The following is a 57,671-nucleotide window of genomic DNA, read 5'->3' on the forward strand; positions in this document are numbered from 1 at the left end:
CCATGTTGACCTACCCGAAGAACCTCGAGGGTTCGATCACTATCCTGGGTGAAAAAGGCACCGTAAAAGTCGGCGGCGTCGCGGTAAACGAAATCGAGCACTGGGAATTCGACGAACCGCGCGACTACGACGAGGACGTCGTCAAGGCCAACTACGAAACCACCTCCGTCTATGGCTTCGGTCACCCGCTCTACTACAAGAACGTCGTCGACACCCTGCGCGGTGACGCCGAACCGGAAACCGACGGCCGCGAAGGCCTCAAGTCTCTCGAACTTCTCATCGCCGCCTACCTCTCCGCCCGCGACCGGAAGACCATCTCCCTGCCTTTGGAGTATTGATTCATTGGCCACGGACGGCCACGGAAAGCACGGACAAGGAAATGTTGGAATGTGAAGATCTCACCTACGCGGTGAGAGGGGCGATATTCGAGGTGTCGCGGGAGTTGGGCGCCGGATTTCTCGAATCCGTATACGAGAAATCTCTGGCGCACGAGCGGACAGTTCGCGGTCTAGGCGTCGAACGACAGATGCCCGTGACCACGTACTACAAGCAGGTGGCCGTAGGTCAGCATGTGCTCGACCTCCTCGTTGAGGACCAACTGGTCATTGAACTGAAGGCAGTGCGGGCCTTGGTACCGGAACATGAAGCCCAGTTGCTGCACTACTTGAAGGCAACCGGGTATCGGCTAGGGCTTTTGGTGAATTTCACCCACCCCAAGGCCCAGGTGAAACGCCTTATCCGCTGACCGTCCGTGCTTTCCGTGACAGTCCGTGGCAACGCAGCAGTTAGTAAAGAGGGTAGCCACGGAAAACACGGAAAGCACAGACGGTTGAAAGACGCGGTTCTGAGCCCTTCAAGCTTCTTACGTCCGCGTTTTTCCGTGACAGTCCGTGGCAAACAAAAAAGAGACTTATGAATTACCAAGTACACGAAACAGCCATCGTCGACGAAGGCGCCCAGATCGGCGCCGACACCCGCATCTGGCACTGGGTACACGTCTCAGGCGGTGCCCGCATTGGCGAGAAGTGCTCGTTCGGCCAGAACGTCTTCGTCGGCAACCGCGTGGTGATCGGCGACAACGTCAAGGTGCAGAACAATGTCTCGGTCTACGACGACGTCACTCTTGAAGACGATGTCTTCTGCGGCCCGAGCATGGTGTTCACCAACGTCTACAACCCGCGATCGGCTGTACCGCGCAAAGACGAATACCGCCCGACGCTCGTCAAGCAGGGCGCAACCCTGGGCGCGAACTGCACCATCGTCTGCGGCGTCACCGTCGGCCACCACGCCTTCATCGGCGCCGGCGCCGTCATCAACCGCGACGTACCCGACTATGCCCTCATGGTCGGCGTGCCGGCCAAACAGATCGGCTGGATGAGCGAACACGGCGAACGCCTCGACCTGCCCTTAGAAGGCGAGGGCCAGACAACATGCCCGCATACTGGTGACATTTACCGCTTGAGCCACGGAATGGTTAGTAAAGAGGGATAGCCACGGAAAACACGGAAAGCACTGACGGTTTTAAAGCCTTCCCGGCTTTCACAGTAAAATCCCTACATTCCGCGCTTTCCGTGTCCGTCCGTGGCAACCCAATCCGAGTTTTCCGTGACCACCCGTGGCCACACAAATTGAAGAGTCAAACATGCAGTTCATCGACCTCGCCGCGCAGCAGGCGCGCATCAAGGACAAAATCGACGCGAACATTCAGCGAGTGCTTGCCCACGGCAAGTACATTCTCGGCCCGGAAGTGGCCGAGTTGGAAGAAAAACTCGCCGACTTCACCGGCGCGAAGTACTGCATTTCCTGCGCCAACGGTACGGACGCCCTGCAGATTGCCCAAATGGCCGTCGGCGTCGGTCCTGGTGACGAGGTGATCGTCCCGGGCTTCTCCTACATCGCGACCGCGGAAACACCCGCCGTACTGGGTGCGAGACCGGTCTATGTCGACATCGATCCGGTTACCTACAACATGGATTCGGCAAAGATTGAAGCCGCGATTACGTCGAAGACACGCGCAATCATCCCCGTTTCTCTATATGGCCAGTGTGCCGACTTCGATGAAATCAATGCGATTGCGGAAAAGCACGGCATCCCGGTGATCGAGGACGGCGCGCAGAGTTTTGGTGCCACCTACAAGGGCAAACGATCCTGCAACCTCACCACCATCGGCACCACCAGCTTCTTCCCCAGCAAGCCCCTGGGCGCGTACGGCGACGGCGGCGCGCTGTTTACGAACGACGAAGAACTGGCCACGAAGCTGCGCCAGATCGCCCGCCACGGCCAGGACCGCCGCTACCACCACCTGCGCGTGGGTGTGAATAGCCGCCTGGACACTCTTCAAGCCGCCATTCTGCTGCCCAAACTGGAAATCCTTGAAGAGGAGCTTGCCCGCCGAAACGAGGTTGCGGATCGATACAACAGCCTCTTATCTGCCACGGACATCCACGGACACCCGCTGACACAAACCCCGTCCGAGACCATCCGTGATTTCCGTGGCAAAACCCCTGTCGTCAAGGAGCACAACATCAGCGCCTGGGCGCAGTACACCATCCGCGTGAACGATCGCGAGGCAGTTCAGGGAGCGCTCAAGGACGCCGGGATTCCCACCGCCGTGCACTACCCGATCCCCCTGAACAAGCAGCCGGCGGTAAGTGACGACGCCACATCGTTGCCTGAAGGAGACTTGGCTGCGACGCGCGTAATCAGCCTACCACTTCACCCCTATCTCCCGCATCAAGCCCAAGATAAGATAGTCGCCAACATCCTTGCAGTATGAACAGAATCAAAATCAATTTCTCCAACCCTCACGTGACCGAAATCCGATTTCATAATCCGTGAAAATATTACTCTTGGCACCCGCAAAAAACCCTTTGATCCGCCGTCTTAAAGCGCGATTGCTAGAGCGGGGCTGCGAGGTGGTTCTCGTCTCTTATGATGATGGGGCCGATTATCGTTTAAGGGGAAGGGGGCGTTTCTCAGATTATCTCCGTTTTTGGGGTATTCGCGGAATAGTCAAAAAGGAGGCCCCCGATGTTATCCATGCCCACGGGGTGAACCATTATGGTTTGCTGGCTAGTTTCCAGTGGTCCGTGCCGGTTGTGTTAGCAGCATGGGGTAGCGATGTTTTAGGAGTGGCGCAGAGATCAAATCCGGTAGCCAGGTTTGTTCTGCGCGCGATTAATGCCTGGTCGGTGTCGCGCGCATCTAAGATCCATTCATCGGCGCAGCATGTTTTGGATGAAGCTAGGCGGCAGGCTGTTTTTGCAAAAAAGGAAAAATTTACTTCGTTTTATTGGGGGCTTCCGCCCGTTTGTGGTGACGCAAAAAGTGTGCAAACGGGTGAATCTCATGATTGTTTAACCGGTTCTGGTCTGAAACCGGACGACCGTGTCGTACTATTTCCGAGAGGACTCCGTTCGTTATATCGTCCGTTGCTTGTTTTAGATTTGATAAGAAAATGGAACGAACTCAATCCTGACCGAGTGTGTGTGGTGCTGAAAGCGTTTTCGAAGCCTTATGATGAGAAGGTTTTCTTTGAGAACGCAAATGGCGCAAATTTTGTTTATATCGATCGCTTATTGGATGATGGCGAGCTGTGCTGTCTGTACAGTAAAACTGATATTCATGTGAACGTTCCGATCAGCGATGCCTTGGGTGGCGGGGTGATCGAGCCGATTCAGTTTGGCAGTGTTCCGGTGTTAAGCGACTTGAAGCCCTATCGCGACCTGTTGGCGATCACCCAAGGCTCCTTGCTTGAGTCGGAATCTGATCAAGGTTTGGAGCGCGCGATTAGCACAGCGGAAAGCCTTGCCAAACAGCCAATTAAGTCAAAATATAGCGAATACTCGGCTACGACCGTGGTGAGCAATGTGATAGACCTATATGAAAAGGTTATCGGGCGGCGCACAACGTGAAGCTGGGCTGCCCATCAGTCCTTCTGGTTTTGACCTCCAAGCCTGGCGAGTCGTCATGAATGAACTCAGGAATATCGGACGTACCCTTCGCCAAGGATTTTTAATTCGCGCGGGGCTAGGCAGCATTGTAATAAAATTTTCTTCGAAGATTATATCGCTCGTTACCGTTGTGGTTTTGGCTAATGTTCTGGGTGCAAGCGATTTCGGCGTGTTTGTGTTCATTATCGCGCTCATTGGGCTTTTAAGCATGCCTGCTCAGCTTGGCCTTTCAAATCTTGTAATGAAGGTGACTTCTGCCGAACTCGTATCGCGTGATTGGTCTGCAATAAAAGGTGTTTGGCGTTGGTCGACGCGTCTAAGCTTAGCTTCATCATCTATCATTGTCCTCGTTGCGGTCGCTATATCAGTTGGCTTCGTTGAATCTATCAATGATAAACTTTTTTATGGGTTTCTTGTTAGCCTTCCGTTAGTGTTTTTTGTACCCCTTTCAAATATTCGAGGAGGGGCGCTTCGCGGATTGCATCTGGTTAATTTGGGGCAATTTCCAGAGCAAATAATTCGACCGGGCTTGTTTTTGGTGTTAGTCGCTTTGTCCGTGCTTTTTGGTTATGAGAGTAGTGTTGAAGCGGCGATTGCGATGAGCGTGACAGCTGCTGCCGTGGCCTTTGTGAGCGGCCAGTTTCTACTGTCCAGATATACGCCTAATGCCGTGAGATCGACTAAGCCAGACTATTCTAGTTGGAGATCGTGGCTTTATGCCGCGATCCCGTTGTCGCTTACGGAAGGTGCGTCATTAATCATGGCGAACACAGACTCTGTCATGCTTGGCATGTTTTCGACATCCTCGGCAGTTGGGGTGTATAAAATTGCCGTACAGGGGGCGGTCCTCATTGCCTTTGTTATGGATGCCTTGAGCATGGTGGTGGCGCCGTATTTTTCTAAGCTGCACGCAAGTGATAAAAAGTACGAATTGCAGAAATTGGTTTCATATACTTGTTTGGCTTCGTTTGTGTTTGCGTTGTTTGCATTTTTATTCTTCGTCATTTTTGGGGAATTATTACTTGAGGTGTTATTCGCTTCCGATTTTTCGTTTGCGTACATTCCGCTTTTGATTCTTTCGGTGTCGCATTTGGTGAGCTCATGGGTCGGGCCAGTTGGTGTTTTGCTTAATATGACGGGCAGCCATAGGGTTGTTTTGGTGGCGGTTGCATCCGCGAGCATTTTGAACGTTGCTCTGAATTTTGTGTTAATTCCGGCTTTTTCTTTGGAAGGCGCCGCGTGGGCAACCGGCATTTCATTGATTTACTGGAAGACTTTTTTGTGGCTGGCTTCAAAAAGACAACTGGATATCAATAGCAGCCCATCACCCCTATGTTCCAGTCTGTTTTCTTCAAGATGACTTTTAAACATAAAGCTGCGAGGACAAGGATGTGATCAAATTCGTTGTTTTTTTGATTTTTATACTGGCGTTGGTTGGTTCTGATTTTTGGCTTCATGACAAGCTGTCGAACTTTCCGAACTATTTTGGCTGGCGTGAGCTGGCTAAAACCGCTAACGCAGAATACCGAGAGCTTGGCGTGGATGTGAAGGATTTTGAGTCTGGGTATTCGTATAACGGCCCATACATGGATTACGGGAATGGTCGGTACTTCAAAGAGTCGAAGGGAAGAATTCGACTGGATAAATCGGGTATTCCGGAGGTTCGTTATGGCGAAGAGTTTCATTATAACCCTGTGACAACGGCTCAATTTGCTCTCGCGGAATATAGTCGACCGGGGGGTGTATCAAGCAAGTTCCTTGATATCGTCGATAGTTTAGTGTCAAGACAAGACGCTAACGGTGCGTTTCGATATAACTTTGTTTTTCGAAAGTATGCGCATGAAGAAGACTACGAACCTGGCTGGACATCTGCTATGGCTCAGGGGCAAGCACTTAGCGCGCTAGCGAGAGCGTATGCCTTAACAGAGGATGAGAAGTATTTGGAAAGTGGTGAGCTTGCGTTTAATTATCTCACAACCCCCTTCGATGAGGGTGGCGTGAAAACGGACTTAGGCGAACTGAGGAGTTCGTGGTCTGGTGACGTCTTTTTTATGGAATATCCGGCCGATCCGCCTGTCTACACATTGAATGGTTATATGTTCGTAATTATTGGTTTGTATGATTGGAATGAAGCAATTGGTCGATCGGACGCAACGCGCAGGGTGTTAGAGGACTCCCTTTTAAGTTTTCGGAAAATTCTTGGTTTCTATGATTTGGGAGCATTTAGCTCCTACGATCTATCTTTCATGACCTTGCCTTTTAAAAAATCGGGAGAAAAACGTTCGCCGCACTATTCTCCTTATTACCACGCCGTTCATATCGAACAGCTGAATTTGCTTTATGACATTTTTGGCGAACAGTACATGAGGGAAACTGCTGAAAGGTGGGCCGAGTATGTTCGGTGATATTTTCTATTAGATTCATGATGTGAGAAGAATGCAACTGCGCGGATTCAATTTGTTGTCTTTCCGGTCATTTGGTATGCGCAACCCAGTTGTGTTTATTGGCCTTCAATTATTTCTCCTTGTGGCGCTGGCGAGTTTTGTGCCCTACTTGTCCGAGCACGCTTGGTTTGGTTTTGCCATAATTCTTGTCCTCTTGGGCTTTGGTTTTATATTTTCTCAACGTCTAGATTGGGTATTTTCACCCCTGACGTTTTTTTCGGTGTCATATCTTGGCTACGCGGTTGGAGCGATTTATTACTCGATTGCCGGTGGTGTCGGCAAGTTTTCAATTTTAACTGGGACCGAGGTTGAGTTTTGGTCGTATGCTCCATCGGTGAGCTTGTTGCTCGTATTATGTTTTATAGGGTTTGGTGCTGGATACCTTTTCGGTGAGTTTCGGATTCATGGTTGTCGTGCAAAACCGCCTAGTCGGGAGGCCGCGGCTGGGCAAAAGGGTAAGTGGCTTTTGTCAGTATATAAACCAATTGTGTTTATTAGCCTTTTCATTGGATTGGTTTGGTGGGTGTATATTGCATATACGGTATCCGACGGATTATGGCAATTTATAAAAGAATTTCAGGTGTTTCCACATAGGGTTGCTGAGTATGGCATTTCGACTCTTCCGTACCACTTCTATTACGCTGGTATTTTTTTATGGCTGTATGTGTTTCTACTTAAGGATGAAAGCCCGGGTGTTTTGTTTTGGTTGTTGTCCCTGGTCGGAGTGTTGATCAACTTAACGCAAGGGCGAGTTATGCTGTCGGCCACCTTTCTTATGTCATTATTGGTCGCGTTAGGGGTTTTTCGTCCAGTGCTAAGAGCACGGATTGTATATTTGTTATTAGGCGTGGTTGTATTAGCCATAGTGGCCTATGTTTTGAGGATTTATAGTAATTACTCTTTTATTGGGAAAGAGTTTGACTTGTTTGATGGTGGTCTTGTCTCGTCCGTTTTGGGATCCTTGGTTGCCGGTGGGAATGTTCCGGACCTGCAGCAACTGGTCATTATAACGCATGGCTGGCCTCATGGGTCAGGGGTTTATGGATTAACGTACCTTGATGGCTTTAGAAATATGTTTTCTGGTTTGTTTGGGTTTGAACCTTCGTCGGTTGGGCTGCAAATAAAAGAACTATACTTCCCTGATCGGTCGGGCCCCCCTACGCCGGGAGCTGTTGGAGAAACGTATTACAATTTTGGTATGTTTTCGCCACTGTTCTTTGTCTTTGTTGGGTTTGTTTTGGCAAAAATTTATAGGCATGTCTTGGCCTCTGGTTCGGCTCTCTTGTATATTATTTACGCTATATTTTTGACCAGATTTGTCTTTATGTATCCAAAAGTGGACTCGACTATGATCGTTAATTTTCTTTGGGGAGTCGGCCCTTTTTTATTTATTTTGTTGGTTTCTTATTTGTGTTGGGGTTTTTTGAGGTTTGGTCGAGAATTTCGCTAGAAGTAATATTTCTTTTCTTAAAAAGGATGGGCGGTGGGTTTTATGTTTTTTTGCGTGGTCTTGGTTAAATGATTATTCATTTCAGCACAGTTCATGCCCGAACCGACACTCGCATCCGCGTCAAACAGGTCGCCTCGTTGGCTGGGGCCTTTGATGAGCGGGTAGCGCTCTACGTACAGGACGGAAAAGGTAACGAGCGGGACGAGGCCCATGGTATCGAGGTGATGGATACGGGGTTGCCGTCTGGTGGCCGCTTGGCCCGGATGACCAAGGGTGCTTGGCGGATGTACCGTGCGGTGCGCCGGGCACGGCCGTCCGTGGCGCATTTTCATGACCCGGAATTGATCCCGGTGGGGCTGGCGCTGAAATTCTCCGGTATCAAGGTGGTCTACGACGTTCACGAAGATGTGCCGCGTCAGATCCTGGGAAAGCACTGGATCAGCCCCTGGCTGCGCCGCCCGGTGGCTGGATTGGTTGAGGGTGTCGAGTGGGTCGCGGCACGGGTGTTCGATGGTGTGGTGACGGCCACGCCGACCATATCGGCTCGGTTCCCCTCCAAGAAGACGGTCACCGTGCAGAATTTCCCGATCCTGGGCGAATTGGTGCTTCCGGAGTCGACACCGTTTTCTGAGCGCCCGCTTCATGTGGTTTATGTTGGTGGCATCACGGCGGCTCGGGGTGCCGTGGAGATGGTTGACGCTCTCGAACGCGTGACGAACGATCAGGTCCGCCTGCAACTGGGCGGGACGTTCACGCCCGTTGGCCGGGAGAATGAGGTCAGTGCCTTGCCGGGCTGGTCGCGTGTGGTGGCGCATGGCTGGGTGGATCGCATTACCGTGGCGGAATTACTTGGGAATGTGCGGGCTGGGTTGGTGCTGTTTCACCCGGCCCCTAATCACATGGATGCCCAACCCAACAAGATGTTTGAATATATGGCCGCGGCCTTGCCGGTGATTGCCTCGGACTTTCCACTGTGGCGCAAGATCATCGACGGGGCGCGTTGCGGGCTGCTGGTCGATCCGCTCGATCCGCAAGCCATCGCCGAGGCCATCGATTGGATCCTTATGCATCCCGAAGAAGCCGAAGCGATGGGGCGGCGCGGCCGCAAGGCGGTCGAGTCAACTTATAACTGGGAGCGCGAGTCGGAGACGCTCATCAACTTCTATAAACAACTTCTCGCGAAGTGATATTTGCCACGGACAGACATGGAAAGCACTGAAAAGGGACTCTCGCTAAGGCGCCAAGCCGCAAAGATTGAAACAGGGCAATGGAGCTCTGCATCCTTTGTGCCCTGGCGACTTTGCGCGGGCCATCAATATTCCGTGCTTTCCGTGCCCGTCCGTGGCCAATTGGATTAACCAAACCTATGCAACGAATTCTTACGATCATCGGTGCCCGCCCGCAGTTCATCAAGGCGAGCGTGGTTTCTCGCGCCATTCAAGCCACCGAGGGCATCGAGGAGATTCTCCTGCATACAGGGCAGCACTTTGATGCCAACATGTCGGAGGTGTTCTTCGACCAGCTCGGCATCCCGCGTCCAGATGTGCAACTGGATATCCACGGTGGTTCGCACGGGGCGATGACCGGTCGGATGCTCTCTGAAATCGAACAGATAATCCTGCGTGAGAAGCCTGACCGGGTCATGGTTTACGGCGATACCAACTCCACCCTGGCCGGTGCGTTGGCCGCCGCGAAACTGCACGTGCGGGTGGCCCATGTCGAGGCCGGCCTGCGCAGTTTCAACATGGCCATGCCCGAAGAGTTAAATCGCATCCTCACCGACCAGATCAGTGACCTGTTGTTTTGCCCCACGGACACTGCATTGCGCAACCTGGAAGCCGAAGGCTTTGACAACAAGCCGGTGCAGGTGTTGCAGGTAGGTGACGTTATGCAGGATGCCGCGTTGTTCTTCGCGCGGCATGCCGTCGCGCCGGAAGGCTTGCCTGCCGAGATATTTGCCACGGACGGTCACGGACAGTCACGGAAAAACGGGGCTGGGGGCGCGGGTTTTATCCTTGCGACGCTTCACCGAGCGGAGAACACGGATGATCCCCTGCGCCTAGCCGGCATCGTCGAGGCGCTTAATCAGATTCACCGCGAGATTGCCCCCGTCATTCTGCCGCTGCACCCGCGCACTCGGGCGGCGATAGACCGGGAAGGGCTGACGCTCGAACCCCATGTCATCGATCCGGTGGGTTACTTCGAGATGCTCTGGCTGCTCGATCACTGCGGTCTTGTCTTGACCGACAGCGGCGGCGTGCAGAAGGAAGCCTTCTTCTTCGGCAAGGCCTGCGTCACCATGCGCGACCAGACCGAGTGGGTGGAACTGGTCGAGGCGGGCGCCAACGAACTGGTCGGTGCCGATGCTGAGCGCATCCTGTCCGCCGGCCGCCGTCACCTTGGGCGGACGATCGAGGACCGCCATGAGTTGTATGGCGGCGGCAAGGCGGCGGAACGGATTGTCGGCAAAATACTGGAAGAGGGCAGGGCATGAGTACAGGGCTATGGCTCCAGAGCTCTCGGGCCGCGAACTTTCGGGAAGTTGGTCGATGAGGGAGAAGTGTGTTCAAGAGGGATCCCAAGGCGAAGGCCGGCAAGCGAATTCCCCTATTGAGGGCATGGCTGTTCCCCCGCGAAGATCCGATAGACCGCTCACCCTGTGGATCATCAACCAGTACGCCTCTTCGCCTTCCACCGGCTATGCCGGTCGGCATTATTATCTGGCCCGTGAGTTGGCAGCACAGGGACACCAGGTGTACGTGGTGGCGGCCAGCTTTACCCACTTGCTCCGCGAATCACCGAGGGTCGATGGTGATGTCACCATCGAGACGATTGACGGGGTTCACATGGTTTGGCTACGGATGCCGTCCTACCCGCACGCCCATTCCAAGAAACGTGTCTGGAACTGGCTACGCTTTGCCTGGGCCTTGCGGCGCCTGCCCAGTGCGCTCCCCGAGAGCCCCGGTGCAATCCTCTACTCCTCGCCCACGCTGGTCGGCTTCCTTGGCGCCCAGCGCCTGGCGCGTCGGTTCGATGTCCCGCTGATTTTTGAGGTGCGGGATATCTGGCCTTTGACCCTGATGCAGGTGGGTGGGTATTCCGAACGCCACCCCGTCATGCGCTTTCTGCAATGGATCGAGGACAAGGCCTATCGGGAATCGGACCGGGTCATCTCCAATCTCAAGAATGCCGTTGAACATATGCAGGCCCGCGGTATGGACCCGGCCAAATTTGCCTGGGTGCCGAATGGTTTCTCGATGGCCGAGGTCTCGAAGCCCGAGCCACTTGATCCGTCAACGAGGGCTCAACTGCCACGGGACAAGTTCATCGTCGGCTACACCGGTACGTTGGGCGTGGCCAACGCGTTGGATACGTTGCTGGATGCTGCCGAGCGGCTCAAGAATGAAGACGACGTTGCTTTTGTGTTGGTGGGTGGCGGAAAGGAAAAGCCTGCCCTTCAACGGCGTGCCAAGGAGAAGGGGCTGAAGAATGTCGTCTTTATCGACCCAATACCCAAAGCGCAGATACAGACGATGTTGCAGTGCTTTGATGTGTGCTTTATCGGGCTGTCAAAGGAGCCACTTTTCCACTTTGGCGTATCTCCTAACAAGTTGTTCGATTACTTGATCTCGGGGAGGCCGATCATCTATTCCATCGATTCCGGTGCCTATCGTCCCGTGGATGAGGCAGGTTGTGGATTGACGGTTCCCGCAGAGGATTCAGGAGCGATCGCCGAGGCGGTCATGAAACTGAAAATGTTGTCAGAGGCAGAGCGGGGGGAAATGGGTGGCCGAGGTCGTGCCTATGCGTTGGGAAAGCACGAATACGGCGAGCTTGCTGGTCAGCTCTTGCACGTGGTCGATGGGGCGATTGATGAAAAGGGTGTTTGATTTTTCGGTTTCGCTACTGGCTCTTCTTTTGCTGTCGCCAATGCTTCTGGTGCTGGCTGTCCTGATCCGCTGGAAGCTGGGTTCACCGATATTCTTTCGACAGACTCGCCCGGGGGTGGGTGGTCGACCATTCCGAATGATCAAGTTCCGCACCATGCTCGATGCGGTGGACGAGTTCGGTGATCCGCTGCCGGATGAAAGGCGAATGACCCGTCTCGGCCATTTTTTGCGAGCGACCAGCCTGGATGAGCTGCCGGAGCTTTGGAATGTCATCAAGGGTGACATGAGCCTGGTCGGACCCAGGCCCCTGCTGATGGAGTACCTGCCCCTGTATAACGCTGAACAGATGCGGCGCCATGACGTCCGCCCCGGTATCACGGGCTGGGCGCAGGTCAATGGGCGCAATGCGGTCTCGTGGGAAGAGAAGTTCAAGCTCGATTGCTGGTATGTCGATAATCAGTCGTTTTGGCTGGATGTGAAAATCTTGTTTCTGACCGTCAAGAAGGTGATTGCCCGCGAAGGGGTGTCAGCAAGCGATCATGTCACGGCGGAACGTTTCCGGGGGAACGATAAGTGAGGCTGGCAATACTGGGTGCGAGTGGTCACGGCAAAGTGGTGGCGGACACGGCCAGGGCTGCCGGCTGGTCTGACGTGACGTTCTTTGACGATGCTTGGGTGGGAAAACGCTTCGTGACACATCACCCGATTGTTGGCGATGCGGCCGCCTTGTTTCGCTCAGTCGCGGAGTTCGATGGCGTGATCGTCGCTATCGGCAACAATCGTGTGCGTCTGGACAAGACCCGGGCCCTGTTTGACGCCGGTGCCAAGCTGGTGAGCGTGGTTCATCCCGCGTCCGTAGTCAGTGAGTTGAGTGCGATTCAAGAAGGCTCGGTCGTTATGGCCGGTGCGGTGGTACAGGCGGACGCCCGTCTCGGTATCGCCTGCATCGTCAATACGAACGCGAGCGTGGATCACGATTGCGAACTGGCGGACGGGGTTCATATCTGCCCTGGCGTGGCGATCTCCGGGGATGTGGTCGGTGGTGAGTGTGCTTGGTTTGGCGTGGGTGCCAGTGTCCGTCAAGGGTTGCGGATTGGTGCCGATGCCGTGATTGGCGCTGGTGCTGCCGTGGTCAAGGATGTCGAGGCCGGGACGACGGTGGTGGGCGTGCCGGCTAGACCGGCTTCTTGATCTTTTAGGCGATTGTCTCGCCGCCGCTTCTATTTTTTGGTTTAGATATGTTGAATGGACCGTTTTCGCCTTGGCCTTCCTTCACGCAGGAAGAGGCCGAGGTGGTGCAGCGTGTGCTGCTTTCCAACAAGGTGAATTACTGGACGGGCCAGGAAGGGCGTGAGTTCGAGCGCGAATTCGCGGCCTTTGCCGGAACGGACCATTCCATTGCCGTGGCCAACGGCACGGTAGCGCTGGACTTGGCGTTGAAAGGGCTAGATATCGGCGACGGTGATGAGGTGATCGTTACCTCGCGGTCTTTCCTTGCCTCGGTTTCCAGTATCGCCACGGCGGGTGCGGTACCTGTGTTCGCGGACGTGGACCGGGATTCGCAGAACGTCACGCCGGAGACGGTCGCGGAAAAGATCACGCCGCGCACGCGGGCGATCATGGCGGTGCATTTGGCGGGCTGGCCCTGCGAAATGGACGGGATGATGGCGTTGGCCGAGGAGCACAGCCTGTTCGTTATCGAGGATTGTGCCCAGGCGCATGGGGCAACCTATAAGGGGCGCAGCGTGGGCTCGATCGGTCACGTTGGGGCGTGGTCTTTCTGTCAGGACAAAATCATGTCGACCGGCGGTGAGGGTGGCATGGTGACCACTAACGACCGGACATTGTGGAGCCGCATGTGGTCGTACAAGGACCACGGCAAGAGCTGGGAATCGGTCTACGAGCGCGAGCACCCGCCGGGTTTCCGTTGGCTACACGAGAGTTTCGGCACCAACTGGCGGCTGACGGAGATGCAGTCGGCCATTGGGCGGATTCAATTGCAGCGTATGCCGGAGTGGAACCGGTCGCGGCTGGCCAATGCCCAACGAATCTGGGAAGGGGCGCGGCAGTGCTTGGGCCTGCGGGTGCCAGTGATTCCCGAGCATGTCGAGCATGCGGCCTACAAGTGCTACCTGTTCGTCGAGCCGGAGGCGTTGGCCGAAGGTTGGAGCCGCGATCGAATCATGTCGGAGATGCAGGCCCGCGGTGTGCCGTGCATGAGCGGTTCGTGCTCCGAGGTGTATCGGGAAAAGGCTTTCGAGGGCACCGGCTGGCGACCGACCGAACCGCTACCGGTGGCCCGGGAGCTTGGCGAAACCAGCCTGATGTTCCTTTGCCATCCGACCTTGACGGAAGCCGAGATCGAGAAAACCTGCTCGGTGTTGCAGGAGGTGATGGCCGAGGCGGCTGGGGAATGAAACTCGGCGCATGAGCCAGGTGTTCTGCATTGGCCGTCGGAGTTGCACGCCGCGCCGGCGAGTGCAACTCGCCGCTCCTAAGGGGGGATCTTGGCTGTGGGTTGGGCTTCAGCCCAACATTTGATCGCCAGACTGACGGCTACACAGAGTGGTTAATCAGTTATCGCATCGGTCCGGTCGGGCGGATTGTCGGGCTGAAGCCCGACCCACGGTGTGTGGTGGCACTTGGTTGCGTATCGCGCCTCAAGGCACTCCTACGGAAAACCGGTGCGTAGGAGTTCCTTCAGGTGCGACATCTCTGTTCCCTCGGAGCTTTTGGTCACCAGGTTTTTTCCTGCGGTGGACAAGTACAACTCGCCGCGTCCTGGTGTTGGCATGAAGAACGAAGGTGTGCTCGGCATGACGGCGAGCACAACTCGCCGCTCCTGGCCGTGGCAGAATGCCTTCCATTCGACCGCCCGGTGGGGCGTTGTTTTTCTTTGCATGGATGACGTTCAGTGCCCTTGATCGCTCGCATCAAACTATTCCTTCGTGATCTCCCGTCGATCTACAAGCGCGGGCTGATGGTCGCGTTGGATCTGTTGTTGATTCCGCTCGCGCTTTGGGCGGCGTTGTCGTTGCGTTACGGCGAGTGGTTCACGGATTTCAACCGCGCCGCGCTGGTATTCGCCGGCATCGTGGCGTTCACCATTCCGGTGTTCATCAAGCTGGGGCTGTATCGGGCGGTGATGCGCTTTCTGGGCTGGAAGGCGATGGAGCAGATCGGCACGGGGGTGGCCGGTTCCACGCTGATCCTGCTGACCATCCTGCTGTTGCATCCGCAGGCGGAGCTGCCGCGCTCGACGTTCGTGATCTACGGGTTGGTGCTGTTCGTGCTGGTGGGTGGTTCGCGGTTTCTGGCGCGGCGGTTATTGGGGGCAAGCTCTGGCGGCAAGGGGCGCGAACGGGTGGCCGTTTATGGGGCCGGTGCCAGTGGTCGACAGGTAGTGGGCATGCTGCGGCAGGGCATGGACTACGAACCGGTGGTATTCCTCGATGATGCCGAGACGCTGGAAGGTCGAGAGATCGACGGGTTGCGGGTCATCGCTCCCAGGAAAAGCATCGGCAAAAAGGATCTGACCCCATTGCTGCAGCGGCTGGGCGTGCGCTCGATCCTGTTGTCGGTGCCGTCGGCGTCGGCTTCGAGGCGACGCGAGATCCTGAACTTTCTCGAGCCGTTGCCATTCCATGTGCGTACCGTGCCGGGTATCGAGGACATCCTTTCCGGCAAGGCCACCCTGGACCAGGTGCGCGAGGTAGACATCGAGGATTTGCTCGGGCGCGAGCCGGTACCGCCCCGGCCCGAATTGCTCGGCAAATGCATCACCGGCAAGGCGGTGCTGGTCACCGGCGCGGGTGGGTCGATTGGTTCGGAGTTGTGCCGGCAGGTGGTGGAGCAGGGCGCCAGGCGGCTGATCCTGTTCGAGGTATCCGAGTACGGGCTATACCAGATCGATCAGGAATTGCGCGCCCTCCCGGTCGTTGCGAACGGCGAGGTGGAGCTCATCGCCGCACTCGGCAGCGTGCTGGACGAGCGGCGCCTGCAGCGCCTTTTCGAGCACTTCGCCATCGACACGATCTACCATGCGGCGGCTTACAAGCATGTGCCGCTGGTCGAGCACAATCCCATCGAGGGTCTGTCCAACAACGCGCTGGGCACCCTGATCGCCGCCCGCGTGGCGGCGCGTCACGGCGTGAGGCATTTCGTGCTCATCTCCACCGACAAGGCCGTGCGCCCGACCAACGTGATGGGTGCGAGCAAGCGCCTGGCGGAGATGGCCCTGCAGGCGCTGCAGCCGGAGCACCCGGAGACGACGTTCGCGATGGTGCGTTTCGGCAACGTGCTGGGCTCGAGTGGCTCGGTGGTGCCGCTGTTCCGCCGGCAGATCGCCGATGGGGGTCCGGTGACGGTCACGCACCCGGAGATCACGCGCTACTTCATGACCATCCCCGAGGCGGTGCAGCTGGTCATTCAGGCGGGCAGCATGGCCGAGGGCGGCGACGTGTTCGTCCTGGACATGGGCGAGCCGGTGAAGATCGACCACCTGGCGCGGCGCATGGTGCATCTGAGTGGCCTCGAGATACGCGACGAGGAGTATCCGGACGGCGACATCGAGATCACCTACACCGGCTTGCGCCCCGGCGAGAAGCTCTACGAGGAACTGCTGATCGGCGAGGCCGTCAATGGCACTGATCACCCGCGCATCATGCGCGCCAGCGAGGATTGCCTGCCGTGGCGGGCGTTCGACAAGGGGCTGCGGCGGTTGGAGAAGGACATGGAGCGCCATGATCTCCCCGCCGTGCGCACGCATCTTGGTGAGCTGGTCAGCGGTTACCAGCCGCACGAGCGGATCGAGGATCATTGCTGGAAGGATTGATGGTGGTGTCGTTGTTTGGGTATCGCGCCTGAAGGCGCTCCTACAATTGCTGATGCCGACCCCGCGGTTTCCACGACCTTTTACTGGGCTCTGCGCGCGCTAGAATCTCCATTTTCTGACGGAACCGTACCTGCATGTCATCTCTCTTCCACGCCTTGGCCCGATGGGATCGCCTCACTCTGGCGATCGTCGTCCTGACGATCCTCACGTTTCTGGTCTTCCCCTTCGGCCGTTCGGCGAATGCGCCGCTGGCGATCCTGGCGTTGGTCGGGCTGTGGCTGCTGGCTACCCGTTGGCGGGAGGTCTGGACGCAGCCGGTGATGCGCTGGTTGCTGATTCTGATAGCCGCATTGTGGATCCCGCAGTGGCTCGCCTTGCCCGGGGCGGTCAATTTCGAGCGGGCCTGGAGTGACGCGATTTATTACCCGTTGTTCGGCATCGCGGCGTTGCCGATCATCTGGGCCGCGATGCGCCACGACGTGGTGCCGCTGGTCTTGTATTGCCTGCTGGGCATCGTGTTCGTCTGGTCGTTGGATGGGTTGCTTCAGTTCGCGACGGGCAGCAACGTGTTCGGGTTTCCCTACAACGGCGTGCGTCTCTCCGGCATGTTCGGTGAAAACCTGACCATGGGTGTGGTGATCGCCCACCTGCTGCCGCTCCTACTCGAGGCGACCCGGCGACTCATGCAGCGCTGCTTGGCCTGGGGGCTGGTCATCCTGCCGATTCTGGCGGTGATCATGCTCTCGGGTTCGCGCTCCGCGATGTTGTTGATGCTGTTCGGTCTGGTGCTCTACGGCGCGTTGATGATCTGGTTCTATCGACCGCGCTGGTACTGGATTGTCGGCGCGGTCGCGGTGGTGCTCGTGGGGATGGCTGGCACGTTGGCGGTCTCCCCGGAAACGCGCGATCGTGTCGAGCGAGTCGGCAAGATCTTCGAGATGGACCGGGAAGGCTTCAACCAGGCCACCGCCATGCGCGGTGATGTCTGGCTCTCCGGCTGGGAGGTGGCCAAGGATGATCCCTGGCTGGGCGTCGGCGTGCGCGGCTATGAGTTGGCCGCGGTGGAGCGAGGCTATACCGACCGTCCCTACATGCATCTGCATTTCTTTGCCCTGGACGTGCAGGTGAGCACGGGACTGGTGGGGTTGTTGGCCTACCTCTCCGCCTACTTGGCGTTTCTCGTTGTGCTGTGGCGTAGCGGCGGGGGCATGCCTGCCGGGGTCGGTGTGGTGGCCGCAGGCCTCGCCCTGCTGCCCATCAACACGCATTTCGGTTTCTACGCGTCCTACACGCTCGCGATTATCTGGCCGATTATCGGTTTGGGGGGCGCCCTGACAGTCAGTGGGCGTGGTGTGACCGCCCACGCCGATGCACACGACCGTCATTCCCGCGCAGGCGGGAATCCAGATCGGCGATGACCCTCAAGCGTGGATTCCCGCCTGCGCGGGAATGACGTTGGTGGGGCTAGAAGGCTTGGCGCGAGGTCGGAGGCTTTAACAGAGCATTTCGCTCGGGTTTTCGCCCGGTGCGGCCCACACTTGCGGCTCGGCCTGCTATCCTTCTTCCATCTTTCGATACCTCCGGCATGCGTGTCGGAGGACGTCCTTGTTTGAGCAACCAAGAAGGAGATCTTGATATGGCTTTTCAACTGCCTGATCTGCCGTATGGCTACGGTGACCTGGAGAAGTCCATCGACGCACAGACGATGGAGCTGCACCACACCAAGCACCACAACACCTACGTCACCAAGCTGAACGACGCCATCAAGGACTCCGAGTGGGACGACAAGTCCATCGACGAGATCATGGCGAACATCTCCAAGCTGCCGACCGCGGTACGCAACAACGGTGGTGGTCACTTCAACCACGACCTGTTCTGGAAGATGATGTCGCCGAATGGCGGTGGCAAGCCGAGTGGCGCGCTGGCTGACGACATTACCTCCACCTTCGGTTCGTTCGACGAGCTGGTTGAGAAGTTCAACAACGCGGCACTGACTCGCTTCGGTTCCGGTTGGGCCTGGCTGATCGTCGATGGCAACGGCAAGCTGCAGGTCACCTCGACCCCGAACCAGGACAACCCGGTGATGGACATCGCCGAGGTCAAGGGCAGCCCGATCCTGGGTCTGGACGTCTGGGAGCACGCCTACTACCTGCGTTACCAGAACCGCCGCCCGGACTACGTCAACGCCTTCTGGGACGTGGTTAACTGGGACGAAGTGGTCAAGCGTTACGACGCGGCCAAGTAAAACCGGGTTCCGCAGCTAGATCGACGAAAGCCGGGCATTGCCCGGCTTTTTTGTAACTAGTTAGCGGGGAATTGATTCAACTAGGCACAAAAAAAACCGCCCGAAGGCGGTTTTCATTTTGAAGCGGGGAAGGCTTAGAACTTGTAGGTGTAGCCCACGGTTGCCTGATACTGCTTCATCCTGATGGTGGTTTGCGCTTCGTCGCCAGTGCCAGCCGTCAGCGGGTTTACGCCGGTCACGGATACTTCCGGGGCGTACATGAACGCGCCGTGAATCTCGTGATTTTGATCGAACGAGTAGCTGAGGCCTGCGGTGTAGTGATTTTCCATTACACCCGGAGCGATGGTGTTGAACAGGACTTCATCGCTACCGATCGGGTTGTCACCACGGTTCCAACCAGCACGGAGTTGCAGGTGCGGAGTGGCCTGCCACTGGACGCCGAGTTTGTAGACGTTGATGTCATCCCAGCCGAAGCCGGCGCCGTTTGAACCACCAAGCCGCTTGTCTGCTTCGCCCGACGTCAGGTATTCGAAAGAAGGATTGCTGACCGCTTTCACATCGGAGTAGTTGATGCGCTGGTAGTCGAAGGTGACGGTCCAGTCATCGGTGACTGCAGCCGCGAGGCCGACTGTCCAGGTTGACGGGATATCAAAGTCGCCTTCTTCCGCGAACAGGCCGGCATATTTATCAAAATTGTCGGTGTCGACTTCAGACTGGTAGCTCGCGCCCAAAGTAATGCGATCTGTCGGCTTGAAGGTTACGCCAACCTTGCCGCCGTAACCCCAGACTTTCTCGTGACCATTATTCGACAGGTTCTGAGCATCGGTGCTATAGCCACCGAAACCGCCGATACCCTTCGCGCGGAATTTTTGACGCACGATCAGCGCGCTGACACCCACGGAGAGCTTGTCGTCCATGAAGGAGCGCGCATAAGTCGGTGCGATGAAGAGTTGTTCCAGGTTGACCCCCGCAGCACCGCCGTCATAGGTACCACCCTGCATTTGGGTATAAGCAAGCGTGTCGGCATCCGGCGCAAAGTCCGTGTTGAGGCCACCATTGCCGTACACCGCAATACCGATGGAATCGTTTTCGGTCAGTGCGTAACTGGCGGACAGGCCCGGGATGATGAAGCGCTCGCTGTCACTGTCAGCTTGTGCCGCCGGGAGTGGGAACGTTGGGACGTTCATGCCACCGGTCGGTTGGCCCGGATCGTATTGGGGGTTCCCCTGGCTGCCGGAGGTTTGACTGTAACCTCGTTCGGGACGGAACCAGCTGATCTCAAATCCAACTTGATTGTCCACCGCGGTAAGGCCGGCAGGGTTGGTCGCGATGACCATGGCGCTGTTGTTGGCGAAGGCGACGCCGCCGCCGGCCATGCCTTGACTCTTCACACCAAAGCCGTGAGAGAAGTAGCCGTTGGTGGCGTGCGCGGTACCGGCGGCGAAGGTCGCACCGGTAATTGCTGCTGCTAGCAGGGTCCTTTTAAAGGTCATTCCTCTTTCCTCTCCTGTCGTCAATTCCATTGCCTGAAATTGTTGTTATCAAATCCATCTCGCCGACATCACTGTCGGCATGCAGAGCACGTAGATCGGGTCCGGCATGTCCTTGCCGAAGCTGTCCTTGAGGCCGTCTGCAGCGACCCGCCCGCATCAGTGACGGACGTCAACGTATCAGAAATCGGTAATTTGCCCATTCAAAAACATTAAGGCTTGATTAAAAATTCCTACCATTGCTTATGAATCGAATTGCTTATATTAGAACGGGCTGATTTACAAGAGCCGACGGATATTTGTAAGCGATTGATAAGACGAGGTCTGTCGTGATCTGCTGAAGGATCTAGTGGGTTTGTGAAGAAGGATTTGTGAAGATCAGTGGTGATACCTGCCGGGTGGCGGGGTGTTGTTTTTTAGACGAAAGGCTGTGGCGAAGGTGCGTGACTGACGGGCCGTTGCCATCGACCGTTGGCAGCGGCGTTTTGAGTGGATACCTGGGCAAGACCCTGCTGTTGTGGGGTGTGTAGCGTTGATTGAGAGGTGGTGCGCTTTCCGTCCTCCAACCGTTGTTCGCTAGCGGCTGTCGGGGGCGTCTGACTGTCTTGCTCACCGAGGCGGATTGTTGCGTCATCCCAAGTGGGAGGTGGCGATGGTTGGAGCGGCGGAACCAGGCTGATTGGCGGCCTTAAGCCCTATGACCACTAAGGGGTGATCGGCACGGGATCAAGCGAGAGGAGTCCGTCGCCAGAAGTATTCCGGATCTCGTTCCGTAGGGGAGGTCCGTGCGGATACGCAATACCACCAGCTTGCCGGCATGTTCACCATCAAGGTGTCGACTTGACGGCGGATGCAGAGCTATCACTCAGACCCGCCGAGAATGGGAACCCTAGGGAGTGGGCAGGCCGGCAACCCCCGCGGAAGCGTTGGCTATTCGTTCAGACCTTCCCTAGGGTTGGTAATGACGGTTGATGCCATTTGAGGAGGGCCAATGAAGCTGCTGACATATTCGATCGACGGTGAGTCCCGCGTAGGGGCGTGGTGGGATAGTGCCTCGATTGTGGAGTTGTCTGTCGCCGCCAGCGAGTTCCCGGACTCGATGTTGGGCTTGATCCAAGAGTGGGGTGCCTGGAAGGATCGGTTGCCCGAGTTGATCGAGCAAGGCCCGCGGCGCTCACTGTCCGACGTGCGTCTCGAGGCGCCGATTCCGGTCCCACCGCGCGACATTCTGTGTGTGGGAAAGAACTACGCCGATCATGTCAACGAGGTGAAGGCGTTGGGATACGGCTCGATTCCGAGTCACCCGATCGTGTTCTCCAAGGCGACGACCACGATCAATCGACCTGAAGGCTTGGTGGATATTTCGGCCGACCCGACCGAGACCACCGATTACGAAGGCGAGTTGGCCGTCATCATCGGGGAGGGCGGACGGTATATCGATGAACGTGATGCGCGCGATCACGTCTTTGGCTACACGCTGATCAATGACGTCTCGTCGCGCGACCTGCAGGGCCGGCACGTGCAGTGGTTTCTCGGCAAGAGCATCGATGGTTATGCGCCGATGGGGCCGGTGGTCGTCACCGAGGGCGAGGCCGGCGCCATCCGCGACTGGCAGTTGCAGACTCACGTCAATGGCGAACTGCGCCAGGATGCGGCCATCAGCCAGATGATCTTTTCGGTTTCCGAGATCATCGCCACGGTTTCGCGGTATGTGACGCTGATGCCGGGCGACATTATCGCTACCGGGACGCCGTCGGGCGTGGGCGCCGGGCATGAACCGCCGGTCTACCTCAAGCCGGGCGATGAAGTGGTGGTGAGCTGCGAGGTGATCGGGGAGTTACGCTCGCGGTTTGTATGATTCGAACCCCGGGCGGGTTGCCTTGATTTCGCGCCTGAAGGCGCTCCTACGGTAGCCGTGTGCGTAGGAGTGCCTTCAGGCGCGAACTTCTGTCCAGCTCGCAGTTAAGCACTCACGCGCCGGTTGATGGCTCAAAGGTCGATTGACTCCCCCTGTTCCGGCATCAACACCTTCGTGCCATGTAGCGTCTCGGCGAAGGCGGCCATCGCCTTTTCCTCGCCGTGGACGAGGATGGTTCGATCTGGCTTGATCGCGCCGTGCCAGGCCAGCAGTTCGTCGCGGTCGGCGTGGGCGGAAAATCCGTTGATGGTGTAGATCCGGGCGTTGACGGGGATGTCGTCGCCGAACAGGCGTACCTGCGGCTTCTTGTCTTCCTGCTTGCTGCTGTCGATGATGCGGCGGGCGAGGGTGCCGGGGGCGGCGAAGCCGACGAAGATCACGCTCGATTCGCGTTTCCACAGGTTGTGGCGCAGGTGGTGGCGTACCCGGCCGCCGGTGCACATGCCGGATCCGGCCATGATCACCGCGCCGCCGGCCAGCCGGTTGAGTGCCATCGAGTCGGCCGTCTCGCGGGTGAAGTGCACGCCGGGGAACCAGAACGGGTCGATGCCCCGGGCGAACAAGGCCTGGGCATCCTCGTCGTAGCAATCCGGGTGATGCCGGAAGATCTCGGTGGCCGAAATGGCCATCGGCGAGTCGAGAAACACCTGCAACGTTTTCGGCAGGGCGCCGGACTCGATGCCTTCGCGCAGGTGATAGAGGAGTTCCTGGGCCCGCTCGAGGGCGAAGGTCGGGATGATGACGTTGCCACCGCGCGCCATCGATTCGTTGATGGCGCCGTAGAATTCCTGGATCGACGGGCCCAGCGGCTTGTGATCACGATCGCCGTAGGTGGTCTCCATGACCACGGTTTCCGCGGCCGGCGGCACATGGGGATCGCGCAGCATGGGGCGATTGCTGCTGCCCAGATCGCCGGAGAAGATGATCGCCTTGTCTTGCTCGTCGTCGCGGTAGGTCACGCGGATACTTGATGAGCCCAGAATGTGTCCGGCGTCGTAGAAGGTGGCGCTGACGCCCGTCGACAGATCAACCGGCTCCTCGTAATGGGCCCGGCGACCGAACAGGTCCATGGCATTGAGGGCGTCGAGTTCACCATACAACGGTCCCTCGGCGCGCTTGCCGCGTCGCTTGGCCTTGCGGGCGTTGCGTTCGGCCTCTTCCTCCTGCAGATGGGCGGCATCGAGCAGGATCACGCGGGCGAGCTCGCGCGTGGCCGGCGTGGCGATGATCTCGCCGGTGAAGCCACGTTTGACCAGCAGCGGGATGCGCCCGCAGTGATCGAGATGGGCGTGGGTCAGCAGCAGGAGATCGATCTCGCTCGGCTCGAAGCCGAATTCCGCCGCATTCTCCTCGTCGATCTCCCGTCCGCCCTGGAACAGCCCGCAGTCGATGAGGACCTTGAGCCCGTCGAGTTCCAGTAGGTGACAGGAGCCGGTGACACCCCGGTTCGCTCCATGAAAAGACAACCGCATCATGCGTGTTCTCCTTGCCGCCGTGAATGACCGTTACCTTATTCAAGCACGGACCGGGCGCGAGTGCGCGGCGATATGACAAAGGGGTGGCAAACCGACAGGCCCCAGAAACGAAAAAGGCGACATCCGCGGATGTCGCCTGAATCGCCATTGAGTTTTGGTGCCGAGGGTCGGACTCGAACCGACACGATGTTTCCATCGGCGGATTTTGAATCCGCTGCGTCTACCAATTCCGCCACCCCGGCAGGGCAGCGAAAGGTAGCGCAACTGTGGTACAAAGGCAAGCCGCCGGGCGGGGTGCCAGCGCCGTTGGCGCGCTGCGAGCTTGCCCCGGTAACGAAACCGTTTCGACGAAGGACGACTGACGCTGATGTGGACCCTTGGGGACGTATTCATCTTGATCCTGGTGCTGGCCGCGGTCGGCCTCTGGGTGCAGCACGATCGGTTTCGTCGCCGGGCCTTGTCGTTGGCGCGCCAGGCAACCGAAAAGGCCGATGTGCAGCTGCTCGATCAGAGCGTGAGTCTGCGCCGGGTCGGGCTGGGCCGGGATGATCGGGGCTGGCCGCTGATCACGCGTCGGTTCGGGTTCGAGTTCTCGCGCAGCGGGTTCGATCGTTATCGGGGCCACGTGGCGTTTCGCGGCCAGCATCTGACCGAGGTCGAACTCGATCTCGGGGATCCGCACTGGCGCCACGAGAAGAACTGAAATGGCATTGAGCGAGCTGGACCAGCGCCGCATCGAGAAACAGGTCGGCGAATTCGTCGAGGCGCGTCGGCCGCCGTCAGAGATTCGCCCCCAGCTCGATATTGGCTATCGACTGGATCGGCAGGCCGTCGAGTTGTTCGAGGTGCGCCGGTCGATGCGGGGGCATCGGATCGAGGAAGAGTTCGCCCGGCTGGTGTACGTGAAGTCACGTGATGTCTGGAAGCTTTACTGGACGCGTGCCGATTTGAGGTGGCATCGCTACACGCCGTTTCCGGAGTCGACCCGGCTGGACCTGTTGCTGCAGGAGATCGACGAGGATCCCAACGCCTGTTTTTTTGGGTGAGGTTTGAGCGATCGGAATCCGTAGGAGCGCCTTCAGGCGCGAAATGCCCAGGCTTGCAACCGTCTTGGTTTCGCGGCTAAAGCCGCTCCTACGGCCGAGCCGGACGAATCGTGAACGCCCAAACGCAAAATGGCCGCCCGAAGGCGGCCATTTTCTTTATCGACGGTCGAAATTGCGCCGCGGCGGGCGCCCCTTGCCGGGGTGACCACCCGGGCCACCCGGGCCACCGGGGCCGCGGGGTTTGCGGCGCGGTCGGCCGGCGGGGGCCGGGCCGATCGCCTGCAAGCCGAGCTTGATGCCGAACAGGTGGATGTTGCTCATCTGCTGGACCAGGCGGTCGGGCATGCCGGCGGGCAGGTCGACGAAGCTGTGATCCTGCTCGATCTCGATCGCACCGATCTGCTTGCCGTTGATGCCGCCCTCGTTGGTCAGCGCGCCGACGATATTGCCCGGCGTGACGCCGTGCTCGCGGCCGACGTTGATGCGATAGCGGATCTTGTCGGAATCGTCGCGCGGGCCGCTGTCACGTTCCTGCATCGCCGGCGGCGGGGCCATTTCCTTGATCTGCTCGGCGATCACCGGGCGATCCTTCTGCAGCAGGAAGGCCAGCGCGGCGGCGACTTCCGCCATCTCGATGTCGTGCTCGTTCTGGTAGTCGTTCAACATCTCGACGAACGGTGTCAGGTCTTCGGCCTCCCGGACCTCGGTGATCTGGTCCTTGAGCTGCGAGCTGCGCTTGCTGGCGATGTCGGTCGCGCTCGGCAGGCGCATCTGCTCGATCGGCTGGCGCGTGGCCCGCTCGATGGCCTTGAGCATGCGCTTCTCGCGCGGGGTGACGAACAGGATCGCCTCGCCCGAGCGCCCGGCACGGCCGGTGCGGCCGATACGGTGAACGTAGGCCTCGGTGTCGTAGGGGATGTCGTAGTTGATGACATGGCTGATGCGCGGCACGTCCAGGCCGCGGGCGGCGACGTCGGTGGCGACGATCATGTCGAGCTGGCCGTTCTTGAGCTTCTCGACCGTCTTTTCCCGCTCGGCCTGGCCCATCTCGCCCGACAGGGCCGCGGCCGAATGGCCCCGTGCCTTGAGGCGTTCGGCCAGGTCGTTGGTGGCCTGACGGGTGCGCACGAAGATGATCGCCGCATCGAAGTCCTCGACCTCGAGAATGCGGGTCAGCGCGTCGGGCTTGTGCATGCCAGAGACCGGCCAGAACCGCTGGCGGATCGCCGAAACGGTGCTGGTGCTGGCCTTGATCTTGATTTCCTGCGGGTCGCGCAGGTGACGCTGGGCGATGCGACGGATCGGCTCCGGCATGGTGGCCGAGAACAGGGCCACCTGGCGTTCGGCCGGCACCTCGGCGAGGATGGCATCGACGTCATCGATAAAGCCCATGCGCAGCATCTCGTCGGCCTCGTCGAGGACGACCATGCGGATCTGGTCGAACCGCAGGGTGCCGCGACGCAGGTGATCCTGGATGCGGCCCGGGGTGCCGACGACCACGTGCACGCCACGGTCGAGCAGCTTGCGCTGCTGGAACATGGCCTGTCCGCCGTAGATCGGCGCGATGTGGAAGTCCGGCAGGTGGCGGGCGTAGTTCGCCATCGCCTCGGCGACCTGGATGGCCAGTTCGCGGGTCGGGGCGAGCACCAGCATCTGCGGGGCGCGGATGGAGGTGTCGATACGGCTCAACAGCGGCAGCGAGAACGCGGCGGTCTTGCCGGTGCCCGTCTGGGCCATGCCGATCAGGTCGCGGCCTTCCAGCAGCGGCGGGATGCTCTGCGCCTGGATCGGGGAGGGGGTTTCGTAGCCGACGTCCTGGATCGCCTGCTGGATGGCAGGGCTCAGATCGAGATCGGCAAAGCGAACCGAGGGTTGCTCGGTGGCGGGGGTATCGGACATGGATATCTCAACAACAGGCGGCAGGGGCCGCGGGGGACAGGCGGGCGCTGGGCCCTCACATCGGAGCGCTCCGGAGATGGTCCGGGGCTCTTTGGCGGGCTCGTGGCTCGGCGGATTCCGGGGGACGCGGGGGATCGCATGGCGATTTCCAAATGCCGAGTCCCGGGGAAGCGTTGGATTGTACCGTTCCGGTTGCTCTTTGTCCCGAACTATCGTGTGTCATGCGGATCGCGAGCCGACGAGACGACCCAGACGTTGCTATGTTGGGGTGACGCCGATGCGTCTGCCGTAACTCTCGTGAATTGCAATGGAGCTTGCCATGATCCGCGGATTCGAGTCGTTGTTTCGATCGCCCCGGCGCCCCCGGCTCGTTTGTCTGCCTTTCTCGGTCAGGATGCCCCTGTGGCGGGGTCTGCTGGTGATCGCGCTTCTGGCGGTGGCCGTGCCGTCGTGCGCGGCATCGGCCGGCGCGCTGCCGTCAGGATCGGAATCGTCGAGTGCAGCCGACACGAGCGCCGATCAGTCGCCTCAACTGAATCTCGACGCGCAACTGTACGGTGCCGACGGGGAGCTGCGTGATGCCGCGATAGGCGATCTCGGCAATCCCCGCGGGGCCCTGATGAATCTGTTGTCGGCGGCCGGCGGGGGCGACTATCGACAGGCGGTCAAATCACTGCAACTGCCGGGCGACATGACCGACGCCGAGGCCGAGGACATCGCCGGCAAGCTCACCTACGTGCTCAGGCAGCGGCTTCGGCTGGAAGCGGACGTGTTGCCCGACCGTGCCGACGGCTTGCGCAAGGAGGAACGCGAACGGGGGCGGTCACCTCGCGAGTCGATCCTGTTGACGGAGTTCGAGGTCGGGGGAGAGCGGATACCGGTCCGTCTCGTGCGAACGGACACCGACGAGGGCCCACGCTGGCTGTTCGATTCGCAGACCGTGGCGGGGACCGACACGCTCTACGACCACACCGGGATGGGGCGGGTGATCTCGGTATTGCCGTTCTACCGGATCAAGTACGAAATGCTGGGCACCGATGTGTTCCGGCTGGGGCTGGCGGTCCTCGGGCTCGCGATCAGCGCGATCCTGGCCGCCCTGATTCGGCGTGTCGCGCTTCGGATGATGCGGCGGCTCCTGCCGACCGACGTCGTCTCCGACTGGTTGCCATTTCTGGAGCGCTATCTCAGTCACGGATTCCTGTCGCTGCTGTTCTTCGCGCTGCTCGGCTCGTTGTCCAGACCCTTGATCCTGTTGCCACCCCGCTGGAACGAGCTGTACGACTCGCTGGTGTTCGTCGGCGTGGTGGCCTCGGTGACGTGGTTGCTGATCAACGCGGTGCGCATGTACTTCTCCACCTACGGTCAGCGCAAGTTGCGGCGACTGGAGGGCAAGAGCATCTTCTCCGCCCGCACGTACCACACCAAGATGACGGTCCTCAGCCGGTCGCTGATCGGCGTGATCTTCTTTGTGGGCACGGTTGTGGCGCTCTCGACCTTCGACTGGTTTGCCTCGCTGGGGCTCTCGCTGCTGGCCTCGGCCGGCCTGATCAGTGTCGTGATCGGCATCGGTGCCCAGCGAACCATCGCCAACCTGTTTGCCGGCCTGCAGGTGGCGCTCACCCAGCCGATGCGCATCGGCGACATGGTGATCTTCAAGGGCGACTGGGGCTACATCGAGAACATCACCTACACCTACGTGGTGATACGCATCTGGGACCTGCGACGACTTACGGTGCCGACCACGATGCTGATCGACGAGCCGGTCTACAACTATTCGCATGCCAGCGAGGAGGGTGATCTCAAGGTCTACGGCGAGGTCTATCTGTATCTGGACTACAGCGTGCCGATCGATCGGATCCGGGAGAAGCTGGTCGAACTGGTCAAGGACGACGACAACCACGACGGCGAGGTAGCCAGCGTGCTGGTGACGGATTGCCGTGACTGGAACGTCGAGGTGCGGGCCCTGGTAAGCGCAACCGACGGTCTGGCCGCCTGGTATCTGCGCTGCAAGGTGCGGGAGGGGTTGATCCGCTTTCTGCAGGATCTCGACGGCGGTCGGTATCTGCCCCGGTCGCGGGTGGTGCTCGAGCGAGAGCGCGCCGATGACTCAAGTGGGGAGCCAAGTGCCGGGGATAGCGAGGAGCGGCCGCGTCAGTCGCAGGAGGAGCGTCGTGGGGTTGGCGAGCGCCCCGACGACCTCCTCGAGGATGACTGAGGCGCGATATGCCCCTCCGCGTCGGCCCGGCGGTGTGACGCAGGGCCGCCCACAAAAAACCCGGCCGCTTGGGCCGGGTCTGTCATTGGGCGTGTGGCGGTCGGTCGCTTATTCGCCCTTGTCCTGTTCGGCCTTGGCGTTCGCCTCTTCGAACAGCGGCTTGAGTTCGCCGCGCTCGTACATCTCGATGGTGATGTCGGCACCGCCGATCAACTCGCCATTGACGTAGACCTGCGGGAAGGTCGGCCAGTCCTGGTAGCTTGGCAGGGCCTGCATGATCTCCGGGTCGGCCATGACGTTGACGTAGCCGAACGGCACGCCGCAGCCCTTCATTGCCTCGGCGGTGCGACTGGAAAAGCCGCAGGTCGGGAATTGCGGGGTGCCCTTCATGAAGATCAGGATCGGGTTTTCTTTGACGAACTGGTCGATGCGCTCAAGAGCATCCATGGTGATGGTCTCCCGTCTATGTCGGTGTCTGGTGGCCCGATGAGGAACCGGTGGGCCGAATGACTTTATATGGGACCAAATTCGTACCGATTTGGCAAGGGGCAATGGAGTGTGGCGCTTTTCCGGCCGCCCCGGGGGTCTGCCGTTGGTGGACCGTAGCCCGACCTATCGCGCGCGGGACTGGTCAAGGGAGTCTGGACCGGGCGGCTCACCAATGCGGCGATCGCGCAGGGGGGTGGTCGTTCGATGGCGCCTGCGGCGGTGGCGCGGTCAGTCTTCGTAGTGACGCGCCTTGACCTGGTTGCGCCCGGCCTGCTTGGCCGCGTACAAGGCGCCATCGGCGGCGCTGATGATTTCCTGCGGCGTGATGTGCTCGGGATAGCCCGCGACGCCGGCGCTGAACTGGCAATGGATGGTGTCGCCGGCCTCGGTGGTCATGGCGATGTCGGCGAACTGTTCGCGCAGGCGGTCGATCAGTTCCACCGCGGCATCGATCTCGGTCGCCGGCAGGACGACCATGAATTCCTCGCCCCCATAGCGACCCACGCCGTCGTACTTGCGTAGTCGGGTGTTCAGCAGGGTCGACAGCCGGCGGATCACGCGATCGCCACTGGGGTGGCCGTGGGTGTCGTTGACGCTCTTGAACCGGTCGATGTCGATCATCACCACGGACAGCGGCAGTTCCTGGCGGATGGCGCGGTCGAGCTCGCTGTCGACCAGGCTGGTGATCGCGCGGTGGTTGAGCAGTCCGGTGAGCGAGTCGGTGCGCCGTTCGGCCCGGGCTTGGCGGTAACGTTGCGCCCGGTAGCGGACCATGCGGATCAGGTCGTCGCCGGCAATCGACTTGTTGAGGAAGTCGTCGCCGCCCTTGAGCTTGGCTTCCAGACGGTGCTGGTCGCGCTCCTCGGTGGACATGAACAGGATCGGCACGTCCGAGAGCTGCGGGTGTTCGCGGAAGATGCGCGCGAGATCCACGCCGTCCATCTCCGGCATGTAGAGATCCAGCAGGATCACGTCGGGCTGTTCGGCAAGCGCCGCGTCGAAGGCGGCCTGGGGACGGGTCTCGAACAGCAGCCGCACATTGGCGCGGGCGAACTGCTTGCGCCAGTACATGCCCGCGGTGGCCATGTCGTCGACCAGGAGCACGGTGATCTGCTCGTCGTCGCATTCATAGGCGCGCGCACCGGTCAGCAGGGTGTTGAGGCGCGCAGAGTCGATCGGGTAGGTGATCACATGGTCGATGCCGGCCCGCACGGCAGCCGCGCGGATGGCAAAGTCGTCGCGCTGACTGATCATCAGCGACTGGGCGCAGGCGGACATACGCTTTCTCAGCTCGGCGAGTTGGCCGAATTCGCGCTCGTGATCGGCCTCGTCCCGCGCGAGGTAGATCAACAGCCCCGTATGTTCCAGCAGGGCCGGGTCGGGGTTTTCCAGGTTGATTGGATGCGCGCCGAAGCCGCTGCGCCGCAGGGAGTCTTCCAGCAATTCGGGGACGTCGGTGCTGCCGGTGTAGAGCGCGATGGCCTCCGGCGTGTCGTCCTGCGTCTTTTGCAGGTGCTGGACCAGGCGATCGAAGTAACGGATCAATCGGTTGAGCCGCGACAGATCGGCCGAGCCCTGGGCGTGTTCACGCGCGATTTCCTGATCGATGCGGTTGAGCACGCCCAGCAACACCCGCAGCTTCTGGTGGCGGGCGTGCCTTACCAGGCAGCGGACCTGGTTCTGCAGATCGGCGAGCCGTGTCGCGCGACGCGCGGTGGGATCGTCGATGGTCGACCGCAGCGACGAGGCGGCCAAGGGCCAGTCGCTGGGGCCCGCGTGCCACTCAGGCAGGTCGATGGGGTCGGGCTCGGTCAGGGCGTTGTCGGGCATGGTCGCTCGGTCCATTGAGTCACGGTGGCTGAGAGGATTCAGCGTTTCCTGATATTGACTCTAACGCAATCGATCGATGGTCTGTACCGCCGTGATTTGATCGCCCATAAGGAACGATAGCGTCCCGAACGATCGGCCTTTGAGGGGGTCAGAGCCCCTGTTCCTGCAGCCACAGTTCGAACACGGCCAGGTGCCAGATCTTCGCCCCCTGCAGGCGGGTGAAATGGCGATCGGGCTCGGCCAGGAGCTTTTCCACGTAGGCCGGTTCGAACAGGCCGCGGGCCCGGGCGGTGTCCGAGGTGAGGATCTCGCGCATGAACTCGAGGAACGGGCCGCGCACGAACTTGAGGGCCGGCACCGGGAAGTAGCCCTTGGGACGATCGATCACCGCATCCGGAATGCGCCCCCGGGCAATGCTCTTGAGGATGCCCTTGCCACCCTGGGCGAGCTTGTGTTCCGCCGGTACGCGCATGGCCGCCTCGACCAGGCTTGTATCCAGGAAGGGCACGCGCGCCTCCAGGCCCCAGGCCATCGTCATGTTGTCGACCCGCTTGACCGGGTCGTCGACGATCAGGGTGCTGGCATCGAAACCCAGTACCCGATTGGCGAACGAGCCGTGTCCGGCCCCGGCCAGTCCTTTCTTCACCAGTTCGCTGGTCGCGTCCGGGCCGCGAAAGCGCTGGGTGACCATCGCCATCAGCTCCTCGTGGCTGCGGTCGAAGTAGTAGGGCGCGAAGCGTTCGAGATCCGAGCCGTCGGTCTCGGCCATCTTGGGGTACCAGAAGTAACCACCGAACACCTCGTCGGCGCCCTGGCCGGACAGCACCACCTTGACCTCGCGGGCGACCTGCTCGGACAGCAGGTAGAAGGCCACCGCGTCCTGGCCGAACATCGGCTCGTTCATCTCGCGCACCGCCTCGGGCAGGCGGGTGAGCACCTGCTCGTTGGGCACGTGGAAACGGAAGTGCTCGGTCCGGTAGCGCTCGGCGACGGGATCGGCGAATTCGAATTCGCTGCCTTTCTCCTCCGGCTGGTCCTCGAAGCCGATGGTGAAGGTCTTCGGGGTCACGCCGGCCTCGTGGGCCAGGGCGACGATCAACGAAGAGTCCAGCCCGCCGGAGAGCAGCACGCCCACCGGCACGTCGCTGATGGCCAGGCGTTTGCGCACGGCATCCAGCAGCCGCTCGTGGATCAGCTCGGGCCATTCGTCGGCGGGGACGTCGTGGTCCTCGGCGGTGTCGATGGCCCAGTAGCGCTGCAATTGGCGGTTGCCATTGCGATCGACCCGCATCCAGTGGCCCGGCGGCAGCTTGTTCACACCACGAAAGATGGTGCGTGGGGCGGGCACCACGGCATGCAGGGTGAACTGGTGGTGCAGGGCGCTGGGGTCAAAGTCGGTATCGACGTTGCCGGCGGCCAGCAGGGCGGGGATGCTCGAGGCAAAGCGCAGCGGGCCGTCACCGACGGTGTGATACAGCGGCTTGATGCCCTGGCGGTCGCGGAACAGGAAGAGCGAGTGGTCGCGCATGTCCCAGATGGCGAAGGCAAACATGCCGTCGAGACGGGCCACGCAGTCCGGGCCCCACTCGCGGAAGGCGGTCAAGATCACCTCGGTGTCGCCGGTTGAGGCGAAACGATGGCCGAGCGACTGCAGTTCCTCGCGCAGTTGGGGATGGTTGTAGATGGTGCCGTTGAAGACGATCGCCAGCCCGCGCTCGCGGTCGACCATCGGTTGGTGGCCGTGGAAGGACAGGTCCAGGATCGCCAGCCGGCGGTGGCCGAAGGCTAGCGGCCCGTCCGAGAAGCTGCCCTCGTGGTCCGGGCCACGTCGTTCCAGTCGGCTCATCATCCGACGTACCGCGGTCAGGTTGCCGTCACGCGTTCCGGTTTCCAGCCATCCGCAAATGCCACACATCGATTCGTTCGCCTGTCGTCGGTTGATTGGGGTAGGGGAGTCTAGCGCACCAATCCGACTTACAGGCCGATGATGCCGTACTCGGACAGGGTGGTTTCCCAGCGGCGCCAGTCAGGATAGGCGTCATCCATGACGGCGTAGAACCGGCGGTTGTGGCCGCGCTCGATCAGGTGGGCCAGTTCGTGAACGATCACGAGATCGATCGCCTCGAGCGGCATGCGGGCGAGTTCCAGGTTCAACCAGATGCGCCGCGCTTGGATATTGCAGGTGCCCCAGCGGGTCTTCATGCGGCGCACCCGCGATTCCGGCTGCGGCAGACTCATCCGGCTGGCCCACATCGATACCCGCGCGTCGAGATGGCCCTTGAGGAGCTGGCGGCAGTGCTCGCGCAGCCGCTGGCGGGCCGTCTGCTGATCGGGACCGGTCAGATGGACATGGCCCTCGGCGATCACCAGGCGCTCGCTACGCGGAACGTCGTCATCCGTCGCCCGCCAGGAGATCACATGTTCCTGGCCCAGCAGGTGGATTGAGTCGGGCAGGTTGGCTTCGGTGAGGATGGCCGGGCGTCGGGCCCGGCGCTCGCGTTGGGTGGCAATCCACCCGGCACGCGAGGTAACGAAGGCACGGATCGCCCGGTCGGAAACCCGTTTGGGGGCACTGACTCGCAGGCTGCCGTCCCTGGCATCCAGGCGCAGGTAAAGATGGCGAATCGCCTTGCGCTCGACCCGGATCGTCCCGAGCGAGTGGTCGAGCGTCTGTGGGCCGCGGGGGTGACGAGGGGCGAATAGATGGCGTGTCACGGGAGTCATGATGGGGGCAGTGTAACGGAGCCGATATTGAGGTGCCGGATCATGTGCCGGGCGAGGTGAACGAAGAGCGACTAGGCTGATCTAGATTGCCACGTGGCCTCAAGGCACGATGCCATTCATCGCTCAATCGACCTGCCTACGGGACTGCTTATGCTCAAGACCCTGCAAGCCCTGTTCTTCCCCGACGATCGGGGCAAGGAAACCGCCGTTGAAACTCGCGTCGATGCGGCCGTTGCCATTCTCTTGATGGAGGTGGCCAGAGCGGACTTCGATGTGGCCGACGACGAACTCGAGGTGATCCGCCGCACCCTGGTCGACGATTTCGCCATGGCGCGGGACGAGGCGGACGAACTGGTCCGTCATGCCGCGGCCGAGGTGGACGATTCGACCGGGTTCTTCCCGTTCGTTCGGGTGCTCAACGAGCAGCTCGGTTCCGACCAGAAGCGTCAGGTGGTGGAAACCCTCTGGCGGGTCGCCTATGCCGACGCCGGCAAGCACCATCTGGAAGAGTCGGTCATTCGTCAGATCGCCGATCTCCTGTACGTCCCGCACAGCGATTTCATCCGGGCCCGGCTACGCGCCGAAGAATCGGTTCCGCCCGACTGAGGTTTCCCGTTATACGTCCCGGCGCGGCCGGCAAAAAAAGGCCCCGCAACCGTCCGGTCGCGGGGCTTTCTCGTGCGGCTCTTCCGCCCGTCAGGTGCGGAACTGGTTGACCAGTACCTGTAGCTGTGAGGCCAGTCGTGCCAGTTCGTGGCTGGCCGTGGAGGTCTGCGCCCCGCCCTCGGCCGTCTGCGAGGCGGCCTCGTTGATGTTGGAGACGTTGCGGTTGATCTCCTCGGCCACCTGACCCTGTTCCTCGGCGGCCGAGGCGATCTGGTGGTTCATGTCGGTGATCGTCTCGATCGCGCGGGTGATGGTCACCAGCGACTGGCCGGCCTCGCGGGCCTGATCGGCGGTCTTGCGGGCGTGCACCTGGCTGCTCTGCATGGCGCCGACCGCCTGTTTCGAGCCGCCCTGGATGCTCTCGACCATCTCGCGGATCTCGAGGGTGGAGGCCTGGGTCTTGCTTGCGAGCGAACGGACTTCCTCGGCGACCACCGCGAAACCGCGGCCGTGTTCGCCCGCGCGAGCCGCCTCGATGGCGGCGTTGAGCGCCAGCAGGTTGGTCTGCTCGGCGATCTCGCGGATGACGTCGACCACCGTGCTGATCTTCTCGCTGGCCGATTCGAGGTTGCCGATGATGGTGCCGGCTTCTTCGATCTCGTCGGCCAGCGCCGCGACATGGTCGATCGTCTCGTTGACCACGCGCTGACCGTCCTTGGCCTCGTCGTCGGCATTCTGGGCGGCGTCGGCTGCACCGGAGGCGTTCTGCGCGATGTCCTGGACCGTGCTGGTCATCTCGTTCATCGCGGAGGCGACCATCTCGGTCTCCTCACGCTGGCGCTGGACGCCCTCGTTGGTGTCGGCCGTGATCTGCGAGAGCTCCTCGGCCGAGGCGGAGAGCTGGCTGGTGGAATTGGCGACCTCGTGAATCGAATCGCGCATCTTGCCGGCAAAGCGGTTGAAGGCGGCCGACAGGTCGGCAATCTCGTCGCGGCCGCTCTCGTCGAGCTTCTGGGTGAGATCGCCGTCACCGGCGGCAATGTCGTCCATGGCCCGTACGGTGCGGCGCAGCGGCCGCGTGATGCTGCGGGTGATCAGAAAGCCGATGATGGCGGCAATCGCTATCGCCACGGCCATCACCGAGATGACCTTGTTGCGTGCCGCGGCCTGGAGCTCGACGTACTCGCTGCGATCCATGCTTACCGCGAGCACGCCCACCGGATCGCCGGAGAAGTCGGCGATGGTATGGGCGTAGGTGACCGTGGGCGTTTCGCCCATGCTGTGTTCCCAGATAGTGGTTTCACCCTGGGCGGCACGCAGTTGGTCGGCATCAAGTGCGGCCGGGTCCTTGAGGGTCGAGCCGAAGGGCTCGAAGTTGCCGCCGTCGGTCTCGAGGTACAGGCCGATGTCGACGCCGTAGCCATTCTTGAACTTGTCGAAGAAGGGCTGGCCGAAACTCATACCGAACTCGACACTGCCCTGGTGCTCGCCCTGGTAGCTGATCGGCGAGATGCCGCGCATGCCGAGACCGGCGACGCCCCGTTCCAGCCCGCGCACGCGTTTGCCTTCATTGTTGGTCGCCAGGACGGTCTTGCGAAAGCCGGAGAGGTCGTCGCCGAACTTGGCCGGCTTGTGGGCGCGGAAGAACGACACGGCGGGCGCCAGGTGGAAGTGGAACTGGCGTGCGCCAAAGTTTTCCTTGAGCGGCGGGAAGATCGGCTGAGTCATTGCGGCGAGTCGCTCGCGATCGCGCTCGGCCATGGCCTGCCCGACGTCCGGGATGCGGGAAATGGCCACGCTCAGCGCCTCGGCCAGTCGGCCCTCGGCACCGATTTCCGCCTGCGCGCTCTCGAACAGCCCTCTAAGTTCGCGTTGCTGCGCCTGCTTGATGGTGGCGGAGAACTCGGTGATCACCAACGGGATGATCAGGGCGGCGATGAAGACGATAACCAGGGCAAAGCCAAGGGCGAGTCGAGCGCCGATGGTGAGGTTCTTGAACAGGGCAGGCATGGTTGGCTCCGTGACGGCGGCATTCGGTCGTGTCGATTTCGAGACACGGGACCGTTCAATCGGCAGGTGTCCCGCGTCCTTTAGCCCGAGCGTTTAGCTGGGGTAATGGTTCGCTGACTATCCATATCGGCCGGGTGCCGCGCGTGTCCCTGACCAGTCCCCTGGTGCGCAGCCCGTTGGAAGGTCGCGCACGTTAGCGAAATGCGATCGCGGAGTCCATTGTCCGGCTTGTTGCCGGCCGGCGACCGAACACTCGGTGCCCGACGGGGGGGCGAGATCAGCCGCCCTCGAGCTCCATCCAGCGTTCGAGGACCGCCTCGAGTTCCTGCTCGAGTTCGGTCACGCGGGCGAGGCTGCGCTCGATGTCGGCGGCATCGCCCTGATAGAAGGCGGGGTCGTTGATGGCGGTCTGCAGTTCGGCCTGTTCGGCCTCCAATGCCTCGAGCCGGCCGGGTAGGGCGTCGAGCTCGCGTTGATCCTTGTAGGAAAGCTTCTTGGCCTTCTTGGCTGGGGCCGCGGGCTTGGCAGGTGCCGGTTTGGCGCTGGCCCCGGATTTGGCCGTTGTCCGGTTCGATCCGACCGTACGCCGGGCGAGATAGTCCTCGTAACCGCCGAACACCTCCTCGATCTCGCCATCGCCCTTGAACACCAGCAGGCTGGTGACGACGTTGTCCAGAAACGCCCGGTCGTGGCTGACCAGCAGCAGGGTGCCGTTGTAGTCGGCGAGCGCCTGCTCGAGTACCTCGAGGGTCTCGAGGTCGAGATCGTTGGTGGGTTCGTCGAGCACCAGCAGGTTGGCGGGCTTGGCGAACAGCTTGGCCAGCAGCAGGCGGTTGCGCTCCCCGCCGGAGAGCAGTTCCACGCGGGTTCGGGCGCGTTCCGGGGTGAACAGGAACTGTTGCAGGTAACCGATGCCGTGCACATTGGACTCGCCGACCTGCAGGCGGTCGCCGCCGTCGCAGAGGTTCTCGATCGCGGTCCAGTCGTCGCGCAATTGGGCGCGATGCTGGTCGAAGTAGGCCACCTCGAGTTGCGTGCCCCGCTTGATGTGCCCGGCGGTCGGCTCGATCTGCCCCAGCAGCAGCTTGATCAGGGTGGACTTGCCGGCGCCATTGGGACCCACCAGCCCGACGCGATCGCCGCGCAGGATGGTGGTGGACAGATCGCGGATGACGGTCTTGTCGCCGAAGCTCACGTCGACGTGGTCCGTCTCGGCGATGATCTTGCCGGAGGTACGGCCCGAGTCGGCCGACAGGGCCACCTTGCCGGCCTTCTCGCGGCGTGCGGCCCGCTCGGCACGCAGCTTTTCCAGGTTGCGCACCCGGCCCTCGTTGCGCGTCCGGCGTGCCTTGATGCCCTGGCGAATCCAGACTTCCTCCTGGGCGAGCGTCTTGTCGAAACGCGCGTTCTCCTGCGCCTCCGCATTGGCGCGCTCCTCGACGCGGCGCAGGTAGTTGTCGTAATCGCCCGGCCAGGTGGTCAGGTTGCCGCGATCGAGCTCGATGATGCCGTTGGCCAGTCGCTTGAGGAACGCCCGGTCGTGGGTGATGAAGACCACCGCGCCGTTGAAACGCTTGACCAGCTCCTCCAACCACTCGATGCCGGCGATGTCGAGATGGTTGGTGGGCTCGTCGAGCAGCAGCAGCTCCGGCTCGAGCACCAGCGCCTGGCCGAGCAGGACGCGGCGGCGCTCGCCGCCGGACAGCCCGCGTACCGAGGCATCCGGGTCGAGCCCCAGCCGGGTGACGACCTCGTCGATCTTCTGTCCGGCCATCCAGCCGTCGCGGGTTTCCAGTTCGTGCTGCAGGGTCGACAGGCGATCGAGCGCTGCGTCGCTGTCGGCGTTCTGCACCAACTGGTGATATTCGGTGAGCACGTCGTGCAGGTCGCCCAGTCCCTCGGCGATCACGGAGTAGACCGAATCGTCGGTATCCAGATGCGGGTCCTGCGGCAGGTAGGCGACTCGTGCGCCCGGCTCGAGTCGGATCTGGCCGTCGTCGGCCCGCTGGATGCCGGCCAGCATCTTGAGGAAGGTGGACTTGCCCTCGCCGTTTCGGCCGATCAGCGCGAACTTGTCGCCACGCTCCATGGTGAGGTTGGCGTGGTCGAGCAGGACACGGTCGCCGATGGCGAATTGCAGGTTTTCTATGGTCAGAAGGGGCATAGGGATGGAGCTTGAATCTGGAGGCTGAAAGAGGCGGGCATTGTACGCGGTTGACGATGAGGTATCCGACTGTGTTCAGCGGCGGTCCCGGAAGAATGCGGTGAGCAGTTCGGCGGCCTCGGTCTCACAGGGGCCGGTATCGATGACGGGGCGGAAGTGGTGCCAGTCGGCGCGGTTGAGGTCGATGGCAGACCCGCAGGCGCCGGCGCGCGGGTCGGGGGCGGCGTAGACGATGCGACTGATGCGCGCGTGACAGGCGGCGGCCAGGCACATGGGGCAGGGCTCGAGGGTGACGTAGAGGGTGCAGTCGTCCAGGCGGTAATTTCCCAACCGTTCCCCCGCGTCGCGCATGGCCAGGATCTCGGCATGGGCGCTGGGGTCGTGCAGGCCCACCGGGCGATTGTGACCGCGGCCGATTGTCGTGTCGTTGGCATCCACCACGATGGCGCCGACTGGCACCTCGCCGAGCATGATCGAGCGTCGGGCCAGTACCAGGCACTCCCGCATGTGGCTTCGGTCGCGGCCCGTCATCGTTTGCCGGGGCGGGGAGCCAGCGTCATTCCCACTCGATCGTTCCGGGCGGCTTGCCGGTGACGTCGTAGACGACCCGCGAGATGCCGCGAACCTCGTTGACGATGCGCAGCGAGACCTTTTCCAGGAACTCGTAGGGCAGGCGGGCCCAGCGGGCGGTCATGAAGTCGATGGTCTCCACGGCCCGCAGGGCGACGACGTAGTCGTAGCGTCGGCCATCGCCCATCACGCCCACCGAGCGCACCGGCAGGAACACGGCGAAGGCCTGCGACACCTGGTCGTAGAGCCCGGCCTCGCGCAGCTCGTGGATGAAGATCGCATCGGCGCGTCGCAGCAGCTCGGCGTATTCGTGCTTGACTTCGCCGAGGATGCGCACGCCCAGGCCCGGGCCGGGGAAGGGGTGGCGCATGATCATTTCGCTGGGCAGACCGAGTTCCAGGCCGATCTGGCGGACCTCGTCCTTGAACAGCTCGCGCAGCGGTTCGACCAGGCCCAGCTTCATGTGCTCGGGCAGGCCGCCGACGTTGTGGTGCGACTTGATCACGTGCGCCTTGCCGGTCTTGGAGCCGGCCGATTCGATCACGTCGGGGTAGATGGTGCCCTGGGCCAGCCACTGGGCGTTTTCCCGTTTGCCGGCCTCCTCGTCGAAGATGTCGATGAAGGTGTTGCCGATGATCTTGCGCTTGATCTCCGGGTCGGCCTCGCCGGCCAGACGGCCGAGGAACTGGTCTTCGGCATCCACGCGGATGACGCGTACGCCCAGGTGCTCGGCGAAGGTACGCATTACCTGGTCGCCTTCGCCCTCACGCAAGAGGCCGTTGTCGACGAAGATGCAGGTGAGCTGGTCGCCGATGGCGCGGTGGAGCAGGGCGGCGACCACGGAGGAGTCCACGCCGCCGGACAGCCCGAGGATCACCTCCTCGTCGCCGACCTTCTCCTGGACCTGCTCGATCATGGTCTCGATGATGGCATCCGAGCGCCACAGCCCTTGTGTGCCGCAGATCTCGCGGACGAAGCGATGGATGATGCGCCCGCCCTGACGGGTGTGGGTGACCTCGGGGTGGAACTGCAGCCCGTAGAAATGACGTGACTCGTCGGCCATGCCGGCGATCGGCGCGTTGTCCGACGAGGCCATCAGCTTGAAGCCCTCCGGCAGCGCGACGACGTGGTCACCGTGGCTCATCCAGACATCCAGCATGCCAAAGCCTTCCTCGGTGACCTCGTCCTCGATGTCCTTCAATAGCGCGGTGTGGCCACGGGCCCGCACCTTGGCAAAACCGAACTCCTGATGACTGGCGTTCTCGACCTTGCCGCCCAGCTGGGCGGCCATGGTCTGCATGCCGTAGCAGATGCCCAGCACCGGCACGTCGAGGGTAAAGACCATCTCGGGGGCGGCCGGGGCGTTCTGCGGGTCGATCACCGACTCGGGCCCCCCGGAGAGGATGATGCCGGTGGGGTTGAAGTCGCGCACGAAGGCGTTGTCGACATCCCAGGAATGGATCTCGCAATAGACCCGTGACTCGCGCACGCGCCGGGCGATCAGCTGCGTGTACTGCGAGCCGAAATCCAGGATCAGGATGCGCTCGGCGTGGATATCGGGGTGCGGGATGGTCGAGGAAGCGGTCATCGTGAGGTCCGTGTTGTTCAGGCAAGGGCCGAATGACCCTGTAACAAGTCGACCCGGCGGGCAAGGCCGGGTCGATTAGGAGTTCGGCGCCCCGCAGGGCGCGGGACAGGATCAGGTCCGGTAGTTCGGGCTTTCCTTGGTGATCGACACGTTGTGGACGTGCGACTCGAGCATCCCGGCGTTGGTGATACGCACGAACTGCGGCAGCTTGCGCATCGTGTCGATATCCTTGGCGCCGACGTAGCCCATCGAGGCACGCAGCCCGCCGATCATCTGGTGCACGATGGCAACCAGGGACCCCTTGTAGGGCACGCGACCCTCGATGCCTTCCGGGACGAGCTTCTCGGCGGATTCCTCGGCCTGGAAGTAGCGGTCGGAGGAGCCCTGCTGCATGGCACCCAGCGAGCCCATGCCGCGGTAGGACTTGTAGGAGCGACCCTGGAAGAGCTCGACCTCGCCGGGCGACTCCTCGGTGCCGGCCAGCATGGAGCCGACCATGACCGAGTGCGCGCCGGCGGCCATCGCCTTGGCGAAGTCACCGGAGAAGCGCACGCCGCCATCGGCGATGACGGGCACGTCGACGCCCTTCAGAGCGTCGGCTACGTTGGAGATGGCGGTGATCTGCGGCACGCCGACGCCCGCGACGATACGGGTGGTGCAGATCGAACCGGGGCCGATGCCGACCTTGACCGCATCGGCGCCAGCCTCGACCAGGTCGAGCGCCGCCTGTGCGGTGGCGATGTTGCCGCCGATCACATCGACCTGCGGATAACGGCCCTTGATCCAGGCCACCCGGTCGAGCACGCCCTTGCTGTGACCGTGGGCGGTATCCACCACGATCACGTCAACGCCGGCGGCCACCAGCGCCTCGATCCGTTCCTCGGTGTCACCGCCGGTGCCGACGGCCGCGCCGACGCGCAGTTGCCCGGAGGCATCCTTGCAGGCGTTGGGGTAGTCGGTGGACTTCTGGATGTCCTTGACGGTGATCATGCCGCGCAGCTCGAAGCCGCCGTTGACCACCAGCACCTTCTCGATGCGATGCTTGTGGAGCAGGGTTTCGACTTCCTTGCGGCTGGCACCTTCCTTGACGGTCACCAGTTGTTCCTTGCCGGTCATGATCTGGGCGACGGCCTGATCGAGATTCTGCTCGAAGCGCAGATCGCGGCTGGTGACGATGCCGACCAGATGGCCTTCGCTGACGACGGGTACGCCACTGATGGCGTGGTCGCGGGTGATCTTGAGCACGTCGCGGATGCTGGTGTCCGGCGTGACGGTGATCGGATCCTTGATGACGCCGGATTCGTGCTTCTTCACCCGGCGTACATTCTCGGCCTGCTGGGCGACCGACATGCTCTTGTGGATGATCCCCACGCCCCCTTCCTGGGCCAGCGCGATCGCGAGACGCGCCTCAGTGACCGTATCCATCGCTGCGGAGATCAGCGGAATGTTGATTTCGATATTGCGGGTCAGGCGGGTGACGAGCGAGACGTCCCGGGGCAGCACCGAGGAGCGGGCCGGGATGAGCAACACGTCGTCGAAGGTGAGACCTTCCTCGAGGATTCGCATGGTTGGGGGGCTCTTGCGGATGGTAGAAAGTGTCCGCGCAATTATAGTGGCCTGCGCCCGATGGGTAAACGTCCGGATGCGTCAGTAACCTCGCAGGTACTATCCGAATGCGGTTTTGGCGGCATAAGGAACCTCGGCACGATTAGCAATGCCACTCTGGCTTGGTGAGTGGCCCGCCTTCAAGGCGCGGCGTCGCCGGCGTGCTGGCGGCCACGCCAAGATGGCGCAACGCGGAAGGGGGGTGACTCGGCAAGCTCCGCAGGGCGTGCCTTGAGCCGGACACCTGCGGCGTTGCCGTCCTTGACAAGGGACTCACCCTTGCGCGACGGACGGTCGCCTTGCATCTGTCCGGCTCAAGGCGCGCAGAGCCGTATTGCTAATCGTGCCGAGGTTCCAGGGGGTTGTTGGCATCCCGAGTTTGATTGCGCTAAAGTCGGACTCGCTACCAGAGCAAACCACCTAGGAGGCAGTAAATAATGATTAAAACAGCACGCGTTGTTGCCGCAGCAGCGGGCTTTGCCCTGATCGGTACCGCCGGCATGGCGAACGCCGCCAGCATGGAAGACTACGAGCAGGCCAAGCAGGAAGCCCAGGCGGCTATCCAGGCCGTTGAAGAGCAGGGCTACGCAGCCTGGAGCCCGCATCCGAAGAGCGCCCTTTTCGGCGAAGCCGACAAGCTGGCCAAGAAAGGCGAGTACGACAAGGCCATCGAGAAGGCCGAGTACATCGAATCGCTGCAGGCACTGGCCGAGAAGCAATGGGAAACTCAGGACGCCGGTCCGTACAACGGCTGGTAAGGGCCTGATGGTCCCGGCCAACCCCGGTGGGTTGGCCTACCGCTAGAAACAGCAAGCTTTCCCGGGCCGCGAGCGTCGTTCGCGGCCTTTTTCGTGCCGCCCTCGGATCAGACCCGAGCGCGGTATTGTTGCCTGATCACGGATCGCGCCCATGTCGTCTCCCACCGGATCGACCGCCCTGTCGGTCACCCAGATCAACAAGCAGGCCGGCGATCTGCTCGGCCAGGTCTTCGGCATGGTCGAGGTGGTCGGTGAGATCAGCGAACACAAGCGGGCCGCCTCCGGTCATCATTATTTTGCGCTCAAGGATGATCGCTCGCAGTTGCGCTGCGCCTTCTTTCGCGGCAACGCCCAGCGCTGCGCCCATCCACTGCGCGAGGGCGAGGAGGTGGTCGCGACCGGCCGGCTGGGCATCTACACCGAGCGCGGCGCCTATCAGCTGATCGTCCAGTCGATCGCGCCGGCCGGCGAGGGGCGCCTGGCCGCCGAGTTCGAACGGCTCAAGCAACGCCTGCTGACCGAGGGGATGTTTGCGCCCGAACACAAGCGGGCGACGCCGGCATTGCCGCGCCATATCGCGGTGATCTCCTCGGACACCGGCGCGGCGATCCACGACGTGCGCGTGACCCTGGCACGACGTTTTCCACTCGCCCGGGTCACCTTGTTCCCGGTTCGGGTGCAGGGTAGTGAGTCGGCGGGCGAGTTGCGCGAGGCGGTATCGCAACTCACCGGTGACGTCTTCGATGTCGCCCTGATCGTGCGCGGCGGTGGGTCGTTGTCGGATCTCTGGTCCTTCAACGACGAGACGCTGGTGCGTGCCTTGTACGACTGCCCGGTACCCGTGATCAGTGGCGTCGGCCACGAGACCGACACCACGCTCTGTGATCTGGTCGCGGATCGGCGTGCGGCCACCCCGACCGGGGCCGCTGAACTCGCCACGCCGATCACGACCAGTGACATGCGCCAGCAGGTCCGGCGGTGGGCCGATCTGGGCCGGATGCGCTGGCAAGGACGGTTGCAGGCCGAGTCGCAACGTCTTGACGGACTGACACGACGGCTGGATCGCGGCGGGCCGGTCGAGCAGCTGCGTTTTGGCCGGTATCGACTGGCCGCCCTGAACTCGCCGCTGCGACACGGTATCGAGCGACGCGTCGCCCATGGCCGCGAACGTGCCCATGGTTTGCGCCGACGTCTGGAGGGTGCCCATCCTCGGCGGCGGCTTGAAGGACTCAGGGAGCAGCTGGTGGGGCCGGCGAGTCGGTTGCATCGCTCCCTCGCCGCTGTCACCGCCGTCGAACGTGAGCGCATCACCACGTTCTCCCGGCGCCTGCTGGTGAGCCGAGAGCGCCTGATCCCTCGGTGGCGAGCCCGACTTGATGTCGCCCGGCTTGATCCCCGCGACTTCGAACGGCGCCTGAATGCGGAGCGCACGCGTCTAGCCGGCCTGTCCCGTCAGCTGGAGGCCCTCGGCCCCCGTCAGGTCCAGCAGCGGGGATATGCCCTGATCGAGACGCGCGGTGAGCGCCGAGGCGACGGTTCGGGTGTGTTGATCAAGCGGGCGGCGGAGGTCGAGCGGCTGGGTGGGGCGACCGGTCGATTGCCACTGACCATTCGGTTCGTTGACGGCGACGTGGCGGTGGAGTGGACGAGGCCGCCCCCCAGCCAGTCGTCCTCGTCCGCCTGACGGCCGGATCACGGGGGGGCTGATTGCCCGTTGGCGTGTTTTGGGTCGACAAGCCGATCGATCAGGTCGGTGAACGGCGCTCCATGGCCTCCAGCTGTTCCTCGATCCACTGACGCGCCGGCACGGGGCGGGCAAAGCAGAAACCCTGGAATCGGGTGCAGTCGTTGGCCTTGAGATAGTCGAACTGTTCGCAGGTCTCCACGCCCTCGGCAACCACGTCGATGCCGAGGCGGTTGGCCATGGCGAGGATGGCCTCGACCATGGCCGTGTCACCCGGCGTGCCGGGGACGTCGTCGACGAAGCTCTTGTCGAGCTTGATCTCGCTTAAGGGCAGGCGCTTTAGGTAGGCGAACGAGGAATAGCCGGTACCGAAATCGTCGATCGAAAAGGACAGGCCCAGGGCAGCCAGCGCGCGCATTCGAGCGATGGCATCGTCGGCGTGGCTGACCAGCATGTTCTCGGTGATCTCGATCATCAGGTGTGATGGATCGATGCCGGTCTGATCGATGGTATGGCGTACGCGGTCGACGAAGTCGGGGGTGTGGAACTGGCGGGGGCTGACGTTCACCGAGATGTTGAGGCCGGTATGCCCGGGCGGTGTGGACTGCTCCAGACCATGCAGCAGGTGGCAGGCCTCGTTGAGCACCCATTCGCCGATGGCGATGATCTGACCGGATTCCTCGGCCACCGGGATGAATTCCCCCGGGGAGACCAGTCCGCGAACCGGGTGACGCCAGCGCAGCAGTACTTCCGCACCGATTACCCGTTCGTCACGGTCAAGCTGTGATTGCAGGTGCAGTTCGAACTCGCCGCGCTCCAGGGCGAGCTTGAGTTCCTGTTCGAGTCGATAGCGACGGGTGACCGACTCGACCATGCCGGACTCGAAGTTGACCAGGTTGTTCCGGCCCGCCCGCTTCGCCTGGTACATCGCGATATCCGCCTCGCGTACCAGTTCTTCCGCGCTGTCCACCTTGCCGGCGAACAACGTCAGGCCGACGCTCGCGGTGGCCAGGTGACGGAATTCCTCGAACTCGAATGGCTGCCCCATGGCATGGCGCAGCTTGTCGGCGAGTATCGTCGCGGCCTGGCGGGCCCCGTGGATGTCGTGCGCCATTTCGGGAATCAGCACCAGGAATTCGTCGCCACCCAGGCGGGCGACCGTGTCGGTATCGCGGACCAGGCCGGACAGCCGTCGCGCGACTTCCATCAGGACCTGGTCGCCGAGCGCGTGACCGTAGAGGTCGTTGATCTGCTTGAATTCGTCCAGGTCGACGAAGAGCAGCGTCCCGACGCCGCCATGGCGTTTGCGTTGCCGGATGGCTTGATCGACCCGATCGAGCAGCAGGGCGCGGTTGGGCAGGTCGGTCAAGCCGTCGTGATAGGCCAGCCGCTCGAGCTGGGCGGCGGTTTCCTTATCCGCCGTAACATCGATGCATTGCCCCATGAAACCGAGGAACTCGCCCCGGCTGTTGAAGCGAGGCGTACCCTTGGCCAGCAACCAGCGGTATTCGCCACTGCGATGGCGCAATCGATATTCACGCGTAAACGAGACCCGGCGCTCGTAGGCTGAGACGATCACCTGTTGCAGGGCGGGCAGGTCGTCGGGATGGACGGCCTGCTGCCAATCGTCGTTCAATGCCTGGTTGGGAGCCAGGCCGGTGAAGGTCAGCCAGGGACGATTGACGTAGTCGCGCTTGCCGTCGAGATCGGCCGTCCAGATCAGTGCCTGGCCGTTGTCGGCCAGCGTGCGGAAGTGCTGTTCGCTCTCGGCAAGCGCTTCGCGCAGGCGATATTCCTGGCTCATGTCGTGGAAGACGAGGACCACGCCGACCAGCGAGCCGTCGTCATGCTGGATCGGTGCGGCGCTGTCGGCGATATGGTGGCGATTGCCATGGCGATCGGTGAGCACGGTGTGGTTCGCCAGCCCCACCAGGGTGCCTTCGGCGAGCACCTGGCGGATCGGGATCGCCACCGGACGGTCGTCATTGGCATGGCAAATCACGAAGACCGCCTCGATGGACTTGCCGATCGCCTCCTCGCGCGACCAGCCGGTCAGCCTTTCCGCCACCGGGTTCATCAGCGTGATCATGCCGTCAAGATCGGTGGCGATCAGGCCATCACCGATCGAGTCGAGGGTGACGGCGAGACGTTTTTCGCTTTGCAGCAGTTGATCGCGCGCCTCGCCGATCGCACGTGCCATGGCATTGAAGCCCTGGGCCACGGCAGCGATTTCGCTGCAGCCGCGCTCGGGCAGACGGACGTCGAGGTTGCCCTGACGCAGGCGCATTGCCGCATCACGCAGGCGTCCCAGCGGGCGGGTGATCTGGCTGTTGAGCACCCAGGCGGTCAGCAGGATGATCAGTAGCATCACGCCGGCCTCGGGGAGCCGCGCGAGGATGGCCTCGTTGCGGATGCGGGCGAGCGAGGCGGTCAGGTCCATGCGCACGCAGACCACGCCCCGGCTTTCCGAGCGTGGGCGGCCGGAAAGGCCGGGCAATTCGAAGGATTGCAACGCCCGAAGGGTCTGTTCCTCGTCGAGTCGGTTGAGGTTGGGTAAGCGCTGATCCTGTTGATCGATAAAGGCGGTGAGGTCGAGCTCGGCAAACAGCTCATCGACCGGTTTGCCTTGCCAGGTTTGGTAGGGCGATACCAGCACCTCGCGATCGGGTCCGATGGCGATCAGCATGTCGACGCGTGGATCGGTCAGGATGCTGCTGACACGAGCCTTGAGTAGGCCGGTGCCTTCCAGCCCGCCTTGCTCGATGGTGCGTGCGATCTCGGTGGTGTAGCCGAGCAACCGCTGGCTCGAGTCGGCCATGAAGATGGCCGAGCGATTGTGGATGCCGTTGATCAGCGAGACGGCCGTGATCAGGAGGAACAGCAAGCTCAGGCCCAGCGGGACCATCAGTCGCAGGGAGAGCCGCGGCAACGTCATGGCCCCTCCGGCAGGAAGCCCGCCGTGGCGAGGTTCGACAGGTCGGGAACCTGCTCGATCAGCGCGTTGGATTGCATGATCTCGGCGACGGTGATGGCCGCCTCGCGCAGCGGCGTGGCGGGTGGCTTCAGCCAGGCATGATTGTCGGCGAGGCTCAACAGGGCGATCCCTTCATAGGCCAGCGCCGTGCCCTCGACGGTCAGTCCCAGCCGCGGTGCCATCAGGCGATGGGCGCGTCCGGGGCTCGACTGGATCACGGCCAGGGACTCGAAATAGGCCGTCAGCAGGTCGGTGAGTGCCCGTGGCTGATGGTTGACGGCATGGTCGCTGACCGCCAGCACGTCGACGATCAGGCCCGGGAACGCACTGCTGTCGTGAAGGCGGGTGGCACCGAGGGCGGCCAGCCGCGAGGCGAACGGCTCGTAACTGATCACCGCGTCGATGGCGCCTTCCTGGTAGGCGGACAGCTGGCCACTGCCAATGACGGGTACGCGGATCACGTCTTCGGGGGTGAGACCGGTCGCCTCGAGCGACTTTCTCAGCATCAGGGCGCCGGCGGCGGTCTCTTCCACGCCGATACGTCGGCCGGCCAGGTCCTCGAGTCGATCGATACCGGGACGCGCCATGACCACGTCGGCGCCCTGGGAGGTGTCGAACACAAGGGCGATGCGTACCGGGATGCCGCCGGCACGGGCGAGGATGAATTCGTCGAGAGTGAGCGTGGCGACCTCGACTTCACCGGAGGCCAGCTGCATCAGGCTGTTGGTATTGGAGGGGGACTCGATCAGGCGGATGCGGTCGGGGGGCAGCAGGTCGAGTTCGCGGGCGAGGAACAGCGGTTCGTAACCGACCCAGGTGATGCCGGAGACCCGCAGTAGTGGTTCTCGGCCTTCACAACCCAGCAGGGCGGCGAGCGGGGCGAGTGCACCGGTGACGAGAAACTGCCTGCGTTCCATGGCAGATGCCCTCCCTGTGGGGCGTCGTTGTCCTTGTCCGACCTACCGCCGTTGCCGCGATCTCATGGAAGCCGCGGTGGCCGATTTACCCCCTTGTCCGCCGGGACTCGGCGGCGTCAACAGGCCGGCTCAGAAATCCTCGGGGTGGTTTCCTGCCAACTGTAGCTCATTGGCCTCTGCGGCGCGTCCCCCGCCAACGTACTTGCGAGCCCAGAATACGTTGTCGAGGCTGGCGAACGAGACCGTCTTGCCGCTTGACGGGGCGTGGATGAAACGCTCGCCGCCGACGTAGATGCCGACGTGGTCCACGCGCTTGCCGTTGAGCCGGAAGAAGACCAGGTCGCCCGGACGCAGCGCGTTGCGCTTGATGCGGGTGGTGGCGCGGTATTGCTGGAAGGAGGTGCGCGGCAGGTTGATGCTTGCCGCCTGGTAGGCGTGTTGGGTCAGGCCGCTGCAGTCAAAGCCGTTCTCGGCCGATTCGCCGCCCCAGCGGTAGGGGGTGCCCAGTTGAGCGACCGCCTGAATGACGGCCTCAATGGCACGCGGGTGCATGCCGGAAAGCGTGTCGATGGTTTCGAGCGGGTTGTAGGGCAGCTCACGGCGGCGTTGGGCCTCCGCGAGCAGCGCCGCCGCTTCGTCGGCCTGGCTGGCGTGCTCATTGCCCGGGCCGTACCCCGGCTGGCTGGCGCAACCACTGCCAAGGGCCACGGCGCTCGCCAGCAACACCCAGCCGGCTAGGTGCCGCGCGGTCGATCGACCGCGCGCCGGTGGTGCCCAAACGGCGCCAGTGCGGGCCCGGTCCGTCCACTCAGCGCCGTCGGATTTCACAGACAAACCGTCGTTCCGGGGTGCGTGCAAAATCCTTGGGCAGTGTTTTTCTCGAAATATCATCGATTTGGAATCGCTTCTCGATGGAAGAGTGCAATGTAAACCCTTTGCGGTTGTTTGAAAAGACAAGGACGCCGCCCGAGGCGAGATGGGGCATGCAGGCCTCGATCAGGTCCGGGTGATCCCGCTGGACGTCGAGGGTGTCCTCCATCGACTTGGAATTGGAGAACGACGGTGGGTCGAGAAAGATCACGTCGAAGCGTTCCGCGGCCGACGGCCGGTGGTCGAGCCAGCGCAGCACGTCCGCGCGCAGCAGCTGGTGATGGCCGTTCACGGCAATGCCGTTGAGCTCGAAGTTGCGCTCGGCCCAGTCGAGGTAGGTATTGGAAAGATCCACCGAGGTGGTGGCCTGCGCCCCGGCGACCGCGGCGCGTACTGAGGCGCTGGCGGTATAGCAGAACAGGTTGAGCAAGCGCTTGCCCCGTGACAATTCCGCCAGGCGGTCGCGCACCAGCCGGTGGTCGATGAACAGGCCGACGTCGAGGTAGTCGGTGAAATTGATCAGCAACCGGGTATCACGCTCGCGCAGGATGCGCTCGATGTGCTCCCCGCCGAGGCGACCGTATTGCTGCCGACCGGACTGGCGGGCGCGCTGGCGCACCACGACACAGTCCGGGTCAATGCCCAGGGTGTCGACCGCGACCGCCGTGGCGGCCGCCAGGCGTGCTCGTGCCTTCTGCGGGTCGATCTGTTTCGGTGCCTGGTACTCCTGGATGTCCAGCCAGGCCTGGTCATCCTCGGTGCGGTACCAGTCCACGGCGAGCTTGAAGTCGGGCAGATCGGCATCGTAGAGGCGCAGGGCATTCTCGCCCTGCTTGATCAGCGACTTGCGCTGCTTCCAGTTCTTGGCCAGGCGATTGGCGAAGTCGGCGGCATCGTATTGCTCGCGGCGCCCCTGCTCGATCAATCGGCCGGCCAGGGCGTGCGGTCCGGCGGCGCGGCGCAGGCTCTTCTCCGAGAACTGTCCGCGCAGGAATTCCACCTCGACGCCGCCGTGGAGCACCATCACGCGCTTTTCGAAACGCAGCGGCCAGGTTAACTCGCTTTCCGCGGCCCGCAGGATGCCCCAGTACCAACCGGGCAGGCCTTCCACCCAGCGAGAGCACAGGGCGGTCCACTCGGCCTGGTCCAGTGATGCGTAGATGCGCTGGCCGAAGGGCACATTGCTGATTAGCAGGCCGGTTTCGGCGGCTCGAAGTTCGGTCGGAACGGGGGCGCGGAAGCTATCGGCGTGGATCAGCTCGATCGCCTCGCCGAGCCCGGCCGCCTCGATGTTCGCGTGCGCGGCGGCGAGCTGCAGTGGATCGCGATCCTGACCGAGGATGGGCAGCGTGCCCCGCGCTGGCGGGGTGTCGAGCCAGCCACGCCCAGCGTCATCGAGGATGGCGTCACGGGCCGTCGGCACATGCCCCTGCCACCCGGGCGAGCCCAGACGCCGCCGGCGCATGGCGGCAGGCATGCCCCAGAGCGATAGGGCCGCCTCGACCAGAAAGGTTCCCGAGCCACACATCGGGTCGAACAGACCGCCGCCGAGGCTGGCGACCTGCGGCCAGCGTGCCCGCCACAGCAGGCCGGCGGCCAGGTTTTCGCGCAGGGGGGCCTCGCCGCCATCGACACGGTAGCCGCGCCGATGCAGCGAGCCGTTGGAGAGCTCTATGGCGAGACTGGCGGTACCGTTTCCGGAGACGTGACAGTGCAGGCGCAGGCCGGGGGTCTCGCTGTCGATATCGGGGCGTTGCCCGGTTGCTGCACGCAACTGGTCGACGACCGCATCTTTGACGCGGGTGGCGATGAAGCCGGTGTGTCGCAGGGCCTCGTTGCCGCCGGTAGCCGTGATCGACAGGCTGTCCGTGGCGGCGAGATGCGCCGACCAGTCGACCGAGTCGGCCAGATCGTAGAGTTCGTCGGCCTGTGCGGCCGGACCGCGCGCGACAGGCAGGTAGACGCGCCCGGCGATCAGGCTGTCGGCGAGCACGCGGTAGACCGCCTCGACCGACAGGTCGGCGCTCGCCCCGAACGGCCGATCGCTGATCGGCTCGCCGGTCAGGTGGCGCAGTTCTTCGGCCAGGGCCGTCTCCAGGCCGGGCGGGGCGATGACTTCCACCGACCAGACTGGGCCCCGGTCCGCATCCGTGGAGGGATCGGAACCGAAGACAGCAGGGGATGAGGGAGGCGTGACGGAATCTGTCATGGCAAAACAAGCGAGTTTACCGGAATGGCCCAGGCATTCCGATCGTTTTCGTTGTCCGCCCTCATGGGGCGGCGGCACCGCGCACCAGGTGGAGGCGTGACTCGAGCCGGCCCTCGAAGTACGCCTCGAGCGTCACCCCCTGGTCGTCCGACTCGATCGCCAAGCCAGGTTGTGCCGGTGGCGAGCTTTCCTCGAAGGCGAGCATCCCCTCGGGCCAGCTCACCGCCAGGCGGACGTGCATGGGGTAATAGCCATCGAGAAACCGCCGCATGAACGGACCGTTGTCGACCACGTAACCGGCCTTGTCCGGATGGGGCAGGATGGCGAGCACTTGCGCGGCCACGCACAGGCTCGCGCCCCGCTCGATGTCCCTCATTTGCACACTGGGACCATCCACCTCGGCCCGACCGACGCCGTCCCGACGGGTGATGCGGATGTCGCGTGTGCGCTCGTCGTTGTAGACGATCTGCACGGCCGCGGCCGGGTCGAGATTGTGGTGGCACTGGTGCATCCGGGCCCAGCCGTCGTCAAGGCTTTCCCATTTCAACTCGAGGTGTTTTTCCATCCGGGCGGAGTTGGCGGCGGGCTCTTGTGGCAGGAAGGCAAGCTCACCCTCGTTAACCTCGCGGGCTTGTGTCTCCAACCTGGCGCGCTCCTCGGCGGCTTTCCACGCGGCCTCCCATTCGGCCTCCCGTTCGGCCTCCCGTTCGGCCTCTTCGGCGGTTGCGCTGGTGGAACCGGCGGCCATGATGGGGGTGGCAACAAGGGCGAGGCTGGCAAGGGCTACCGCGGAAGCCAAGCCGACGAGAAATCTGGGCCGTCGCATGGCAAGCGCGGAACGGCGTTCGGATTGAGGGGTCATACAGCATCTGGGGGACATGGATGCACTCCGTGGGCGTCGTTTGCCGGGTTTCGGCAAGGAAAATAGACCACCAACGAGCCTAGCCCGGATGTTTCTTCAAGCTATCCGGGCTATTGGTCGACTTGGCAAAATCGGGAAGGCGGTAACTACCATCCGGGTAGGGGCCGTTACCCCATGTCGTCCCCGCTGACGGGGAGGAGGAAATGATGAGCAAGACAATGATTTCGACCGCCAGTGCCGTCGCGCTTGCGGTGGGTCTGGCGTTGCCGACGATCTCGCTGGCGCAAGCGAATCCCGCCGACGCGCCGGTTTACGGCAGCCAGTTGATGACCGAACAGGAGCGTCTCGAATACCGTGAGCAAATGCGCGAGGCCCAGACCCTCGAAGAGCGCGAGCAATTGCGTTCCGAGCATGTGGAACGCATACAGCAACGGGCTCGCGACCAGGGCGTGACGTTGTCCGACGATCGCCCCGGTGCCGGTTCGGGCATGGGGCCGCGGGATGACGCCGAGCGGGGCGGTCGGAATATGTCGGATGACCGGATGCGGCCCCGCGATGGCCAGGGTGAAGGCATGGAGGAGCGCTACCGAGAGGAGCGTCAGGAGCAGCGGCGGGAGCACATGATGGACAACGAGGAGTACCGACGAGGCTCGGGTTCGGGCATGGGCGGTGGCGGCGGACGGAACTGAGCCGCCCGCGGTCTCTGCATTGCGCAGGGGCTGTCCGTACCGAGCCGATGCTCGTCGCTCGACACGAAACCCCGGCAGCATGACCTGCCGGGGTTTTTCGTTTGCCCGTGACTGAGGGGGCGGCCGAGTCCGGCGATCGCCGGGCAACCCGAAAACCGACTCGCCGTCAGCCGTCATGATGGATTATTGTTGCCGGTGCGCGTGGGGGTCGATACCCCGGCGTGTCGAGCCGGCAAACCAACCACGGAGAGCGCATGCCCGCCGCACCGATCGTCAACGCCGCACCGGCAACGAGCGAACATCCCGACCGCGCCCCGGTTGGACGAACCCGCCGGGCCAACGAATCCGCCCTGCTGGAGATACGGGATCTCACGGTCAGCGTCGGGCAGGCGTCGATCGTGCAGGGCGTCTCCCTGCATCTCGACCGCGGCGAACGCCTCGCACTGGTGGGGGAGTCGGGGTCGGGGAAAACGGTCACCGCGCTCTCGATCCTGCGGCTTTTCGATGCCGCCGATGCCACCACGCAGGGCGAGATCCGCTTCGAGGACGAGGATGTCCTGACCATGAGCATGCCGCAGGTGCGCCGCCTGCGAGGCGGTCGGGTCGGGATGATCTTTCAAGAGCCGATGACGGCATTGAACCCGCTTAAGACCATCGGTGCGCAGATCGCCGAAGTGCTGGTACGCCACCTGGGCCTGGGCGGGGAGGCGTTGCGTCGGCGGGTGCGCGAGTTGCTCGATCAGGTTCGGCTGCCACAGCCCGAGCGGGTGATGCGGGCGATGCCGCACCAGCTCTCCGGCGGGCAGCGCCAACGGGCGATGATTGCCATGGCCATCGCCTGCAACCCCAGCCTGGTGATCGCCGACGAGCCGACCACCGCACTGGATGCCGGTCTGCGCAAGACCATCATGGACCTGCTGGTCGAGCTGCAGCAGCGACTGGGCATGAGCCTGTTGCTGATTACCCACGACCTGCCGGTGGTGCGTCGTTATGCCGACCGGGTGATGGTGATGCGCGACGGACGCATCGTCGAGGCCGGACCGACCGATGCGATCTTCACCCGGCCGAAGGACAATTACACCCAGACCTTGCTGGAGGCCCGCCAGGTCGCCCCCATGATCGGGCCGACCGAGGAGCAGGCCGTCGAGCGACTGCGCTGCGAGGGGGTGGGCGTGATCGTGGGCAAACGTCGCTGGTTCGGGACCGATACGCGCAGCGAGATCCTGAAGGGTATCGACCTCTCGTTGAAGGCCGGTCAGACATTGGGCGTGGTGGGCGAGTCCGGTTCGGGCAAGACCACGCTCGCCTTGTCCCTGCTGCAATTGATGGATGGGGCCGATGGGGCCGTGTGGCTGGCCGGCCGCCGGGTTGACGGCTTGAGCGAACGGCAGTTCCGCCCGTTCCGGCGTGATCTGCAGGTGGTGTTCCAGGATCCTTACGGTGCCCTGTCGCCGCGCATGAACATTGCCCAGATCGTCGGCGAGGGGCTGGATGTCCACGAGGCGGGGCTTACGCGCGGCGAACGGCACCGACGCATCGAACGGGTGCTCGAGGAAGTGGGCCTCGACCCGGCGGTGATGTCGCGTTACCCGCACGAGTTTTCCGGTGGACAACGCCAACGGATCGCCATCGCCCGCGCCTTGATCCTCAAGCCCAAGGTGTTGATCCTCGACGAGCCCACCAGCGCGCTTGATGCGGCCGTGCAGTTGCAGGTATTGCGTCTGTTGCGGGATCTGCAGGCCGAGCACGATCTCACCTACCTGCTGATCACCCACGATCTGGCCGTGGTGCGTGCGCTGGCCCACCGGGTGATCGTGATGCTTGACGGTGAGGTGATCGAGTCGGGCCCGACCGGCGAATTGCTCGATGCCCCCGGCCATGAATACACCCGCCAGCTGATCGACAGTGCGCTGATGGCCTAAGACGGATATCGCCGGGCAAGAAAAAAGCCAGACCGGATGGGTCTGGCTTTTTCTGTATCAGCGCCCTGGCAGCACCCTGGCAACACCCTGGGTCGGTTCAGCCGTTGAACCGTTCCATGACCAGCGAGGCGTTGGTGCCGCCGAAACCGAAGCTGTTGGAGAGGACCGTGTCGATCCGCTTTCCTTCCAGCTTCTTCGTGGCGATGTTGGCGTTTTCGGCCTCCGGCTCGAGGGTCTCGACGTTGGCCGAGGCCGCGACGAAGTCGTTCTGCATCATCAGCAGCGAGTAGATCGCCTCGTGCACGCCAGCGGCACCCAGCGCGTGGCCGGAGAGCGACTTGGTCGAGGTGACGACCGGCTGATGATCGCCGAAGACCTCGGTCATCGCCTGCAGTTCGCGTAGATCGCCGACCTTGGTGGAGGTGCCGTGGGCGTTGACGTAGTCGATCGGCTTGTCGACCGTCGCCAGGGCCTGCTGCATGCAGCGCACCGCGCCTTCGCCCGACGGCTGGACCATGTCGTAGCCGTCGGAGGTCGCGCCGTAGCCGGTGACCTCGGCGAGGATGTTCGCCCCGCGGGCCTGGGCGTGTTCGAGTGACTCGAGCACCACCATGCCGCCACCGCCGGCGATGACAAAGCCGTCGCGATCGGTGTCGTACGGACGCGAGGCCTTGTCGGGGGTGTCGTTGAAGTTGGAGGACAGCGCGCCCATGGCATCGAACATCGCCGACAGCGACCAGTGCAGCTCCTCGCCGCCACCGGCGAAGATGACGTCCTGCTTGCCGAACTGGATCTGCTCGACGCCGGCACCAATGCAGTGCGCGGAGGTCGAACAGGCCGAGCTGATCGAGTAGTTGATGCCCTTGATCTTGAACGGCGTGGCCAGGCAGGCCGAGGTGGTCGACCCCATGGTGCGGGTGACCATGTAGGGGCCCACGCGCTTGATGCCTTTTTCACGGGCGATGTCGGCCGTGGCGACAATGTTTTCGCAGGAGGAGCCACCGGAGCCGGTGATCAGGCCGGCGCGCGGGTCGGAGACCTGTTCCTCGGTCAGACCGGCTTGCTCGATCGCCTCTTTCATCGCCAGGTAGTTGTAGGCAGCCGCCGAGCCCATGAAGCGCAGCAGCTTGCGATCGATATGCTCGGCCGGATCGATCTTGAGCGTTCCGGCGACGTGCGAGCGAAAACCGTGCTCGACCTGCTCGGGGTTCCGTTCGATGCCCGAACGACCTTCCTGAAGCGAGGCGAGCACCTCTTTGCAGTTGTTGCCCAGGCTGGACACGATGCCCATGCCGGTGATGACGACTCGGCGCATTGAGTAGTTACTCCGAAAGTGCTTCTGTGCTTGTAAACAGTCCTACCCGAAGATCTTTGGCTTCGTAGATGACGACGCCGTCGCAGAGCATCTGCGCATCGGCGATGCCCATCGTGAGCTTGCGCATGATGACGCGCTTCATCTGCACACGGTATTCAACCTTCTTGTTTCTCGGCAAGACCTGTCCCGAGAATTTTACATCACCGACGCCCAATGCGCGCCCGTGGCCCTTGCCGCCACTCCAGCCGAGGAAGAAGCCCACCAGCTGCCACATGGCGTCCAGGCCCAGGCAGCCCGGCATGACCGGGTCCCCTTCGAAATGGCAGGCGAAGAACCAGAGGTCCGGATGGATCGACAGTTCCGCGTGCATTTCGCCCTTGCCGTATTCGCCACCCTCGTCGGTGATCAGGTTGATCCGATCGAACATCAGCATCGGCGGCAGCGGCAGTTGCGCGTTGCCGGGCCCGAACATCTCGCCCTTGGCGCAGCGAATCAGATCGTCGTATTCGAAGGTCGATTGGGACATGGTATTCCTGACGCAAAAACGCGGATGGTACCGCAATCCGCTCTCGTACGCAGCCCGCGGCAAATCAGACGGCACTTGGGTAATGGGTTTGGCATATGATCGCCTGTGTTCCAGCTTAAGACAACGAGCGGAGGTGACCAGATGAAAGGACATGTCGACAAAGCGGTCGCAGGCTTGATGGCCCTGTTGCTGATCCTATGGCTGGCCCCGGCGCTGGCATTGGGAACGGCGCAGGCCAGCGAGGACGAACACGATCACAGCGGCGTGCACGAATTCCACGAAACCATGGAGGAGTTGGGCGAGCACACCGAGCAGATCGTGAAGGCGATCAACCACGAAGACTGGCAGTGGGTGGCCAAGGAAGCGCGAGCCATCGCCGAACACCCGCGCCCGCCCGCCGAGGAGCGAAAGCGTATCATGGCGTTTGCCGGCGATCGTCGTGCCGAGTTCCAAAAAGCCGATCAGGCGGCCCACGCCGCAGCGGCGACGCTCGCCGACGT

46 protein-coding genes and 1 tRNA gene (2 of these 47 cut by a window edge) are annotated in these 57,671 nt (G+C 62.1%); 27 read left to right on the plus strand and 20 right to left on the minus strand.

Annotated features, from left to right (window positions below):
- The 17 genes from SR882_RS05545 to SR882_RS05625 all read left to right on the plus strand — a co-directional run.
- On the plus strand, positions 1 to 338 hold the 3' end of the coding sequence (locus tag SR882_RS05545; RefSeq protein WP_322522338.1) for a Gfo/Idh/MocA family protein. 715 nt of this gene lie to the left of the window's left edge; 338 of the gene's 1,053 nt are visible here — the last part of the coding sequence; the start codon falls outside the window, past its left edge; it ends in the stop codon at positions 336 to 338.
- 41 nt (positions 339 to 379) lie between these two features.
- Positions 380 to 745 carry a GxxExxY protein gene (locus SR882_RS05550; protein WP_322522339.1) on the plus strand — a complete coding sequence of 122 codons (366 nt, stop codon included), beginning with the start codon at positions 380 to 382 and terminating at the stop codon, positions 743 to 745.
- Positions 746 to 912: 167 nt separating this feature from the next.
- Positions 913 to 1,491, plus strand: a complete 579-nt coding sequence (locus SR882_RS05555) for an acyltransferase (protein ID WP_322522340.1) — start codon at positions 913 to 915, stop codon at positions 1,489 to 1,491.
- 151 nt (positions 1,492 to 1,642) lie between these two features.
- Positions 1,643 to 2,776, plus strand: coding sequence for a DegT/DnrJ/EryC1/StrS family aminotransferase (locus tag SR882_RS05560; RefSeq protein ID WP_322522341.1), 1,134 nt, complete (start codon positions 1,643 to 1,645; stop codon positions 2,774 to 2,776).
- Between the two features lie 58 nt (positions 2,777 to 2,834).
- A complete protein-coding gene (locus tag SR882_RS05565; protein WP_322522342.1) occupies positions 2,835 to 3,914 on the plus strand; it encodes a glycosyltransferase in 1,080 nt (359 codons plus the stop codon).
- Positions 3,883 to 5,313 (plus strand): flippase, encoded by a 1,431-nt coding sequence (locus tag SR882_RS05570; RefSeq protein WP_322522343.1) that lies wholly within the window; start codon positions 3,883 to 3,885, stop codon positions 5,311 to 5,313. Before SR882_RS05565 ends, SR882_RS05570 begins: the two co-directional genes overlap by 32 nt.
- Before the next feature lie 31 nt (positions 5,314 to 5,344).
- A complete protein-coding gene (locus SR882_RS05575; RefSeq protein WP_322522344.1) occupies positions 5,345 to 6,358 on the plus strand; it encodes a D-glucuronyl C5-epimerase family protein in 1,014 nt (337 codons plus the stop codon).
- 31 nt (positions 6,359 to 6,389) lie between these two features.
- Positions 6,390 to 7,847: a hypothetical protein gene (locus SR882_RS05580; protein ID WP_322522345.1), complete on the plus strand. Its 1,458-nt coding sequence runs from the start codon at positions 6,390 to 6,392 to the stop codon at positions 7,845 to 7,847.
- A 68-nt stretch (positions 7,848 to 7,915) separates the two neighbouring features.
- Positions 7,916 to 9,034 carry a glycosyltransferase family 4 protein gene (locus tag SR882_RS05585; RefSeq protein ID WP_322522346.1) on the plus strand — a complete coding sequence of 373 codons (1,119 nt, stop codon included), beginning with the start codon at positions 7,916 to 7,918 and terminating at the stop codon, positions 9,032 to 9,034.
- Between the two features lie 179 nt (positions 9,035 to 9,213).
- Complete coding sequence (gene wecB / locus SR882_RS05590) at positions 9,214 to 10,341, plus strand: non-hydrolyzing UDP-N-acetylglucosamine 2-epimerase (protein ID WP_322522347.1); 1,128 nt, start codon at positions 9,214 to 9,216, stop codon at positions 10,339 to 10,341.
- A gap of 10 nt (positions 10,342 to 10,351) precedes the next feature.
- Positions 10,352 to 11,737, plus strand: coding sequence for a glycosyltransferase family 4 protein (locus tag SR882_RS05595; RefSeq protein WP_322522348.1), 1,386 nt, complete (start codon positions 10,352 to 10,354; stop codon positions 11,735 to 11,737).
- Positions 11,721 to 12,314 (plus strand): sugar transferase, encoded by a 594-nt coding sequence (locus SR882_RS05600; RefSeq protein WP_322522349.1) that lies wholly within the window; start codon positions 11,721 to 11,723, stop codon positions 12,312 to 12,314. Before SR882_RS05595 ends, SR882_RS05600 begins: the two co-directional genes overlap by 17 nt.
- The gene (locus SR882_RS05605; RefSeq protein WP_322522350.1) at positions 12,311 to 12,928 is read left to right on the plus strand and encodes an acetyltransferase; all 618 of its coding nucleotides are present in this window, start codon (positions 12,311 to 12,313) and stop codon (positions 12,926 to 12,928) included. The genes SR882_RS05600 and SR882_RS05605 overlap by 4 nt, the downstream gene beginning before the upstream one ends.
- A gap of 47 nt (positions 12,929 to 12,975) precedes the next feature.
- Entirely contained in the window at positions 12,976 to 14,154 is a 1,179-nt protein-coding gene (locus SR882_RS05610) for a DegT/DnrJ/EryC1/StrS family aminotransferase (protein ID WP_322522351.1), read from the plus strand.
- 563 nt (positions 14,155 to 14,717) lie between these two features.
- On the plus strand, positions 14,718 to 16,571 hold the full coding sequence (locus SR882_RS05615) for a polysaccharide biosynthesis protein (RefSeq protein ID WP_407653366.1): 1,854 nt from the start codon (positions 14,718 to 14,720) through the stop codon (positions 16,569 to 16,571).
- Between the two features lie 134 nt (positions 16,572 to 16,705).
- Positions 16,706 to 17,989, plus strand: coding sequence for an O-antigen ligase family protein (locus tag SR882_RS05620; RefSeq protein ID WP_322522353.1), 1,284 nt, complete (start codon positions 16,706 to 16,708; stop codon positions 17,987 to 17,989).
- A 218-nt stretch (positions 17,990 to 18,207) separates the two neighbouring features.
- The gene (locus SR882_RS05625) at positions 18,208 to 18,816 is read left to right on the plus strand and encodes a superoxide dismutase (RefSeq protein ID WP_322522354.1); all 609 of its coding nucleotides are present in this window, start codon (positions 18,208 to 18,210) and stop codon (positions 18,814 to 18,816) included.
- A gap of 134 nt (positions 18,817 to 18,950) precedes the next feature.
- Here SR882_RS05625 and SR882_RS05630 read toward each other — a convergent pair whose 3' ends face one another.
- Positions 18,951 to 20,309 carry an OmpP1/FadL family transporter gene (locus SR882_RS05630; protein ID WP_322522355.1) on the minus strand — a complete coding sequence of 453 codons (1,359 nt, stop codon included), beginning with the start codon at positions 20,307 to 20,309 and terminating at the stop codon, positions 18,951 to 18,953.
- A gap of 988 nt (positions 20,310 to 21,297) precedes the next feature.
- Here SR882_RS05630 and SR882_RS05635 point away from each other — a divergent pair.
- On the plus strand, positions 21,298 to 22,164 hold the full coding sequence (locus SR882_RS05635; protein WP_322522356.1) for a fumarylacetoacetate hydrolase family protein: 867 nt from the start codon (positions 21,298 to 21,300) through the stop codon (positions 22,162 to 22,164).
- 131 nt (positions 22,165 to 22,295) lie between these two features.
- On the opposite strand, the gene SR882_RS05640 is transcribed toward SR882_RS05635, so the two are convergent.
- Together SR882_RS05640 and SR882_RS05645 are read right to left on the minus strand one after the other, a co-directional pair.
- Positions 22,296 to 23,699: an MBL fold metallo-hydrolase gene (locus SR882_RS05640; protein WP_322522357.1), complete on the minus strand. Its 1,404-nt coding sequence runs from the start codon at positions 23,697 to 23,699 to the stop codon at positions 22,296 to 22,298.
- Positions 23,700 to 23,854: 155 nt separating this feature from the next.
- A tRNA-Leu gene (locus tag SR882_RS05645) sits at positions 23,855 to 23,941 on the minus strand.
- A gap of 125 nt (positions 23,942 to 24,066) precedes the next feature.
- Here SR882_RS05645 and SR882_RS05650 point away from each other — a divergent pair.
- Together SR882_RS05650 and SR882_RS05655 are read left to right on the plus strand one after the other, a co-directional pair.
- Positions 24,067 to 24,402: a DUF3301 domain-containing protein gene (locus SR882_RS05650; RefSeq protein WP_322522358.1), complete on the plus strand. Its 336-nt coding sequence runs from the start codon at positions 24,067 to 24,069 to the stop codon at positions 24,400 to 24,402.
- Position 24,403: 1 nt separating this feature from the next.
- Complete coding sequence (locus SR882_RS05655; protein WP_322522359.1) at positions 24,404 to 24,745, plus strand: DUF3024 domain-containing protein; 342 nt, start codon at positions 24,404 to 24,406, stop codon at positions 24,743 to 24,745.
- A 156-nt stretch (positions 24,746 to 24,901) separates the two neighbouring features.
- Here SR882_RS05655 and SR882_RS05660 read toward each other — a convergent pair whose 3' ends face one another.
- Positions 24,902 to 26,644: a DEAD/DEAH box helicase gene (locus tag SR882_RS05660; RefSeq protein WP_322522360.1), complete on the minus strand. Its 1,743-nt coding sequence runs from the start codon at positions 26,642 to 26,644 to the stop codon at positions 24,902 to 24,904.
- Between the two features lie 418 nt (positions 26,645 to 27,062).
- Here SR882_RS05660 and SR882_RS05665 point away from each other — a divergent pair, with 418 nt between their 5' ends.
- A complete protein-coding gene (locus SR882_RS05665; RefSeq protein ID WP_322522361.1) occupies positions 27,063 to 28,859 on the plus strand; it encodes a mechanosensitive ion channel family protein in 1,797 nt (598 codons plus the stop codon).
- Positions 28,860 to 28,967: 108 nt separating this feature from the next.
- Here SR882_RS05665 and grxD read toward each other — a convergent pair whose 3' ends face one another.
- The 4 genes from grxD to SR882_RS05685 form a co-directional block, all read right to left on the minus strand.
- Positions 28,968 to 29,306 (minus strand): Grx4 family monothiol glutaredoxin, encoded by a 339-nt coding sequence (gene grxD, locus SR882_RS05670; protein ID WP_322522362.1) that lies wholly within the window; start codon positions 29,304 to 29,306, stop codon positions 28,968 to 28,970.
- Positions 29,307 to 29,576: 270 nt separating this feature from the next.
- Positions 29,577 to 31,178, minus strand: a complete 1,602-nt coding sequence (locus tag SR882_RS05675; RefSeq protein WP_322522363.1) for a GGDEF domain-containing response regulator — start codon at positions 31,176 to 31,178, stop codon at positions 29,577 to 29,579.
- Between the two features lie 148 nt (positions 31,179 to 31,326).
- Positions 31,327 to 33,093: an N-acetylglutaminylglutamine amidotransferase gene (locus SR882_RS05680; RefSeq protein ID WP_322520292.1), complete on the minus strand. Its 1,767-nt coding sequence runs from the start codon at positions 33,091 to 33,093 to the stop codon at positions 31,327 to 31,329.
- A 59-nt stretch (positions 33,094 to 33,152) separates the two neighbouring features.
- Positions 33,153 to 33,893: a M48 family metallopeptidase gene (locus SR882_RS05685; RefSeq protein ID WP_322520293.1), complete on the minus strand. Its 741-nt coding sequence runs from the start codon at positions 33,891 to 33,893 to the stop codon at positions 33,153 to 33,155.
- A gap of 159 nt (positions 33,894 to 34,052) precedes the next feature.
- Between SR882_RS05685 and SR882_RS05690 the strand changes: the two genes are divergently transcribed.
- Entirely contained in the window at positions 34,053 to 34,508 is a 456-nt protein-coding gene (locus tag SR882_RS05690; protein WP_322520294.1) for a tellurite resistance TerB family protein, read from the plus strand.
- 90 nt (positions 34,509 to 34,598) lie between these two features.
- Here SR882_RS05690 and SR882_RS05695 read toward each other — a convergent pair whose 3' ends face one another.
- The 5 genes from SR882_RS05695 to guaB all read right to left on the minus strand — a co-directional run bounded on the left by SR882_RS05695 (position 34,599) and on the right by guaB (position 42,406).
- A complete protein-coding gene (locus SR882_RS05695; protein WP_322520295.1) occupies positions 34,599 to 36,518 on the minus strand; it encodes a methyl-accepting chemotaxis protein in 1,920 nt (639 codons plus the stop codon).
- A gap of 277 nt (positions 36,519 to 36,795) precedes the next feature.
- Positions 36,796 to 38,682, minus strand: coding sequence for an ATP-binding cassette domain-containing protein (locus SR882_RS05700; RefSeq protein ID WP_322520296.1), 1,887 nt, complete (start codon positions 38,680 to 38,682; stop codon positions 36,796 to 36,798).
- A gap of 75 nt (positions 38,683 to 38,757) precedes the next feature.
- A complete protein-coding gene (gene tadA, locus SR882_RS05705; RefSeq protein ID WP_407653294.1) occupies positions 38,758 to 39,189 on the minus strand; it encodes a tRNA adenosine(34) deaminase TadA in 432 nt (143 codons plus the stop codon).
- Between the two features lie 49 nt (positions 39,190 to 39,238).
- A complete protein-coding gene (guaA, locus tag SR882_RS05710) occupies positions 39,239 to 40,840 on the minus strand; it encodes a glutamine-hydrolyzing GMP synthase (RefSeq protein ID WP_322520298.1) in 1,602 nt (533 codons plus the stop codon).
- 111 nt (positions 40,841 to 40,951) lie between these two features.
- Positions 40,952 to 42,406 (minus strand): IMP dehydrogenase, encoded by a 1,455-nt coding sequence (gene guaB / locus SR882_RS05715; protein WP_322520299.1) that lies wholly within the window; start codon positions 42,404 to 42,406, stop codon positions 40,952 to 40,954.
- Positions 42,407 to 42,882: 476 nt separating this feature from the next.
- Between guaB and SR882_RS05720 the strand changes: the two genes are divergently transcribed.
- Together SR882_RS05720 and xseA are read left to right on the plus strand one after the other, a co-directional pair.
- Positions 42,883 to 43,203 carry a hypothetical protein gene (locus tag SR882_RS05720; protein ID WP_322520300.1) on the plus strand — a complete coding sequence of 107 codons (321 nt, stop codon included), beginning with the start codon at positions 42,883 to 42,885 and terminating at the stop codon, positions 43,201 to 43,203.
- Between the two features lie 151 nt (positions 43,204 to 43,354).
- A complete protein-coding gene (gene xseA / locus SR882_RS05725) occupies positions 43,355 to 44,887 on the plus strand; it encodes an exodeoxyribonuclease VII large subunit (RefSeq protein ID WP_322520301.1) in 1,533 nt (510 codons plus the stop codon).
- A 61-nt stretch (positions 44,888 to 44,948) separates the two neighbouring features.
- On the opposite strand, the gene SR882_RS05730 is transcribed toward xseA, so the two are convergent.
- From SR882_RS05730 to SR882_RS05750, 5 genes are all read right to left on the minus strand, one after another.
- Complete coding sequence (locus SR882_RS05730) at positions 44,949 to 47,822, minus strand: bifunctional diguanylate cyclase/phosphodiesterase (RefSeq protein ID WP_322520302.1); 2,874 nt, start codon at positions 47,820 to 47,822, stop codon at positions 44,949 to 44,951.
- Positions 47,819 to 48,778, minus strand: a complete 960-nt coding sequence (locus tag SR882_RS05735) for an ABC transporter substrate-binding protein (protein WP_322520303.1) — start codon at positions 48,776 to 48,778, stop codon at positions 47,819 to 47,821. The genes SR882_RS05730 and SR882_RS05735 overlap by 4 nt, the downstream gene beginning before the upstream one ends.
- 129 nt (positions 48,779 to 48,907) lie before the next feature.
- Entirely contained in the window at positions 48,908 to 49,486 is a 579-nt protein-coding gene (locus SR882_RS05740) for a C40 family peptidase (RefSeq protein WP_322520304.1), read from the minus strand.
- Between the two features lie 100 nt (positions 49,487 to 49,586).
- Entirely contained in the window at positions 49,587 to 51,770 is a 2,184-nt protein-coding gene (gene rlmKL, locus SR882_RS05745; protein ID WP_322520305.1) for a bifunctional 23S rRNA (guanine(2069)-N(7))-methyltransferase RlmK/23S rRNA (guanine(2445)-N(2))-methyltransferase RlmL, read from the minus strand.
- 148 nt (positions 51,771 to 51,918) lie between these two features.
- On the minus strand, positions 51,919 to 52,605 hold the full coding sequence (locus SR882_RS05750; protein ID WP_322520306.1) for an alpha/beta hydrolase: 687 nt from the start codon (positions 52,603 to 52,605) through the stop codon (positions 51,919 to 51,921).
- Positions 52,606 to 52,925: 320 nt separating this feature from the next.
- Between SR882_RS05750 and SR882_RS05755 the strand changes: the two genes are divergently transcribed.
- Positions 52,926 to 53,408: a hypothetical protein gene (locus SR882_RS05755; protein ID WP_322520307.1), complete on the plus strand. Its 483-nt coding sequence runs from the start codon at positions 52,926 to 52,928 to the stop codon at positions 53,406 to 53,408.
- A 254-nt stretch (positions 53,409 to 53,662) separates the two neighbouring features.
- Positions 53,663 to 55,330, plus strand: a complete 1,668-nt coding sequence (locus tag SR882_RS05760) for an ABC transporter ATP-binding protein (protein ID WP_322520308.1) — start codon at positions 53,663 to 53,665, stop codon at positions 55,328 to 55,330.
- 97 nt (positions 55,331 to 55,427) lie between these two features.
- Here SR882_RS05760 and fabB read toward each other — a convergent pair whose 3' ends face one another.
- Together fabB and fabA are read right to left on the minus strand one after the other, a co-directional pair.
- Complete coding sequence (gene fabB / locus SR882_RS05765; RefSeq protein WP_322520309.1) at positions 55,428 to 56,645, minus strand: beta-ketoacyl-ACP synthase I; 1,218 nt, start codon at positions 56,643 to 56,645, stop codon at positions 55,428 to 55,430.
- Between the two features lie 7 nt (positions 56,646 to 56,652).
- Positions 56,653 to 57,171, minus strand: coding sequence for a bifunctional 3-hydroxydecanoyl-ACP dehydratase/trans-2-decenoyl-ACP isomerase (gene fabA / locus SR882_RS05770; protein ID WP_322520310.1), 519 nt, complete (start codon positions 57,169 to 57,171; stop codon positions 56,653 to 56,655).
- Positions 57,172 to 57,312: 141 nt separating this feature from the next.
- On the opposite strand from fabA, the gene SR882_RS05775 reads away from it, so the two are divergent.
- Positions 57,313 to 57,671 carry the 5' portion of a cytochrome c gene (locus SR882_RS05775; RefSeq protein WP_322520311.1) on the plus strand. The gene runs 121 nt beyond the window's last position, so the window shows 359 of its 480 coding nt (coding positions 1-359); it begins with the start codon at positions 57,313 to 57,315; its stop codon lies beyond the right edge, outside the window.

It is taken from the genome of Guyparkeria halophila, from assembly GCF_034479635.1.
Lineage (GTDB): Bacteria > Pseudomonadota > Gammaproteobacteria > Halothiobacillales > Halothiobacillaceae > Guyparkeria > Guyparkeria halophila.

Coding starts and splice junctions, on each gene's coding strand:
- SR882_RS05550 (WP_322522339.1), top strand. CDS start 380: ATGTTGGAATGTGAAGATCTCACCTACGCGGTGAGAGGGGCGATATTC.
- SR882_RS05555 (WP_322522340.1), top strand. CDS start 913: ATGAATTACCAAGTACACGAAACAGCCATCGTCGACGAAGGCGCCCAG.
- SR882_RS05560 (WP_322522341.1), top strand. CDS start 1,643: ATGCAGTTCATCGACCTCGCCGCGCAGCAGGCGCGCATCAAGGACAAA.
- SR882_RS05570 (WP_322522343.1), top strand. CDS start 3,883: ATGAAAAGGTTATCGGGCGGCGCACAACGTGAAGCTGGGCTGCCCATC.
- SR882_RS05580 (WP_322522345.1), top strand. CDS start 6,390: ATGCAACTGCGCGGATTCAATTTGTTGTCTTTCCGGTCATTTGGTATG.
- SR882_RS05585 (WP_322522346.1), top strand. CDS start 7,916: ATGATTATTCATTTCAGCACAGTTCATGCCCGAACCGACACTCGCATC.
- wecB (WP_322522347.1), top strand. CDS start 9,214: ATGCAACGAATTCTTACGATCATCGGTGCCCGCCCGCAGTTCATCAAG.
- SR882_RS05595 (WP_322522348.1), top strand. CDS start 10,352: ATGGCTCCAGAGCTCTCGGGCCGCGAACTTTCGGGAAGTTGGTCGATG.
- SR882_RS05600 (WP_322522349.1), top strand. CDS start 11,721: ATGAAAAGGGTGTTTGATTTTTCGGTTTCGCTACTGGCTCTTCTTTTG.
- SR882_RS05610 (WP_322522351.1), top strand. CDS start 12,976: ATGTTGAATGGACCGTTTTCGCCTTGGCCTTCCTTCACGCAGGAAGAG.
- SR882_RS05615 (WP_407653366.1), top strand. CDS start 14,718: ATGGTCGCGTTGGATCTGTTGTTGATTCCGCTCGCGCTTTGGGCGGCG.
- SR882_RS05620 (WP_322522353.1), top strand. CDS start 16,706: ATGTCATCTCTCTTCCACGCCTTGGCCCGATGGGATCGCCTCACTCTG.
- SR882_RS05625 (WP_322522354.1), top strand. CDS start 18,208: ATGGCTTTTCAACTGCCTGATCTGCCGTATGGCTACGGTGACCTGGAG.
- SR882_RS05630 (WP_322522355.1), bottom strand. CDS start 20,309: ATGACCTTTAAAAGGACCCTGCTAGCAGCAGCAATTACCGGTGCGACC.
- SR882_RS05635 (WP_322522356.1), top strand. CDS start 21,298: ATGAAGCTGCTGACATATTCGATCGACGGTGAGTCCCGCGTAGGGGCG.
- SR882_RS05640 (WP_322522357.1), bottom strand. CDS start 23,699: ATGATGCGGTTGTCTTTTCATGGAGCGAACCGGGGTGTCACCGGCTCC.
- SR882_RS05650 (WP_322522358.1), top strand. CDS start 24,067: ATGTGGACCCTTGGGGACGTATTCATCTTGATCCTGGTGCTGGCCGCG.
- SR882_RS05655 (WP_322522359.1), top strand. CDS start 24,404: ATGGCATTGAGCGAGCTGGACCAGCGCCGCATCGAGAAACAGGTCGGC.
- SR882_RS05660 (WP_322522360.1), bottom strand. CDS start 26,644: ATGTCCGATACCCCCGCCACCGAGCAACCCTCGGTTCGCTTTGCCGAT.
- grxD (WP_322522362.1), bottom strand. CDS start 29,306: ATGGATGCTCTTGAGCGCATCGACCAGTTCGTCAAAGAAAACCCGATC.
- SR882_RS05675 (WP_322522363.1), bottom strand. CDS start 31,178: ATGCCCGACAACGCCCTGACCGAGCCCGACCCCATCGACCTGCCTGAG.
- SR882_RS05680 (WP_322520292.1), bottom strand. CDS start 33,093: ATGTGTGGCATTTGCGGATGGCTGGAAACCGGAACGCGTGACGGCAAC.
- SR882_RS05690 (WP_322520294.1), top strand. CDS start 34,053: ATGCTCAAGACCCTGCAAGCCCTGTTCTTCCCCGACGATCGGGGCAAG.
- SR882_RS05695 (WP_322520295.1), bottom strand. CDS start 36,518: ATGCCTGCCCTGTTCAAGAACCTCACCATCGGCGCTCGACTCGCCCTT.
- SR882_RS05700 (WP_322520296.1), bottom strand. CDS start 38,682: ATGCCCCTTCTGACCATAGAAAACCTGCAATTCGCCATCGGCGACCGT.
- tadA (WP_407653294.1), bottom strand. CDS start 39,189: ATGCGGGAGTGCCTGGTACTGGCCCGACGCTCGATCATGCTCGGCGAG.
- guaA (WP_322520298.1), bottom strand. CDS start 40,840: ATGACCGCTTCCTCGACCATCCCGCACCCCGATATCCACGCCGAGCGC.
- guaB (WP_322520299.1), bottom strand. CDS start 42,406: ATGCGAATCCTCGAGGAAGGTCTCACCTTCGACGACGTGTTGCTCATC.
- SR882_RS05720 (WP_322520300.1), top strand. CDS start 42,883: ATGATTAAAACAGCACGCGTTGTTGCCGCAGCAGCGGGCTTTGCCCTG.
- xseA (WP_322520301.1), top strand. CDS start 43,355: ATGTCGTCTCCCACCGGATCGACCGCCCTGTCGGTCACCCAGATCAAC.
- SR882_RS05730 (WP_322520302.1), bottom strand. CDS start 47,822: ATGACGTTGCCGCGGCTCTCCCTGCGACTGATGGTCCCGCTGGGCCTG.
- SR882_RS05735 (WP_322520303.1), bottom strand. CDS start 48,778: ATGGAACGCAGGCAGTTTCTCGTCACCGGTGCACTCGCCCCGCTCGCC.
- SR882_RS05750 (WP_322520306.1), bottom strand. CDS start 52,605: ATGGCCGCCGGTTCCACCAGCGCAACCGCCGAAGAGGCCGAACGGGAG.
- SR882_RS05755 (WP_322520307.1), top strand. CDS start 52,926: ATGAGCAAGACAATGATTTCGACCGCCAGTGCCGTCGCGCTTGCGGTG.
- SR882_RS05760 (WP_322520308.1), top strand. CDS start 53,663: ATGCCCGCCGCACCGATCGTCAACGCCGCACCGGCAACGAGCGAACAT.
- fabB (WP_322520309.1), bottom strand. CDS start 56,645: ATGCGCCGAGTCGTCATCACCGGCATGGGCATCGTGTCCAGCCTGGGC.
- fabA (WP_322520310.1), bottom strand. CDS start 57,171: ATGTCCCAATCGACCTTCGAATACGACGATCTGATTCGCTGCGCCAAG.